Source organism: Sphingomonas sp. (genome assembly GCF_039594485.1).
Lineage (GTDB): Bacteria > Pseudomonadota > Alphaproteobacteria > Sphingomonadales > Sphingomonadaceae > Sphingomonas.
The window spans coordinates 57672-115342 of the sequence record NZ_JBCNNI010000014.1 but is presented as its reverse complement, the minus strand read 5'-3'; the positions used below and the strand labels follow the sequence as shown (position 1 = coordinate 115342).

Sequence of the window (57671 nt, the reverse complement as noted above, 5' to 3'; positions counted from 1 at the left end):
CAGGTGACGATCGACAGCGCCCACGCCACGCAGAAATATGGCGTCGCGATCAAGTGCGCGACGATCACCCCCGACGAACAGCGCGTCGAGGAATTCGGCCTGAAGAAGATGTGGAAGTCGCCCAACGGCACGATCCGCAACATCCTGGGTGGCGTGGTGTTCCGCGAACCGATCGTCATCAAGAACGTTCCCCGCCTGATCCCCGGCTGGACCCATCCGATCGTCGTCGGCCGTCACGCCTTTGGCGACCAGTATAAGGCGACCGACTTCAAGGTGCCCGGCAAGGGCAAGCTGACCATGAAGTGGGAAGGCGAAAATGGCGAAACGATCGAGGAGGAAGTGTTCAACTTCCCCAGCTCGGGCGTGGCCATGGGCATGTACAATCTCGATGAATCGATCCGCGACTTCGCGCGCGCCTCGATGAATTATGGCCTGGGTCGCGGCTGGCCGGTCTATCTGTCGACCAAGAACACCATCCTCAAGGCCTATGACGGGCGCTTCAAGGACATCTTCCAGGAAGTGTACGAAACCGAGTTCGCCGACCAGTTCAAGGCGGCGGGGATCGAATATCAGCACCGCCTGATCGACGACATGGTCGCCTCGGCGTTGAAGTGGCATGGCGAATTCGTCTGGGCCTGCAAGAACTATGACGGCGACGTGCAGTCGGACCAGGTCGCGCAGGGCTTCGGCTCGCTGGGCCTGATGACTTCGGTGCTGATGACCCCGGACGGCAAGACGATCGAGGCCGAGGCGGCGCACGGGACCGTGACCCGTCACTATCGCCAGCACCAGCAGGGCAAGGCGACCTCGACCAACCCGATCGCGTCGATCTTCGCCTGGACCGGCGGCCTGAAATATCGCGGCAAGTTCGACAACACCCCCGACGTGGTGCGCTTTGCCGAGACGCTTGAGAAGGTCTGCATCAAGACCGTCGAGAACGGCCAGATGACCAAGGACCTCGCCATCCTGATCGGCCCGGACCAGCCCTGGATGACCACCGAGCAGTTCTTCGAGGCGATCCGCGTCAACCTCGAAACCGAAATGGGCAACTGGCAGTAAATCCCACACTGCTTGAAAGAAAGGGGCTCGAAGACATTGTCTTCGGGCCCTTTTTATTTCCGGTGATGCCCGGACCTGTACGACGTCGAAGGCCGCACGCAAGATGGGTTAGACCAGCGTCTTATTCCCGCCCTTCGCGCTCCAGATAGGCGATGACATCCGCCCGAGCGAGCGGGTCGGGCAGTCCGGCGAAGGTCATCTTCGTTCCCGGCGCGAAACGCTGCGGCGAGGTCAGCCATCGGTCCATGGTCGCCCGGTCCCAATGCCCGCCGACCCGTTCCAGCGCGGCGGTATAGCCATAGCGCTCGCTCCCGCCCGCGACCGGCTTGCCCATGATGCCATGCAGGTTCGGCCCCGCCCGATCGAGTTCACCCTTGCCGATCGTATGGCAGGCCAGGCACTGGCCGAAGGTCCGTGCCCCCGCATCGGAGTCCGCCACCCGCATCAGCGCGTCGAGCGACGGACTGGGGCCCGCAGCCTTCAACCGCTCGGCGCGGTCGCCGTCGCCGTCGCCGCAGCCGGTGAGTGCCAGGCTGGACAGAAGCACAAGGGCTGCGGCAGGGGAACGGGAAATCATGCCGTCGCCCTAACCTCGCGCGGACCGCCATCCCCATTGGACGAATCGCCTCACCATGGCGCATTCGATTAACGACCTGACAAGCGCGGCCAAGGCGGGCTAGTCTGTCGCCATGGCACTTCGGCTCGACAATCAGGGTTTCTCCGACGCCCTCGTCATACTCGGTTCGGCGGGGATCGTCATCCCGGCCTTTGCGCGCTTTCGCGTCAGCCCGGTGATCGGGTTCATCCTGGTCGGCCTGCTGGTCGGTCCCGCAGGGCTGGGTTCGCTCGTCCCCCATGCGCCATGGCTCTATTACCTGACCATCTCCAACCCAGAATCGATCGAGCCATTTGCCGAGTTCGGTATCATATTATTGTTGTTTTCAATTGGTTTGGAGCTGTCTTTTCGAAGACTTTGGGCAATGCGCCGGCTGGTGTTCGGCACCGGCGCGGCGGAACTGCTGGGCTCCGCCGTCCTGATCGGCGCGGCGTTGCACCTGCTCGGCCAGAGTTGGGCGGGTGCGATCGGGCTAGGGCTTGCGTTGACCCTGTCCTCCACGGCACTCGTCCTGCCGCTCGTCGGCACGACCAGTCCGGTGGGGCGCGGTGCGTTCGCGATGCTTCTGTTCGAGGATCTGGCTCTGGTGCCCATCATCTTCGCTTTGGGGGCCATGGCGCCGACCGCGACCGATGAGGGCTGGGTCGGGATCGCCGGCGTCGCGCTTCGCGGTGGTCTGACCGTGGTCGCCATGTATCTGGGCGGCAAGTTCGTCCTGCCCCGCCTCTTCGCCCAGGCCGCCCGGACCAAGAGCCCGGAGCTGTTCCTGGCGGCCTCGCTCCTCGTCGTGATCGTCGCAAGCGTCGCAACGACGGCGGCGGGGTTGTCGCCGATCGTCGGCGCGCTGCTGGCAGGCCTTCTGATCGCGGAAACCGAATATCATTCGGAGGTCGAGGTGATGACCGCACCGTTCAAGGGGCTGGCGCTGGGCGTGTTCCTGATCACCGTGGGCATGAGTTTGGACCTGCGCCTGATCGCCAGGAACTGGGACTCGCTATTGCTCGCCGTCATCGGGGTGGTCGCGGTCAAGGCCATCGTCACCTATCTGCTGCTGCGTGTCGCCCATGCCCGGCGCGGCGTGGCGGCAGAGACCGGACTGCTGATGGGCAGCCCATCCGAGACCACGCTGATCGTGCTGGGAACGGCGGCACAGGCGCAACTGATCCTGCCCTCGACGGCCAGTTTCTGGCAGACGGTGACCGCGATCGGCCTGACCATCACGCCGCTGCTCGCCAAGGCGGGCCGGGTCATTTCCCGCCGGATCGAGGCGCGAAGCAGCGACTCGCCCGCCACGCCGGATGCGCAAGGTGATGGCGGGCGCACGGTCATCATCGGCTTCGGCCGGGTCGGCAAGATGATCGCCGACATGCTGACCGTCCATGGCCAGTCCTATGTCGCGGTGGAGGCCGATATCGATTCGGTCAGCGAGGCGCGGCGGGCGGGCTATCCCGTCCTGTTCGGCGACGTGGCACGGGCGGAACTGGTCGACCGGCTGAACCTGCCGGCCGCGCGCGCCCTGATCCTGACCATGGACGATCCGGTCCTGACCGTGCGCCTGGCGCGCCGCATCCGCGAGACGGCGCCCGACCTGCCCATCATCGCGCGTGCCCGCGATATGGCGCACGCGACCGAACTCTATCGCGCAGGCGTCAGCGAGGCGGTGCCCGAAACGCTGGAAAGCTCATTGCAATTGTCGGAGGCGGTGCTGGTCGATCTGGGCGTCGCCATGGGCCCGGTCATCGCCTCGATCCATGAGAAGCGCGACGAACTCCGCCAGGTCATCCGGCGCGAGGCCCAGTTGCAGCGCGAGCCGCGAATCCGGCGGTTGCGCCGGCTGGGGGAGCAGGGATAGCACCCCACCCCTCCGGTCGTGAGGTCCTCCCCATGCCACGCACGGGGAGGACCATCGCTTAGCCCAGGCGACCCAGTGCGGCATGGAGCCGCGCCGCTTCGGCCATCTTGTCGGCGTGATCGGCGCGGGCCTTTTCGACCGCTTCGGGCTTGGCGCGCTCGATGAAGCTGGCATTGTTCAGTCGACCACCCAGCGCATCGCGCTCCTTCTCGACCGCCGTGATCGCCTTGGTCAAGCGCTGGCGCTCGGCGTCGAGGTCGATCACCCCCTCCAGCGGCAGGATGAACGTGGCTTCGTCCACCACGACCTGCGCCGCACCGCCGCTCGCGTCACCCTCTCTCGTCTCGACGCGGGCGAGACGGGCCAGCGCCGCCCCCTGTCGCTCCAGCCGCGCCTGGGTATCGGCATGCGCATCGCGGACATGCATCGGCAGACGCGCACCCGGCGGCACATTCAGTTCCGTGCGCGCCGCCCGGATCTCGCTGACCAGCCGGATCAGCCAGTCGATCTCCCGCTCCGCCTTCGGATCGAGCGCACGCGCATCCGCCATCGGCCAGCGGGCGACGATCAAGTCGTGATCGCGGGCACCCATGGCATGCCACAGCTCCTCGGTGATGAAGGGCATGAAGGGGTGGAGCAACACCAGGATCTGGTCGAGCACCCAGCCCGCCACGGCCCGGGTTTCCTCGCCTCCCTCTTCGCCGCCCTGAAGCACCGGCTTGATGAGTTCGAGATACCAGTCGCAGAAGCGGCTCCAGACGAACTGGTAGATCGCGTTCGCCGCGCCATCGAAACGGTAATCCGCCAGCGCGAGGTCGACCGCCTGCACCGTCTTCACCGTCTCGGCGATGATCCACTTGTTGACCGCCAGGGTGGCGTTCGGCGCCTCCAGCGTGGCCGACGCGCCGATGCCGTTGGACTGGGCGAAGCGTGCCGCATTCCAAAGCTTGGTGGCGAAGTTCCGGTACCCCTCGACGCGGCGTTCATCCATCTTGATGTCGCGGCCCTGGCTCTCCATCGCCGCCATGAAGAAGCGTAGCGCATCGGCGCCATATTGATCGATCAGTCCCAGCGGATCGACCGTATTGCCCTTCGACTTCGACATTTTCGAGCCGTCGGCAGCACGAACAAGACCGTGGAGATACAAGGTCTTGAAGGGCACATCTTCCATGAAGTGCAGGCCCTGCATCATCATCCGCGCATCCCAGAAGAACAGGATGTCGAAGCCGGAGATGAGCACGTCGTTCGGATAACGCCCCGCCAGCGTCTTGTCGCCGTTATCGGGCCAGCCGAGCGTCGCGAAGGGCCAGAGTGCGGAGGAGAACCAAGTGTCGAGCACGTCCGGGTCGCGGGTCAGGGTGACACCCTCCCCCGCCTGCGCCTGCGCTTCCTCTTCGCTCTCGGCGACGAAGACGCGGCCATCGTCGGCGAACCATGCGGGAATCTGGTGCCCCCACCAGAGCTGGCGGCTGACGCACCAGGGCTGGATATTCTCCATCCAGTTGAAGAAGGTCTTTTCCCAAGCCTGGGGCACGATCTTGATCTTGCCCGAGCGCACCGCCTCGATCGCGGGCTGGGCCAGCGCCTTGGCGTCGACATACCATTGATCGGTCAGCCACGGCTCGATCACGACGCCAGAGCGGTCGCCGAACGGCGTCTGGATCGTGCGCGGCTCGGCGTCATGCTCGGTGCCGTCATTGTCGATGTGCGGGATGAGGACGCCCTCGTCCTTCAGCCGTGCGACTACGGCCTTGCGCGCCTCGGCCGTCGACAGGCCGAGGAACGCTTCGGGGATCAGGCCATCCGACGTCTGGACGATGCAAGCCTTGGCATCGAGCATGTTCAGCATGTCGCGCGCTTCGATGCCGGCGCGGCGGCCGACCTCGAAATCGTTAAAGTCGTGGCCAGGCGTGATCTTGACCGCTCCCGATCCCAGTTCGGGGTCGGCATGTTCGTCGGCGACGATCGGGATCAGGCGACCGGTGATCGGCAGGCGGACCTCCTTGCCGATCAGCGCGGTATAGCGCGCATCGTCTGGATGGACCGCGACCGCCATGTCGGCGAACATCGTCTCCGGTCGGGTCGTCGCAACCTCGACAAAGCCCGATCCGTCAGCCAGCGGGTAGCGCAGGCGCCAGAAGCTGCCCTTTACCTCGCGCGTTTCGACCTCCAGGTCGCTGATCGCGGTGCCGAGGCCAGCGTCCCAGTTGACCAGCCGCTTGTCGCGATAGAGCAGGCCTTGGGCATACAGGTCGACAAAGACCTTCAGCACCGCCTTGCTAAAGCCCTCGTCCATGGTGAAGCGCTCGTTCGCCCAGTCCATAGAACAGCCGAGGCGACGCAACTGGCCGGTGATCTGGCCACCGCTCTCCGCCTTCCACGCCCAGACCTTTTCGACGAACTCCTCGCGGGTAAAGTCGGTGCGCTTCTGCTGACGAAGCGCCATCTGGCGCTCGACCACCATCTGCGTCGCGATGCCCGCATGATCGGTACCGACGACCCACAGCGCATCCTTGCCCTTCAACCGGGCGTGGCGAACCAGGATGTCCTGAAGCGTGTTGTCCAGCGCATGGCCGATATGCAGGTTGCCGGTCACGTTGGGCGGCGGATTGACGATCGTCCAGGGCTCGGCATTCGGGCGGTCGGGGCGGAACAGGCCCTTTTCCTCCCAATGGCCATACCAGCGGGCTTCGATTGCGGCGGGGTCGAACGTCTTGGGCAGCTCAGTCATGCCGCTGCCTTAATCAGCCTGAGGCACGGACGCCAGATGCTCGTTCAGGTTCTGGCACCCGGCCGGTCGAGCACCGCACGAATTCGCTCGTTCAGTTCGCCACGGCGATAGGGTTTGCGGATCAGTTCATAGGATCGCGCACCTTCGTCGATCGCCTCATCGGCAAAACCCGTGGTCAGAAGGACGCTGACCCGGGGATAGTCGCGCCGTACCTGCTGGGCCAGGGCAACGCCGTTCATGCCGCCGGGCATCAGGATATCGGTGAAGAGCAAGGCGAAATCGTCGTCCTCGGCCAACACGTCGAGCGCGTCGCACGCGCCGCGGGCAAGCACGACGTCATAGCCCAGATCTTCCAGCATCGATTTGCCGAGGCCACCGACATCGGCCTGGTCCTCGACCATCAGCACCCGTTCGGCTCCGCCGCGTCGCGCAGGCTTCCCCGCCGCAACACGCCGTTCGGTGACGCCCGCGGCCCGGGGGAAGTAGAGCGACAAGGCCGCGCCCCCCGTATCACCCGATTCGACCACCGCGAGCCCGCCCGACTGGCGCATGAAGCCATAGACCATCGCCAGGCCCAGCCCGGCGCCCTTCCCCATCTCCTTGGTCGTGAAGAAGGGATCGAAAATCTTGTCGGCAATCCCCGGATCGATCCCCGGTCCGCTGTCGGTGATGCGGACCATCACATATTCACCCGGTTCGAGATTGGTCGGCCCCTCCGCCCGCCCGGCCGGCTGGATCATGTTGCGCGTGGAAATCACGATCTCGCCACGCCCAGGACCACGCTCGATCGCCTCGCGCGCATTGGTCATGATGTTGAGCAGCGCCATCTCCGCCTGGACCGGGTCGATGCGGCAATTCCAGAGATTCTCCTCCAACCGCTGGCGCAGCGTGATGTCCTCGCCCGCCGTGCGATGGAGGATCGGTCGAAAATCCTCGATCAACTGGTTGAAGTTGAGCAACCGGTCGCGCAGTTCCTGTTTGCGGGCAAAGGCCAGCAATTGCTGGGTCAGCGTCGCGCCGCGCGCGGCGGCCCCGGCGATCGCCTCGACCGCTCGGCGTCCGCTGCGGTCTGCCTCATCGACCCGCGCCTCCAGAATATCCGCATATCCCAGAATGACTTGAAGAAGATTGTTGAAGTCATGTGCGATGCCGCCGGTCAGTTTGCCGACCGCCTCCATCTTCTGCGCCTCGTGCAGTGCATCCTCGGCCTCGCGGCGACGCGAAATGTCGAGTTGGCTGCTGAAGAAATAGACGAGTTCGCCCGCGTCATCATAGACCGGCGAGACGAACAGGGCGTTCCAGAAGGTCGAACCGTTCTTGCGATAATTGAGCAGTTCAACGGCGATCTCGTCGCGCCGCCCGATCGCGTCGCGCACCTGCGCCACCACGTCGCGATCGGTTTCCGGCCCCTGCAGGAACCGGCAGTTCGTGCCCAATATCTCCTGCTCGGAATAGCCGGTCATGAAGCTGAAGGCTTCGTTGCAGAAGACGATCGGATTATCCGGCCGGCGCGGATCGGTGACAATCATCGGCATCCGCGTGGTCTTTACCGCGGCGAAAAAGATATCGGACTGGCCGGAATGAGGCTGCCGCGCATCAGAAATGGGGGGCGAGGACACGGGCGAACGTGTCGACCTCTCCAACTCGGGCGTCTCTTCCTTCGGGACCATGGTTATCGAACCCGGTCGGACGAGGCCGGTTCCGCCTGCGACGGAGAGCAGGCGGAAAACCCGAAACTAAAATGGATCAGCGCCCCTCGCGCGTGATCCTGGCAATCTCGCGGGCGACCATCGCCTCGACCATCTCGGGGAGATGGGTGTCGAGCCACTCGCGCAGCATCGGACGGAGCATTTCGCGGACCAGCCCCTCCAGGGTGCCGTCGCTGCTGGGTTCGGGCTTGACCATCATGCGGCTTAGCGCCTCCAGGGAACCACGGCTGGCCTCCGCCGCGCGGGGGCTTACGATCGCCTCTTCACCGTCATCGAACGCCTCCGCCGCGACCGCAGAGGCCGCCGCCGGCGCGGGTACGATCGGCTCGGGCATCGCCGCAACGGGCTCCGGCGCGGGACGCGCGGCAGGCTCGGCCGCCTGGCGCAGCGCCGATTCGGCCGCACGCGCAGCGGCGGCTTCCACCTTCATGCGCAGCGGTATGGGATCGCTGAGTTCCAGAATCTCGGGCGAATCATCTTCGACCGCCGGTGACGGCACAGGGCGCGGCTGGCGACGCTGGCGTGCGGGCACCTCCCCCTCTTCTGCGATGATACGTTTGATCGAGGAGAGGATCTCCTCCATCGACGGCTCGGCGCTGATCTCACCCATGACCCCAAACCCCATTGAAGCCCCCCAAGGCCCCTTTCCGGCGTTATTGCCGGCTCGGTGCAGATGCACCTGTGGTTAATGCCGGGCTTCTGTCAACAGGGGCGTTCACATCGGCGTCGAGTGGCCGGGTGATCGCGGCCGTCTGCGCCGGGGTTCCGGCGGTCGTGCTTGCGACCGGCACGGGCTCGCCGTCGCCGCCCCAATCGTTGATCCGGTTCCGCACGCGCTTGTAGTTGGCGACGGGATCGTAGAGCGCCCCCCCGTCCAACCCCAGATCGCGCGCCTCGGCATTGCCCATCGCCGCGATCAGCGCGAAGCCCGCGACATAGGCGTCACGGCGGGCGGTCACCAACGTCACCTGGCTGTTGAGCAGTTCCTGCTCGGCATTCAGGATGTCGAGCACGGTACGGGTGCCCACGCTGTTCTCGGCGCGCACGCCCTCGAGCGACAGCGAGTTCGCGCGCACCGCCGATTCGGCCGAGGCGATCACCTCCTGCGAGGATTGCCAGACCGCATAGGCCGAGCGGACCTGCGCCACCACCTGCCGCTCGGTACCGGTCGCATTCTCCAGCGCCTGCCCGCGCAATGCCTCGGCCTGCCGGACCTGCGCGGCCGGGCGGCCGCCCTGGAACAGCGGCATGGAAAGCTGGACCCCCGCCGTCGCGTTGATTCCCGACGCGGGCACCCCCGGCACGTTCAGCGATCCCAGATAATTGAAGTAGTTACCGCTCGACACCGCCGAAACGCGGGGCAGCCGGTTGGCGCGCGCCACATCGATGTCATAGCGTGTCGCATCCGCGGTACGGCGGGCCGCGATCAATTGCGGGTTCTGGTCAAGCGCCACCGCGACCGCCGCATTGGGCGATGGGGGAAGCGTCGGCAGGGCGGGCGGCTGCTCCAGTCCGACCGGCTCCACGCCGACGACACTGATGTAATTCTCCCGGCTGGAGATCAGATTGGCCTGTGCCGATTGGAGCTGCGCGCGTGCCTGCGCCAGCCTGGCCTCCGATTGTGCGACGTCGGTGCGGGTCAGGTCGCCCACCTGGAACCGATCACGCGAAGCGCGCAGGTTGGTCTCCAGCACGTTGACGTTCCGGGTGTTGAGGTTGACGATCGCCTCGTCCCGGATGACGTTCATATAGGCGGCGACGACATTGGTGAAGAGATTCGCCTCCACCCCGCGCAACTGGGCACGGCCGGCATCCACGCGCGTCTCCGCCGCACGGACCGCGTTCTTGACCGCTCCCCCCTGATAGAGCGGAACCGACAATTGCACCGCGCCGGTCGCAGTCCGTTCGGGGTTGAGAAAGTTGTTGTTGGCCACCACCAGATTGTCGGTGAACTGCCCCGTCGACTGCAGGCTCGGCAAGCCGCTGGACCGCGCGATCGGCACATTCTCGTCGGTCGCGCGCTGGGCGGCGCGCTGACCAGTGATCGTCGGATTGGACTGATACGCCCGGACCATCGCCTCGCGCAGGGTCTCCGCCGACGCGGAACCGGCCAGCAGCAAGGCCGTACCGATCAAAACGCCGCGGGTCATGCCAAGGGTCAGGTCAGGGCGCATAATCACTCAGAATTGGAAAGCACGGGGACGGGCGAAGCCTGGCAGGACGGTGCATTCGGCATCGGCAAAGGCGCGGACGCCGTGTCCGCCCTCGGTCCGGCGGCCGCTGGCCAGGCGGGTGACGCCGTTTTCGACCAGACCGGTGACGATGCGGCCACCAACCTTCACCTGCTCGACCAGGGCGGCGGGCAGTTCCTCGACCGCACCATCGATCATCAGCACGTCATAAGGGGCAGCGGCGGCGTGGCCCGCGTTGAGCGGCCCTTCCACCAGCGTCACCTTGCCCTCACCGGCCAATTGGGTCCGGGCGACGGCGAGCAGATCGCTCCGCTCTTCGACCGCAACGACCTCGGCGACGATCTCCGCCAGCAGCACGGCGGCATAGCCGGTCGCCGCACCGATCAGCAGGACGCGGTCGCCCGCCTCCAGAAAGGCTTCGGTCAGCAGGCGGCCGGTCGCCATCGGCAGGTTGATCGCACGCCCCTGCCCCAGGTCCAGCGTGCCGTCGCGATAGGCGACCGGGCGCAGCGCCTCGGGCGCGAAAACCTCGCGGGGAACCCGCGCCATGGCGGCGACGACGCGCTGGTCGCTGACCGCGGTCGTGCGCAGCTGGCTCACCACCATTGCGTGGCGCATCGCTTCGAAATTCGAGGAGTCATTGCTGATCGTCATCATCGCCCATCCCTGTCGCACAGCCGTTTTAGTTGTGCAATACACTAAATTGGTTCCCGCCGCTTCTATCGCGCAGGCGGGTTTCCGCCAAGCCGAGTGCGTCACGGAAGCATGGGGTTTTGGCCAGATTGCGATATTTCCCGCGCATCGGCGGTTGACGCGGCGAAAAAAGCTGCGCAAAGGGCCCCCCTCACCGCATTGAGGCGCGATGGCGGAGTGGTGACGCAGAGGACTGCAAATCCTTGCACCCGGGTTCGATTCCCGGTCGCGCCTCCAGATTTCATGACGCAGAATCGATACTCGCCCATCGGGCGGCCCCCATGGCCGCGACGGTAAATGCGATTCGAGTTCGTTTCTCGCGAAAAGCCGGTGGACCCCGCCGCACCGCACCGCCACAGTCGCGTACATCAGTTCGATGCGTAAAAGGGGCCGCGATGCGGGTTTTGACAAAGGCGACGATGTTGGTTTGGGCCCTGGCCCCGGCAACCCTTCCGGCCACCCCCCTCGCGCAGCCGCAGTCCCGGCCACTCCCCGCTTCGGTGGCGGCTCCGGTCGATTATGATATCGCTTTCCCCCGCGCCGAACATCATGAGGCGCAGGTCAGCGTCACCTATCGCGGGCTTCCGCCCACACCCGTCCGCTTCCAGATGGCGCGTTCCTCGCCCGGACGCTATGCGCTGCATGAATTCGCCAAGAACGTCTATTCGGTATCGGCGACCGATGGCGCAGGGCGCACCCTCGCCGTCACGCGGACCGATCCCTATGGCTGGAGCGTAGAGGGGCATGATGGCACCGTCACCATCCGCTACACGCTGTTCGGTGATCGGGGCGACGGCACCTATGCCCAGATCGACGCCACCCATGCCCGGCTGAACATCCCCGCGACCTTCCTGTGGGCCGCGGGACAGGATGCGCGGCCGGTCCGCGTCCGCTTCCACCCACTGCCCGGATGGAGGGTTGCGACCCAGTTGGCACCGACCGACGACCCGGCGGTGTTCACCGCACGCGACCTGCAATATTTCATGGACAGTCCGGTCGAATTGTCGGCGCACGAGGTGCGAAGCTGGACCGTGGCGGGCGGCGCCCGGCCCTATACGATCCGACTGGCCGTCCATCACGACGGGAGCGCCGCCGATCTCGACCATTTCGCCGCGATGGCGCAGAAGGTCGTGGCCCAGCATGTCGCCGTCTTCGGTGCCCCGCCGCCCTTCGACTACGGCACCTACACCTTCATCGCCGACTATATGCCGCAGGCGAGCGGCGATGGGATGGAACATCGCAACTCAACGATGATCAGCATGCCGCGTTCGCTCGCCGCCGCGCATTTCTCGCAGATCCAGACGCTCAGCCATGAATTCTTCCACGCCTGGAATGTCGAGCGCATCCGCCCCGCCGAATTGGAGCCGTTCGACTTCACCCGCGCCAATGCCACGCCGTCGCTGTGGCTGGCGGAGGGCTTCACGCAATATTACGGCCCGCTCGCGGTGCTGCGCGCCGGGGAGATGCCGTTCGAGGATTATGTCACCCAGCTTTCCGGCACGCTCAACAGCCTGTTGACGACGCCCGCGCGGGCGTATGGCGGGCCACAGGAGATGAGCCTGCGCGCGCCCTTTGTCGACGCGGCGCAGTCGATCGATCCGACCAACAGCAATATCTTCTATTCCTATTACCCTTATGGCGCCGTCCTCGCGCTGGCGCTCGACCTGGAATTGCGACAGGCGTTTCCCAACCTGACGCTCGACGACTATATGCGGCAGCTCTGGCGCAACCATGGGCAGGATGAACGCCCCTATCGCCCCGAAGACCTGCAAAAGGCGCTGGCCCAGTTGACCGGCGACCAGGGCTTTGCCGACCGTTTCTTCGCGCGCAGTGTGAAGGCCAGCGGCTTGCCCGACTTCGCGCCGTTGCTCGCGCAGGCGGGACTGACCCTGCGTCTTGCGCATCCCGGCACGGCCTGGACCGGCGGCAGTCCGACCGACGGCAAGGACGGGTTGACGATCGGCTTCCAGCCCGCCCCGGATACCCCGCTCTATGACGCCGGGATCGACAAGGGCGATCAGATCGTCAGCATCGATGGTCAGACGCCCGGCGGTGCACAGCAATGGATCGCGATGCTTGCCGCCCATGCGCCGGGCGACCGCCTGCCCATCGTCTATCGACAGCGCGGGATCGAACGGCACGCCACCCTGACCCTCGCCGCCGATCCCGCGCAGGAGATCGTGCCCGACGAACGGCTGGGCCGGACATTGACCACCGCGCAGATCGCATTCCGCCGGAAATGGCTGGGCGAGCAATCCATCCTCTCATCGCAAGCAACGCGACGCCCAAAAGGCTAAATTCCATTGATTCCGTATCCGTAACGACTTGATCTTCTTTTGATCGGGAAACGTTTTCCCGATCAAACCTGTATCAAGACACTTGCGAACCGACAGAGGCCATGCGAATGCGCGATATGGAGCCAATATTAGTGCGCGATCATGAGATTCCGGGGCATCTGGCCACCTATCTGAACCAATCTCCGATCGCATTGGCCCTTGCCGATGCCAGAGATGACAATCCTCTTCTCTTCATCAATCATGGCTTCCGCGAATTGACTGGCTATACCGGCGAAGAGGTGATCGGTCACAATTGTCGCATGCTGCAACGCGACGCCGATAATGACGAAGCACGCGAGCGTATCCGGGAGTTTCTGGCGAGCGAGCGACAGCTCAACGTCCGCACCATGCTGATCAATTTCCGCAAGGACGGATCGCCCTTCGTCAACCTGCTGTACATGTCCAAACTGCGCCAGCTCGACGGCCGCATGCCCTTCATATTCGCATCGCAATTCGACGTCAGCCGGTCCCAGCCCGATCGACTGGTGGCTTATGATGCGGAACTCGGGCGGACGATCGGCAAATTGACCCCGGTGCTGGCGGAAAGCGGCATGGTGCTGGAGGGATCGTTGACCGCGATCGCCAATACCGCCGCGACGATCGCACAAGCAAAGCTGACCCTGTCGGATCTCGACCGGGCATCCTTTCCATGAGCGACGGCGCCTCGGGCAACGGACCTCCCAGCAACGACATTCGCGGGACCGTGCCGGTGGTCGGCATCGGCGCATCGGCGGGCGGGCTGGAAGCGCTTCGGGAAATGCTGACGCCCGCCCATGCGCCGACGGGCATGGCGTTCGTGGTCGTCCAGCATCTCGACCCCAATCATGAGAGCATGCTCGCGCAATTGCTCGACCGGCACACCAATTTGGAGGTGCGCCAGTGCGAGGGATCGGAGCGGATCGAGGCGGACCGCGTCTATATCATTCCGCCCGGCCGGGGGCTTGCCATTCGGGGCGGGGTGCTCGAACTCACCGATTTCGTGCAGCCGCGCGGGTTGCGGCGGCCGATCGACGACTTCTTCCTTTCGCTGGCCAGCGACCAGCAGGCCAATGCCGCCTGCGTCATCCTGTCGGGCACCGGGGCGGACGGCACCACAGGCCTGCGTGCGATCAAGGAGAATGGCGGCGTCAGCGTCGTCCAGAAACCCGAAAGCGCCCGCTATGACGGGATGCCGCTATCGGCGGTGGGGACCGGACTGGTCGATTTCGTCAAGCCGGCGGGCGAGATCCTCGACTGCCTCCGCGCCTTTTTCGCCAGGCGGATCGGCGAGCCCAAGGATCAGGAGGCGGAAGTCGTCGCCGATCATGTCGACGACCTCTGCCGCGTGCTGCGCAACGCCATCGGGCACGATTTTTCGGGTTACAAGCGCACCACCCTGGTCCGCCGGGTGGAGCGCCGGATGCACGTGCTGGGCATCGCCACCGGCTCTGCCTATCTGGCACGGGTCAAGAGCGATGCCGACGAGTGTGAGGCGCTGTTCCGCGACCTGCTGATCAACGTCACCCGCTTCTTCCGCGACGCCGAACTGTTCGATATCCTGCGGACGAAGGCAATCGAGCCGCTGCTGCACGGGCGCGACCCGGACGAGGATATCCGCATCTGGGTACCCGGCTGTTCCAGCGGAGAAGAAGCCTATAGCATCGCGATGCTCTTTGCCGAGGCGGCGCGCGAGAGTGGCCAGCCGCTGGCGGTCCAGATCTTCGCGACCGACATCGACGAACAGATGCTGCAGATCGCCCGCGAAGGCAGCTATCCGGCCTCCGCGCTCGCCGACATCCCGTTGCCGCTGCGCGAACGCTATATCGTGCCCCATGCCGATCGGTTCACCATGTCGGCGCAGATCCGGGACATGATCCGCTTCTCCAACCACAGCCTGGTCAAGGACCCGCCCTTTTCGCGGATCGACCTGGTATCGTGCCGCAACCTGCTGATCTACTTCGATGATCGGTTGCAGCAATCGGTGCTGCCGCTGCTCCACTACGCGCTTCGCCCCGGCGGTTATCTGTTCCTGGGGCCGTCCGAAAGCGTCGGGCGGTTCGATCATCTCTTTCCCGCGATCAACGGCCATGCCCGACTGTTCGAGCGATCGCCGGGATCGCCATCCTATCCGATCGACCTGCCCGGCGGCGGCAATCGCGGCCCCCGTCGCCGCGACGACCGCGCCGAACGCGGTGGCGGCGGCGTGATCCCGGACGAAGGCGCCGCGCTGCGCCGGATCGTCGACCGCTATGCCCCGCCGAGCATGGTCCTGGACCAGGATGGCGGCATCCTCGCCGCCTTCGGCAAGCTCAGCCGCTATTTCACCTTCCCCGTGACGCGCGCCGGCGGGTCCAGCGCGGTGACGCTGGCGCGGTCCGGCCTGCGCGAGGTCATCGGGCCGATGCTTCGCCAGGCGCGCGACGCGCGCAAGCGGATCGCCGCGCGCGACGTCGAAGTGATCACCGAATACGGTATCCAGAAGATCGACGTGATCTGCGACCCGCTGACCGACGGATCGTTGCTGTTCCTGTTCCGCGATTCCGCGCCGTTCAGCCCGGTCGAGCAGAATGATCTGGCCGACCTGGAGCCAGGGGACGATCATATCGAGGCGCTGGAGGACGAACTTCGCCTCACCCGCCATCGCCTGCGCTCGACCGTCGAGGAACTGGAGACGGCGAACGAGGAGCTGAAAAGCTCCAACGAAGAAATGATGTCGATGAACGAGGAGCTTCAATCGACCAATGAGGAATTGTCGACCGTCAATGACGAGCTGAAGACCAAGGTCGATCAACTCACCGTGGCCAATTCCGATCTGCGCAATTTCTTCGAATCGACCGACCTCGCGGTCGTGGTCCTCGACCGTCATCTCCGCGTGCGCAGCTATACCGAGGCGGCACGTTCGATCTTCCCGCTGCAACCGGGCGATCGCGGCCGATTGCTCGCGGACGTGTCGACGCGGCTGGCCAATACCGACTATCTTGATGGCGCCCAGGCGGTCGCGAGCGGCGGCGCGCCGGTCCAGCAGCGGGTGACGACCCGCGACGGCGAACGCATGCTTTCGCTGCGCATCCTGCCCTATCGGACGCAGTCGGATGGGGTGGACGGCGCGACGCTGGTCCTGACCGACATCACCGAAGCGCTCAGCATGGAACGCGCCTTGGCCGCCGAGCGCGAGCGGCTGGACCTGGCGGTCAAGGCCGGCGGGATCGGCGTGTGGGAATATCGCGACGACATCGGCGAGACGTTCCTGGACAGCACCGGGCGCGCGCTGTTCGGTGTCGAGAGCGACGGCGCGGCCGTGCGTGTCAGCCTGCTGCTGGACCGGATCGTTCCCGAGGATCGGATCGGCGTCGAACGCGCGCTTACCGATGCGATGGCGGGCAACGGCGATTTCGAAATGACCTTCCGCCTGACCGTCGACGGCAAGGACCGCCGGATCAAGGGCTTCGGCCGCCGGGTAACCGATCTGCCCCCGCACCGCATGGTCGGCGTGTCGATCGACGTGACCGCCGAATATGCGATCGCCGAAACGCGCGAACTGATGCTGCGCGAGATGAACCACCGGGTGAAGAACCTGTTCGCGATCATCTCCGGCATCGTCTCGGCGGCGGCGCGGTCGCATGATGACGTGGTCGAGATGGCCGACGATGTGCGCGAACGCATCGCGACCCTCGGCCGCGCCCATTCGCTCGCCTCGCCCACCGGCGAGCAGCAGGCGATCGACCTGGCGGCCCTGGTGGAGGCGACGGTCGCCCCCTATCAGGGACAGTCGAAGATCGAGATCGACGGCCCCCACTTGCTGATCGACCATCGATGCCTGTCGCCCCTGGCCCTGATCCTGCACGAATGGGCGACCAATTCGGTCAAGTACGGGGCGCTGTCCCACCGGCTCGGCGTATTGTCGATCCGCTGGACGCGGCAGGATGGCCGATTGCGGCTGGCATGGAGCGAAACCGGCGGGCAATCGACCGGCGAGACGGTCTCGAACGGCTTCGGCACCCTGCTGGTCCAGACATCTTCGCGACAATTGGGCGCGGCGCTGGAGCGGAAATCGGTCGACGGGCGTTTCATGCTTGATCTCGATCTACCCGAAACGGTTCTTGCGCATGACTAAGACGATATTGCTGGCCGAAGACGAGTTCTTCGTCGCTCTCGACCTTCAGAATATCATTGAAGATGGCGGCTATGCCGTCGATGGACCCTATGTCAGCGTCGAGGACGTGCTGGCCCATCTCGACGATCATCAACCGGAGCTGGCCTGTGCCATCCTCGACGTCCGGCTGCGCGATGGCGAGGTGTTTCCGGCGGCAGAGCGACTGCATGAAGCGGGCGTTCCCCTGATCTTCCATTCGGGCCATGCCGACGAACAGGTCCTGCAATCGCGTTACCCAGGGTCCCGCGTCTGCGGAAAGCCCTGCTCGCCGTCACAGCTTCGCCGAACCCTGTCGATGGCGGTTTCCGCGCCTGGCGAGGAGGAACGCGAGGCAGGTTGAGCGGGCGCGCTCAGTCGAACGCGCCCCGCCCCATGCGCCCCGTGGCCCGCAACAGCGCGGCCTGCGCGGTCAGCACGTCGACCCGCGCCCGCGCGACGGTCAACTGCGCCGCGCGATAGCTTTGGTCCGCGACCAGAATATCGATCGTCGAGCGCAGCCCGAAGCCATATTCGGCGCGCACGCCCTTGAGCGCCAGATCGGCGGCGCGCAATCCCTCGACGCCGGCCTTCAGCCGCCCCTCGGCGGCGGTCAGCGCCGCCCAGGCCGTATCGGCCGATCGCACGGCGTTGCGCGCCGCGGTCTCCGCGTCGAAGCGCTCGGCGCGCTGCATCGCCTCGGCCTGCCGCACCCGTGACGCCACAAGCCCGCCCGTCAGAAGCGGTATGCGGAGCGACAGCCCCGCATTCGCCGCACTGTCGAAGCCGGTCCAGCGGCCGCCCGACGCCTGCACCCCACGCCCATAACCGCCCGTCAGATCGATCGCCGGGGCACGCTCGGCCCGCGCCTGATCGATCCGTGCCGTCGCAGCCTCGACCCGCCGCCGTTGGGCGAGCAGCAGCGGATTGGAGGCCTCGGCCGCCGTCCGTGCATCGGCCAGCGAACGCGGCAGGCTGACCGGAGGAGCGATATCCGGCTCCAGCGTGCCCGCGTCCCGCCCGACGACCGCGCGATAGGTCGCCGCCGCCGTCGCCGCCGCGCCCTCGGCGTCGATCAGGTTGGAGACGACGCTCGCCCGCTGTGCTTCAAGCTGGGCGACATCGGTGCGGGTCGCCTGCCCCAGCCCATAGCGCGAGCGGGCCTCGGTCACCTGCCGGTCGAGCCGTTCGATACCGACCCGCGCCACCTCGACCGACTGCTGGGTATAGAGCAGGTCGGCATAGGCCCCGACGACGCGCTCCAGCACATCGGCCTCGATATCGCGCAACGCCTCTCCGCCTGCTTCGACATCGCCGTTCGCCGCGCGCACCGCCGAGCGCACCCGCCCGCCGGTCCAGATCGGCAAATCCGCCGAGACGCTGCCGACACCGCTCGACGCGCCGCCTCTGTTCCCGGCGCTGTCATAGCCCAATCGATCATAACCCGCGCTGCCCGTGGCATTGGCGGTCAGCCGTCCCGCCGCGCGCGCCTGATCGGGCGTTTCGGCCAGGCCCTCCTGCCGGGCACGGGCGGCGGCGAGTTCGGGATTGCCGTCCCACGCCGCTGCGATCGCATCGCGCAGCGTCTCTGCCGATGCGGGGGCGGCCGAGACCAGCGCCGCCCCCATCAGAAGCCACCGCTTAGTCATGACGCAGCGCCCAGGCCGGTGCCGCACGGCTGGCGCGCAGCGACTGGCCCAGCACCGTCAGCACCGCGATGGTCAGCGCGACCAGCGTCGCCGCGACGAAGAACAGCGGCGAGAGCGCGATCCGATCCTCGAACCCCGCCAGCCATATCCGCATCGCCAGAAAGGCCAGCGGCCAGGCGATCAGGTTTGCGAACAGGACCGGCCGCAGGAACTGGCCGACCAGCAGCTTTACGATGTCCACCGCGGACGCACCCAGCGTCTTGCGGATACCGATCTCCTTCACCCGCCGCTGGGTGTTGAACGAGGCGAGCCCCCATAGCCCGACGCAGCCAATCAGCACGGCCAACACCGCGCCGATGGTGAACAGACGCGCGGCGCGGTCGTCGGTCTTGTAATATTGCTCGTCCATCGTGTTCTCGGCCGTTTCGGCACGCAGCGGCACTTGCGGCGCGATCCGACGCCATGTGGCCGCCAGTTGGTCCTTCATCGCGCGGGGATCGCCGGAGAAGCGGACCGACAGGAGCGGGGCATCGGGCACTTCGTCACGATAGAAGACATAATAGGTCGGATCGATCGGTAGGCGCGGCGTGAAGAAACGCAGTTCGTCGATCACACCGATGATGGTCCGGGGGTTTCGACCGCCGACGGTCTTGCCCACCGCTTCCTCGGGTGAATGGAAGCCGAGCTTGGTGACCCCAAGCCGATTGATGACGATCGGCATCCCATCCAGGTTCATATGGCCCGCCGCCGAAATGTCATCCGCCCGGTGATCGAGGTCGAAGATGCGTCCCGCCAGAATGCGCGGCGGAAAGACGGAGAAAAATCCCTTGTTCACCGCTATCCGGCGGAAGGACGGACCATCGCCCTTCTGGCCTGGGATCGGGACATTATCGGCATTGTTGTTGCCCTGCCCGCCCGGCCCGGTGTCCGCCTGCCCCAGCGCCTTCACGCTCGGAAGCGCCGCCAGCGCCTGGAGCAGCGCCGAACGCTGCGCCTTGTCGAGGCCACTATCCATGAAGGACGGGACGATCATCAATCCCTGACGCTGAAAGCCGAGATCGACGGTGCGCATATGGCGGGTCTGGGTGACCATGACGAGCGTGCCGATGACGAAGGCGATGGCAAGGCCGAACTGCACCATCACCAGCGTCTCGCGGGTGCGCGTACCCGCCCGCCCACCGCCCGGCGCTCTCGCCGAGGCGAGAACCGAGGCGGCCGGATAGCGCGACAGCAGAACCGCCGGATAGAAGCCGGCGGCCGCCCCGACGACCAGCACCAGCAGTATGAGCGCCGGAACCACGATCGCATAGGGAATGGTGAGTGACAGCCCCCCCGCAGCATTGACCAGCGGCAGCCCCAGTTCCGCCAGGATCAGGCCGCCAAGAGCGGCGATCGCGACGGTCAGGATCGCTTCGCTCAGGAACTGGCGGACCAGCGCATGGCGATCCGCACCCAGCACCTTGCGCATCGCCACCTCACGAGCCCGCAATCCTGCCCGCGCCGTCGCCAAGTTCACATAATTCAGGATGGCGATCAGGAGCGTCAGGATACCGACCAGCCCCAGCGTGACGACCATCAGCTTGCGGCTCGCGCTTTCCTTGCCCTCGGGGGCGAGATGCATGTCAGCGATCGGCAACAGGCCAATGCCCATATTAACCGACGCATTCTTGCCCATATCCTTGAGGGCCCGGCGATCGACGAAAGCCGGCATTTTCTCGACAAAGGTCCGCGCGATCGCGGCATCGGGAAAGCGCAGATAGGTGTACAGGCTGGTACTGCCCCAATGGAACCAATAGTCGGGCTTCTCGCCCGCCGGGATGCGCATCAGGATCGAGAATTTGAAATCGCTATTGGCGGGCAAGTCCTTGAACACACCCGCCACGCGGTAAGGTTGCGGCTTGCGCCACGAGGTGGTCAGCGTCCGCCCCACCGGGTTCGCATCGCCGAAATATTTGCGCGCCAGCGACTGGCTGATCACGATATTGCCCGGATTGTCGAGCGCGCCGGCACCCTGCCCCGCGACCATGGGCAGGTCGAACACCTGGAAATATTCGGGATCGACGCGGGCCACATCCTCCTGAACGGCGACGCCGTTGCGGAGGACGCTGCCGCTATCCTCGCCGCCTTCATAACGGGTGCCGATGATGCCCGGAAAATCCTCCTTCATCTGGACCAGCAGGCCGCCCATGGTGTTGTGATAGGTTCCGACAAAGGGGCTATCCATGCCCTTCCAGATGGTCTGGACCAGATAGATGCCCTGATGCCGGGGCAGCCACTTCTCATAGCTGGTCTCGAACCGGACATAGAGGCCCAGCACCAGGAAGACGGCGATGCCCACCGCCAGTCCGCCGATGTTGAGCGCGGCATAGAGCTTGTGGCGCACAAGCGAGCGATAGAGCGACAGAAGCGCGAAGCGATTCATGCCGATCCCTTTCACAGCGCACGCATGGCGCTGGCGACGATGCGGCCGTCGAGCATGTCGATGCGGCGCCTGGCGAGGTCGGCATGGCTGGGCGAATGGGTGACCATCACGATGGTCGCGCCCGCTTCGTTCAACCCGGTCAGGATGTTCATCACCTGCTCGCCATTGGCGGTGTCGAGATTGCCGGTCGGTTCGTCCGCCAGGATCAGCTTGGGATCGCCGACGATGGCCCGCGCAATGGCGGCACGCTGTTGCTGACCGCCCGAAAGCTGGTGCGGGAAGTGACGGGCGCGGTGCGCGATGCCGACCTTGTCCATCGCCGCAGCAACCCGTGCCCGCCGGTCGCCGATGTCCCGGCGATAGGCGAGGCCGAGCGCGACATTCTCCTCAATGGTCAGTTCGTCGATCAGGTTGAAGCTCTGAAAGACGAAGCCCAACGTCTCGGCGCGGAACTTCGCCAGTTCCTTTTCGTCCATCGCCGCCAGATCACGGTCACCGAACATGTACCGCCCGCCCGTCGGGCGGTCGACGGTGCCCAGCGTGTTGAGCAGCGTCGACTTGCCGCAACCCGACGGCCCCATGATGGCCAGGAACTCGCCCTTCGCCACATGCAGGTCGATATCGTGCAGCGCGGTCGTCTCGACTTCGTCGGAGACATAGCGGCGCTGAATATTCTCCAGTCGGATCATGATGTTCCTACCCCTTAGCGGATATTCAGAATGTCGCCCTTCACGGACGCGGTGTTGCTGATGACGATGCGTTCGCCCGGGTTGAGGCCGGACAGCACCTCCACCTGCTCAGGGTTGCGGCGACCGATGCGAATGGTACGGCGACGGGCATGCCCGCCATCGGGATCGAGGACGAAGGCCGCGCTGCCGCCGCCTTCCAGCCAGCTTCCGACCGGCGCCACCACCGCCCGGCTCGCAGCGCCCAGCGTGATGCGGATATCGATCGTCTGCCCGCGATTGAGCCCGGCGGGCGCGCGGTCGAACGTCAGCTCGACCTGGAAACGCCCGTCCTTCACGGCGGGCAATACCTTCGATACGGTCAGCGCCGCGCCATCGGTGGTCGTCGCCTTCTGCCCCACCGCGACGCGGCCTAGATAATATTCGTCGACTTGGGCGACCAGCTTCCAGGACCCTTCGCTGTCGACCTGTCCCGCCGGATCGCCGGGTTTCAGCGTCTGTCCCGGCTGGATGACGAAATAGGTCAGCCGCCCGTTCGCGGGCGCGCGGATGGTCAGCGCCTCCAGGCCGGCACGGACCGCCGCCAGATTACCCGACAGCCGCGTCTGGGTGTCGTTCAGCCGTGCGGACTGGGTGGCGGTGATCCGCGCCTCGGTCGCGCGGCCTGACTTCAACTGGGCGAGCCGCTTTTCCTGATAGGCGGCCTCTTCCTCGAAGCTCTTCACCCCTGCATCCGACAGGAATCCCTGATCGTGCAACTGGCGACGAATGCCGAGGTCCCGGCGCGCCTTGATCAGATCATATTCGGCCTGTGCCACCTGCCCCGCCCGATCGAGCTTGTTGCGCTCGATCCCCAGCCCTTCGCTGGCGACGCCGCCAAGCTGGCTGGCGATCGACGCCTCACGGGTCAGCACGTCGAGCTTGAGCTGCGGATTGGCGAGCGTGGCAAGGGGCTGGCCCTCGGTCACCATCTGCCCGTCCTGCGCCAGCAGCTTCTCGACCTGGCCGCCCGCCAGCACGCCGACCAGCGTGGTGACACGCGGGGTCACTGTCGCGCGGACCGGCAGATAGTCGTCGAAGGCGGCACGGGTCACGATCCCGGTCTCGACATTGTCGGCGGCGATGTCGGTCGATCCGGCCGCGGGCAGATAACGCCAGAGCAGCACCACCCCGAGCAGGACCAGCACGGCGATCACCACGCTGCGGCGACGCCACCACGGCACCGCCTTTCGCGCAATCCGGCGATCCATCCCCGCCCCCGGTGGGGTGCTTGCGTGTTCGGGTTGTTCGGTCATCATGGAGAGAATGTCACCCAGGATGCTCGAAAAACCTAAACTCCTATGAAAAAGCCATTTTCTTCACCGCCGATCGAATCCGACCGTTCGGGTTCGGACGGACCGTCCAGAAATGGACGGTACGGAGGCGGGTCAAGACCCCTTTCCATTCTTCTGATCGACGACAATCCGCGTATCGCCGAATCCCTGACCATCGCGATCGAACTGGCGGGTCACAGGCTGGACGTCGCGAACGGGCCGGAGGATGGCTTCTCGCGCCTGGCCGCACGGCGTTACGACACGATCCTGCTCGACTTGAACTATGCCCCCGGGCGGACCGATGGCGGCGAAGGGCTGGCCATGCTCGCGCGCCTGCTGGCCGACGATCCGGGCGCAAGCATCATCGTGATCACCGCGCATAGCGGCATAAGGCTGGCGGTCGCCGCGATGCAGGCAGGGGCCCGCGATTTCGTGATGAAGCCCTGGCGCAATGCCGAACTGGTCGCCAAGATCGAGGCCGCAGCGATGCGATCTGTCCGGGGCGCTCCATCCTCTGCTCCTGTCCCCGCCGGTGTCGCCGAGCCCGCCCGCCTGCTCGGCGACAGTCCCGCGATCGAACGCGTCCGGGCGCTGATCCAGCGGGTGGCGCCCAGCATGGCCGGGGTCGTCGTGACCGGCCCATCGGGAGCGGGGCGCTCGCTGATCGCCGCCGCCATTCACGCCGCCTCGACGCGGGCCGACCTCCCGATGCGCCGGATCGATCTGCGCGATCCGCATGGATGGGACCGGCTGGATCAGGAAACCGGCACCTGGATGTTGCGCCATCCCGATCGGCTGAACGAGGTCGCGCAGTCGCGCCTGCTCGAACGGTTGCCAACGGGGGTCCGGCTGATCGCGATCGCGGACGAGGCGCGGGCCATCACCCCTGCGCTCGCCCGCCGGATCGCCACGGTCGAGATCGCCGCGCCCCCGCTGGCCGAACGGCGCGCCGACATCCCCCTTCTCGCGCGGCATTTCGCGCGCCAGGCGGCGGAAGCGCATGGACGACCCGTGCCGCGCTTCACCCCCGCCGCAGAGGCGCTTTTCATGACCGCCCATTGGCCCGACGAGGCGCGGGGCCTGGCCGCCGCGATCGAACGCGCGTTGCTGCTCGGGGAAGACGGGGTGATCGACGCCGCCCTGCTCGCCCCGCCCGCGCCGATTGCCGCAGCCGCAGCCGCAGCCGTCAACTCGTCGCGGGCGACTTTCGACCTAGACCAAACCGAACGCGCGATGATCGAGGCGGCGCTTGGCGAGCATCATCACAACGTCACCCATGCCGCCCAGGCGCTGGGGCTCAGCCGGGGCGCACTCTATCGCCGAATGGCCCGCCATGGGCTTTAGGCGGAGCATAGGGCGCATCGCCCTGATGGCGCTGTCGGGATGTGCGCTGACCCTGTGCGGGGCGCTGATCCTGCTGGCATGGCGCCATGGCATGTTCGCCTCGGTTCTGGGCCTGGCGTTGCTGATCCTATGGTTGATCGTGGTCGCCTGCTGGACCGCCGCCCGGTCCGGCCTGACCATCGCCGCGCCGGTCGTGCCGATCCAGAGCCCGGCCGACCCGCCGCTTCATGCCCTGCTCGACCAGATTCCCTTGCCGCTGATCCGGCTGGACAATGGCGCGGCGCGCGCCGTCAACCGTGCCGCCCGGACGGTGTTCGCGACCGACGACCGGCTTCGCCCCATCCCTGCGGCGTTGCTCGATCCGGCCGAAAACCGGTTGCGGCACGAAGCGCGAAGCTGGCGGATCGAGCGGATCGAGGCGGGCAGCGGCCGGTCGATCGCGATGCTGATCGATATCGAGGCCGAACGCCGCGCGGCGGAGGCGCATGCCGACAACGAGATGATCGACATATTGGGGCATGAGCTGCTCAACGGCCTGTCCCCCATCGTCTCGCTGGCCGACAGCGCGCTGGTGGCGGCCGAGCGGGGCGATGCGCGGCTGCCCGCGATCCTCACCACGCTGACCCGGCGGATCGAAGGACTGGAGCGCTTCACCCGTGCCTATCGCATGCTCGCCCGCCTGCCCGACCCGGCCCGCACGCCGATGGCGGCCAGACCCCTGGCCGATGATCTGGCCCGCCTGTTCGCGCAATGCTTCGGCGATGCGGTCGCCCTGCGCATCGAGGTCGAGGACGAACTGACCGGCCGGTGCGATCGCGACCAGATGACCCAGGCGCTTTGGGCGCTGCTACAGAATGCCGCCGAGGCCGCACGGAGCGGAGCCGTAGCGCCTAGCGTGACCCTGGCGATGGCGGCGGATCGTGAAATCCTGTGCATCCGGGTGACCGATAGCGGCGATGGCGTACCCGCCCCCGAGCGGGCGCGCATCTTCCGGCCCTTCCACACCACCAAGGAGGATGGGTCCGGGATCGGCCTGACGCTCGCGCGCCGGATCGCGCGGGCCCATGGCGGCGATCTCACGCTGTTGCCCAGCGCCGCGACCACCTTCGAGATGACGCTCCCGATCGGCTGAGCCCCGCCCCGGCTCAGTCCCCGGCCAGCTCCTTCAAGGGCACATTCACGTCCGCCAGCCGCGCCGGGTTCGGACACACCCCGACCTCGACCAGTTTTCGGCCCTGCACATAGTCCTTCATCATGTTCACGCAGTCGAGCGCGATCACCCGGCCATCCTTCAGATAGGCAACCGAAAAGGCGCGCGTCGCCGGATCACCGCGCAGGATCGTCCGGTCGTAACCGACATTGATCCCCGCCGTCTGGAGCTTCAGGTCGAACTGGTTCGACCAGAACCAGGGGAATGCCTTGTAAGGCTTGGCGTCGCCGCAGATCGCCTTGGCCACGCAGGCCGCCATGTCATGGGCATTCTGCACCGATTCGACGCGCATCACCTGCCCACCGGCATAATCACAGGCAAAGGCCGCGCAGTCGCCGATGGCATAGATATGGGGCAGCGAGGTGCGACAATAGGCGTCGACCTCCACCCCATTGGTCCCGCGCGCACCCGCCCGGATCAACGGTGCGACGGCGGGTATGATACCGATGCCGACGATCACCGCATCGGCCGGGATCACCGTTCCGTCTTCGGTCCGCACGCCGGTCACGCGCGTGCCGTCCCCCTCCAGGCAGTCGACCGTCACGCCCAGCCGCAGGTCGACGCCATGGTCGCGATGCTCGCGCTGATAGAAGTCCGAAAGCTCTTCCCCGGCCACCCGTGCCAGGACGCGCGTCTGCGCCTCCAGTAGCGTGACCGCGAGATCGCGTTTGGACAATATGGCCGCCGCCTCCAGCCCGATATAGCCGCCGCCGATCACCACGATCCGCGCGGCGCCGGCGTCCAGTTCGGCCATCAGCAGGTCGCAATCCGCGCGCGTCCGCACGCTGTGCACTCCCGCCAGCTCCGACCCCGCGCAGGTCAGTCGCCGCGGATCGCCGCCGGTCGCCCAGACCAGCGTGCCATAACCCAGCGTCTCTCCATCGGACAGGATCAGGGACCGTGCCTCGGCATCGACCTCCACCACCTCGGTTCCCAAGCGGAAGCTGATGTCCTTTTCCGCCCAGAAGCCGGGCGGGCGGATGTAAAGCCGTTCGAAACTCTTGGCCCGCGCGAAATAGTCCTTCGACAAGGGCGGCCGTTCATAGGGATATTCGGGCTCTCGGCCGATGACCGTGATGCGTCCCGCAAAGCCGTTCTGGCGCAGGGCGATCGCACATTGTGCGCCGCCATGGCCCGCCCCGACGATAACGATATCCGAATTGTCCATGCCGCCGCCCTCCCATCCTTTGCGACGGCGTTACCGCCGCGACGGCCCAGGATGCAAGACGCCCATCCGAAATCTCGGAGCGTCACCGCGCCAGCCAGCCGCCATCGACGGCAAGGACATGGCCCTGGACATAGGCGGCCGCGTCGGAGGCGAGGAAGACCGCCGCGCCACCCAGATCGGCCGGATCGCCCCAGCGCCCCGCCGGGATACGCTCCAGGATCGACCGATTGCGCGCCTCGTCGGCCTGGAGCGCGGCGGTGTTGTTGGTCGCGATATAGCCCGGTGCGATGGCGTTCACCGTCACGCCGTGCCGGGCCCATTCGTTGGCGAGCAGCTTGGTCAGCCCGCCCACTCCCGACTTCGACGCCGTATAGCTCGGCACCCGGATGCCACCCTGAAAGGTGAGCATCGAGGCGATGTTGATGATCCGCCCCCGGCCCCGCGCGATCATGTGCCGCCCGGCCATCTGAGACAGGAAGAACACCGACTTGAGATTGGTGTCGATGACCGCATCCCAGTCCTCTTCGGTGAAGTCGACCGCATCGGCCCGGCGGATGATCCCGGCATTGTTGACCATGATATCGAGCCCGCCGGCTCGATGGTCGACAGGTCGGCGATCTCGTCGACGGGCTTCAGCACCGCCGCGCCTCTGATCCGGGTCATCCCCTTAGACTGGTCATGAGCCGCGTGGTCACCCGCGCCCAGAAACTCCGCCCAGGCGCGTCTGGCGAGCACCGGATCCTGACGCTGGGCGGCGGCATAGGCCGCGTAGCGAGAATGCGCCTGGCTCAGCCCCCGTCCCTTGCCCGGATCGCCGGTCTTCGCACGGAACTGGTCGACGGGCGCGTTATAATAGGCGCAGTAATCCAGCCATGCCTCGCGATAGGCGGGCACATCGATCAGTTGGAGCAGTTCGGCCATCGTCTCGAACACGCCGAACACGCCGAACACGCCGTTAAGGTGGCTGATGCTCACCCGGTTGCCTTCGCCCATGAAGAGCCCCGTCGCCAGATCGAAGGGCGCGCCTCCGGCGAACCATTGCTTGGGCAGCGCGGCGAGCGACTCCATGCCCGCCACGATCCTGTCGCACCAGCGGGTATCGCGCGTCCGTTCCCACTCGGTCATCCACGCCGCGACCAGCGGCCCCCAGACGGTACCGAACTGCACGAAGACCTGACCGGGCGGCAACCGGCTCTCCGCCACCACCGCACCGGTGCCGCCGGGCGGCTCCAAACCGGGCTGGCGAGCGCCGACCTTTCGGCCGATCTCGACATGGCGAAGCGTCTGGTCGCTATCGATCAAATCATGCATCAGGTCGCCGCAACGATCATCGCTGGTCAGGTAGTAATAGATGCGGCGATAGGCGGCGTTGGAGATGCGCGGCTGTTTGGAACTGTCGCCCCAATGCTGGACGCCGTGGCGCGTACCCAGCCCCTTGAACCGGCCGAGATGATAGACATCGACCTCGCCGGTATGCCGGGTCATCGCCTCCGCCATTCGGAAGACATCGGCCCGCCCGGTCCGGAGGTAGCCGTACCAGAGCCACAGGTCGGTCGACAGCTCGCTATTGTCCCAGGCGAACCCACCTATGTCATAGCGCCAGACATGACGATCTCCGTCATAGCTGTGCATGACGTCGCCATAATCCCACAAGCCATACCATAGCCCAGGCCAGCACCTGCGCCGATAATGTAGCATCACTCCCAAGGTCGGCGTGACGGCCAGCAATTCCCTCCTTCACGTCCAGGCGGGTCGACCGTCAGAGACTACGATACGTCCCCTGGCCATGCTCTCGATGTCGGAGGTGAAAATGCTCGCCGCCGTGCTGCACACCGCCCCGGCTCCTGTCCTTCCGCGAGCGGGGGATATATTTCACAACTCGTCGCGTGGCGCTTCCGCTCGGCCATGATCGGCAAAGCGGGCGCATAAGCTCAGGGAAGCGGGGCGCTGAGGTGCGCGGGGGTGGATGTACCCTATCCGACATACCATCAACGGCAAGAACTCGATGTCGACACCCTGCACGGGGATCCCTTTGTGACACCGATTTCACCTTATCCTCGCATGTTCCATCAAAATTAAATCGGTTGTCGATTTTTCATTGCGCAGTCTCCCGGCTTGTGTTTGATTTGTGTCCTGCCCGGGGTTCATGCGGCAGGAAAAGATGCGTTGATGTGGAGGATGCCCTTTTTTCAAAAAGGGGATTTCCTGTTGTCCTTGCCCGATTTGCTGTTGCCATTCGTTGCGTTGTTGGGCGCGGGACTGGTGGCCGGTTTCGCCGCCGGAATCTTCGGGATCGGCGGTGGTTTCGTCGTCGTACCGGCCCTGTATCTGGTTCTGCCGCTGCTGGGCGGTGACAAGGCCGAATATGCCCATGTCGCGATCGGAACCTCGGCCGCGACGATCATTGCCACATCGATCCGGTCGCTGCGCTCGCATGCCAGGCGGGGTGCGGTCGATTTCGATGTCCTGAAAAGCTGGGCGCCCTGGCTGATCGTCGGTGACGCGGTGGGCGTCATGCTCGCCGGGCGGTTCGATGGTCACGTCCTGCTGATGGTGTTCGCGATCGGCGTCGCGCTGATGTCGCTCAACTTCCTGCTGCCAAAGGTCGGCGACCGCGTCGTGTCGCAGACCATGCCCGGCGGGCCGCTGCGCCTGGGCATCGCCGGTGGCCTAGGCACCTTTTCCTCGCTGCTGGGGATCGGCGGCGGCACGATCGCGATCATGGTGATGACCCTGTGCGGCCGCTCGATCCACCGTGCGATCGCCACGGCATCGGGCATCGGGACGCTGATCGCCATTCCCAGTGCGATCGGTTTCGCCATCATCGGCTTCGGCAAGGCGGGGCTGCCATGGGGGTCGCTGGGCTATATCAATATCCCCGCGACCATCGCGATCGCCTCGATGTCGATCCTGACCGCGCCCTATGGCGTTGCCGCGGCGCACAGCCTGCCGGCGGCGATGCTGAAGCGAATTTTCGGCGCCTATCTGATCGTCATCGCCTTCGTGATGTTCCGCAATGCCATGACCCATTGAGGCTGGCTCGACCGACTCCCGCCATCCGCCGGGCCGAACCGCCCGCCACGCAATCCCTGTTGGAGATGTTCATGACCGAGTTTTCGACCGAGACACCCCCCTGTGCCACGCTGACCGATGACGCCCGTGATGACCTGTTGACGCGCGGTTATGGCCGTCGCGACCTGGCGCGGATCGGCGCGATCTTCGGCGTGGGGGCGATCGCCTCGGCGACGCTTGGGCGTCCGGCCTGGGCATCGGGCGGCGTCCCCGACCCCGCACCGACCGCCAAGACCCGGATCGGCGCGAACGAATGCTGGACCGGCCCGCTCCCTCCCGGCCAGAAGGCTGCCGCAGCGACGATCGCGCTGGGCAACCGCTACGAACCCAATGTGATCCGCCCCAGCTTTGTCCGCACCATCGCCGCGGTGGAAGGCGTGCCGGAAGACCATATCGCGCCCTGGCCGGGCTCCAGCGATCCGCTGTCGCGCGCCGTCGTCACCTTCTGCTCGCCGACACGCGGACTGGTGACCGCCGATCCGACGTTCGAACTGGCCGGGCGCACCGCCGCCTGGCTGGGTGCGCCGGTCAAGGCGGTACCGCTGAAGCCCGACCTGACCCATGACGTGAAGGCGATGCTGGCCGCCGATCCCAATCCCGGCTTGATCTATATCTGCTCGCCCAACAATCCCACCGGCACCGTGACGCCGCTGGCGGATATCGAATGGCTGATCGCCAACAAACCCGCCGACACGGTGGTCCTGGTCGACGAAGCCTATACCCATTTCGCTGGCGTGCCGGTCGCCTCCTATATGGCGACCAAATATCCTGACGTGATCGTCCTGCGCACCTTTTCCAAGCTGTTCGGCATGGCGGGACTGCGGCTGGGCTTCATCATGACCAATCCGGCCAATATCGCCAAGATGATGCGCTATGACGGCGGCATGCAGTCGGGGGCGATCACCATCACCACCGTCGCCTGCGGGACGGCCAGCCTGAAGGCGACCGACCTGATCACGGCCCGCCGCAAGCAGATGGAGCAGGCCCGCGCCATGACACTTGCCCATCTCACCAAGCGTGGCGTCACCTTCAAGCGAACGGACAGCAACATGTTCATGATCGACTGGAAGACCAAGCCCGCGAAGGACATGCAGACCGCGTTCCGCGCCCATTCGGTCGAGATCGGACGATCCTGGCCGATCTGGCCGACGGTCAGCCGCATCACCGTCGGGTCGATGACGGACATGCAAAATTTCTGCCTGGCGCTCGATAAAGTCCTCATGGCCTGACCGGCAACGGTTACAGGGGGGCCGTCGATGAACCCATCCGCCATCACCCTGCACCGCAAGGTAATGGCGGATGGGCCTGGGTTCCGGCGCATGGCCGCCACCTTGCCATGCGGCCCAGCGCTCGGCAGGCAGGGACAAGCGCCGCCGCCCCTTCTTCCCGGCTCCGGTGGCGATCGGGTGGACGACGCCTCCCCTGTCATGACGACACAAGTCGGGAAGGCCATTGCGCAGCGCGTCGGACGGAGCGCGCCCAAGCCCCTTTCTGACGTCAATCATCGAGTCATTCGAGATAACAGCATCATTGCCGATGGCGACTTCACGCCACGGGCCGCCTCATGCTTGCTCCGGTGCGCTCACCCGAGAAGACCCGTGCGCGCGATATTCCATACCGCTACCAATCAAGCAAACATGTTATCGCGTTACATAAATGCAACATCACATAAAGATATAATTACATCAAATAAAATATATTGAAAAACATCTATCCTGATGAAATCATCATAATACCCAATAAAAAGGAAACTCTTTACTTAATTTACGAGATAACTTGGGGATTTCTCATATTATCTATCATAATAACAGGGGAGGATGCTTGTGGCTTCTTTGTAAGATAGGGGGCTGTACATGAAAATCCTGACCAAAGTATCCCGTCACGCCTTGGCGGCTGCCATCGTCGCCGGTAGCGTTTCGGGCGCCGCCAGCGCGCAGACCACCACCGCCGCCACCGCCGCAGCACCACAAACCGCCTCGGACGACATCATCGTCACCGGCACGCGCGCGACCGGCATGACCGCGGCCGAAAGTGCCGCGCCGATCAAGGTGCTGGGCGAGGAACTGCTGCAAAGCGTGGGTCAGCCCAATCTCAACCAGGTGCTGACGCAACTCGTCCCGTCATTCAACGCGCAGGCGTTCGGCGGCGATACCGCCAACCTGACACTGTCGGCACGCCTGCGCGGGCTCAGCCCGAACCATGCCCTGGTGCTGATAAACGGCAAACGACGCCATGGCACGTCCAACCTTGCCGTCCTCGGCGGACCTTATCAGGGTGCCGCCACCGCCGACCTCGATCTTATCTCGCCATCGTCGATCAAACGGATCGAGGTGCTGGAGGACGGTGCCGCCGCGCAATATGGCTCGGATGCGATCGGGGGTGTGATCAACATCATCCTGAAGGACGATGCGGAGGGTGGCGATGGCTACATCACCGCGGGCAAGAACTATAATGTGGGCGGTGACACGCTGGCGGGTACGCTGCACCTGGCGACCAAGCTCGGCGAGACGGGCTTCCTCAACATCACCGCGTTCGAACGCTTCCATGACTTCACGCAGGTCGGCGGAATGGATCGCCGTGTCACGATGCCCAATGGCGTCTTGCGCACCGACCTTTCGGCTGCCCAGAAAGCGCTCTATCCGGGCATGGTCGGTTTCCCCTATGTCAACAAGATCAACGGGGATGCGCAATCCTATCTGACCAACCTGCAATATAATAGCGGCTATGATTTCGGCACGGTCGAAGTCTACAGCTTCGGCAGCTATTCGCGGCGCGTCGCAAGCGCCTATGAGAATGTCCGCGTGCCGACCCGCGTCAGCCGGACCGTCGGCGGCGTGACCACCTATTTCGATCCCGATGGCGACAATCCGGTCAATGGCTTCTCCCCGCGAGAGAAGATCGTCGAGGATGACATGGCGTTCACCGGCGGCGTCCGCGGCGGCAGCGGCCCGTTCCACTATGACCTGTCGACCACGCTGGGGCAGGACAAGACCGCCATCTACACCGTCGATTCGGCCAACGCCTCGCTCTATGCGGACACCGGCTTCACGCCGACGACCTTCTATGACGGCTTCTTCAAGGCGACCGAGTTCACCGCCAATGCCGATTTCACCTATGGCCTGAATGCCGGCCTGTCACAGCCGATCAACATCGCCTTCGGTGGCGAATTCCGCCGCAATGCCTATCAGATCGGATCGGGCGATGCGGCCTCGATCTACAAGGAAGGCGGCCAGTCCTATCCCGGGTTCCGGCCGTCCGATGCAGGCACGCACAGCCGCACCGGCACCTCGCTCTATGTCGACGTGGCGGCCCTGCCGACCCCGGAATGGAAAGTGGACGGCGCGGTCCGTTACGAACATTATTCCGATTTCGGCAGCAAGGTGATCTTCAAGGGCACCACGCGCTACGACTTCTCGGAGTCCTTCGCGTTGCGCGGAACGGTGTCGACGGGTTTCCGTGCGCCGACCCTGGCGGAAAGCTATTACTCCGCAACCAACGTGTCGCCGAGCGCCGCCTTCGTGCAGCTACCGGCCAATTCTGCTGCGGCGAAGCTGCTCGGCTTCCCCAACCTGAAGCCGGAAAAGTCGACCAACTTCTCCATCGGCACCGTGATCCGTCCTGCCCCGAAACTGACGATTACGATCGATGCCTATCAGGTGTCGATCAAGGATCGCATCCTGGGCACCGGATCGCTCTATGGCTCGGGCGGCGCGACCAACTTCCCGATCGTGACCCAGGCGATCATCCTGAACGGCAACCAGCTTGACCCGACGGTCAGCCAGACCGGCATCAACATCTTCACCAACGGCGCCGACACCCGCACCCGCGGCGTCGATTTGGTCGTCAGCTATCCAACCGATCTCGGCGATTACGGCACCATCAACTGGACGATCGCGGGCAACTATAACGAGACGAAGTTGACCCGCGTGGGTGTCGCGCCGGCGACGCTGAACAATGTCCCGATCTTCGACGTCGGTGCGCAGTCGAACATCACCACCGCCTCGCCAAAGGTGAAGGTCGTGACATCGGCCGCCTATAGCCATGGGCCATTCTCGGCGACGCTGCGCGGCACCGTCTATGGCCCCTCGTCGACGATGACCAGCCCGGACGGAGGCACCTTCTACAATCAGAAGATCGGCACCGCGTTCATCGGCGATATCGACCTGAACTACGCCATTACCGAAGGGCTGACGATCACCCTGGGCGCGAACAATGTGTTCAACAAGCGGCCGCCCACGATCCAGATCCTGCCCCTGACCGGCAGCGCCACGGTGCCGACCATGGCGAATGGCGGCAACACCTATGACGCGCCGCTGACCTTCAGCCCCTATGGCATCAATGGCGGCTATTATTACGCAAAGCTCGGCGTGAAATTCTGACCCCGGCGGGGCGGCTCCTGCGCCGCCCCAATGGCAGAGGCCAACCGAGAGGGAGAGAGCAGGGCTCGCATGACTGAAAACCGACGCCAGGCGCTCCCCCAAAAAAAGCGCGGCCCCATAGGCCATCCCCCCTCAGCACGTCGCTTCTTCCTCGATCACCGCGCGAAAGGCGCGGGCGGTGGGGGACAGGTCAGCGCGGTGGATCATCAGCAGTCGACTGGTGACCGGCGCGTCCAACCGCCGATAGACCAGCGTATCGATGTGCAGCCGCTCCAGCGAGCGGGCCAGGATCGTCGCGCCGAACCCCGCCGATACCAGCCCCAGCAATGTCGCAAAGCTGCTCGCTTCATGGGCGATACGGGGCTGGAACCCCGCCTGGTCACACAGGGCGAAGAAATGCTCGTTGAACCCGGCACCGATGGCCGGCGCGTAGAGAACCAACGGAACATCGGCCAGGTCGATGATCTGCGGATCGGCGGGACGGTGGGCGAGCGGATGATCCGCGCGCACGGCCAGCAGCATATCCTCCTTGATGAGGCATTGCGAGACCATCCCCTTGGGCAGGCAGGGCATCGTCGATCCCCGGATCAGTCCGATATCGAGATCCCCTTCCTCCACCCGCGCGATCTGTTCGTCACGGCCACGCTCCTGCAGGGACAATTCGACCTCGGGATGCGCCTCGCGGAAACGGGACAGGGCGTTGCCGACAAGTTGGACGAACGGCCCCGACGGCGTGAAGCCCAGTGCCAGATGCCCGATCTGGCCCCGTTGCGCGCGCCGCGCGGTCAGCGCCGCATGCTCGGCATGCGCCAGGGTCTGGCGCGCCTCCGGGGCGAACAGCATCCCCGCCTCGGTCAGCCTGACCCGGCGACTGGTGCGGTCGAAGAGCCGCACGCCCAGTTCGTCCTCCAGCGCCCGGATCTGCTGGCTGAGCGGTGGCTGAGAAATGCCCAGCCGTCGGGCCGCGCGACCGAAATGCATTTCATCCGCGACGCACAGGAAATAGCGCAAGTGCCTGAGGTCCATGGATCCATATTCCTGACATATCGATCAAACCATATTATATATTGGACGCGAAACGACCAAGGGGGCATCGCTCCGTCACCGCGACAGCGGACGGGGCCGTGAGCGAGCCGCAAAGGCACGCTCGAAATCGGGCCACGCCGATCGCCGCGCCACGGGAGAGATTGGAAATCTGACGCGCGCGTCGCCTGACGCGCCAATGTGAGGGCGTGGATGATCGGTATCGTCAGGGTGGCACTGCACAGGCCGCTGACATTCATCGTGATGGCGATCCTGATCGCGATCGTGGGGGTGATGGCGGCGGTGCGGACGCCGGTGGACATCTTTCCCAATATACGCATCCCCGTGATCGCGGTGGCCTGGAACTATGCGGGCCTGCCGCCCAAGGACATGTCGGACCGCATCATCACCCCCTATGAGCGGGTGCTGACCACCACGGTCAACGATATCGAACATGTCGAGAGCCAGTCGCTCCAGGGCGTCGGCGTGGTGAAGATCTATTTCCAGCCCGGCGCCGACATCCGCACCGCGACCGCACAGGTCACCTCGATATCGCAGACCATCCTGCGCCAGTTGCCGCCGGGCACCACGCCGCCGCTGATCCTCAACTATTCCGCCTCGACCGTGCCGATCCTGCAGCTCGCACTGTCGGGCAAGGGCCTGTCCGAACAGCAACTGTTCGACATGGGCCAGAACCAGATCCGTCCCCCGCTGGTGACGGTGCCCGGCCTCGCCATGCCCTATCCCTCGGGCGGCAAGCAGCGGCAGGTGCAGATCGACCTCGATCCGTCGGCCCTTCAGTCCAAGGGGCTGTCGGCCCAGGATATCGGCAACGCCATCGCCGCGCAGAACCAGATCAACCCGGCGGGCTTCGTCAAGATCGGGCCGACCCAGTATAGCGTCCGCCTGAACAACGCGCCCGACACGATCGATGCGCTCAACGACCTGCCGGTCAAGGTGGTGAACGGCGCGACCATCTATATGCGCGACGTCGCGCATGTCCGTGACGGCAACGGGCCGCAGCAGAATGTCGTCCATGTCGAAGGCAGCCGCTCGGTGCTGCTGACCGTGCTGAAGAACGGCGCGACCTCGACGCTGGCCATCGTGCAGGGGGTGAAGGACAAGCTGCCCACGATCGCGGCCACCCTGCCCGATACACTCAAGATCCTGCCGGTCGGCGACCAGTCGGTGTTCGTGAAGGGCGCGGTGGTGGGCGTGGTTCAGGAGGGCGCGATCGCCGCCGCGCTGACCAGCCTGATGATCCTGCTGTTCCTGGGTTCGTGGCGGTCGACCGTCATCATCGCGCTGTCGATCCCGCTCGCCGTGCTGGCCGCGGTCGCCGCGCTCGCCGCGTTCGGCCAGACGCTCAACGTGATGACGCTGGGCGGGCTGGCGCTGGCGGTCGGCATCCTGGTCGACGATGCGACGGTCACGATCGAGAACATCAACTGGCATCTGGAACAGGGCAAGGGCGTGATGGCCGCGATCCTCGACGGCGCGGCGCAGATCGTGACGCCCGCCTTCGTCTCGCTGCTGTGCATCTGCATCGTGTTCGTGCCGATGTTCTTCCTGCCGGGGGTCGCGGGATTCCTGTTTGTTCCGATGGCGCTCTCGGTCGTGTTCGCGATGATCGCGTCCTTCATCCTGTCGCGGACCTTGGTGCCGACGCTGGCCATGTATCTGCTGAAGCCGCACGCGCCGGGCGAGGACGAGCACATGGCGGGCACGCCGGGCTCACGCAATCCGCTGGTCCGTTTCCAGCGCGGGTTCGAGGCGCGGTTCGAACGCATTCGCATGGGCTATGCAGGCCTGCTCCAGCGGGCATTGGGCGCGCGCAAGCCCTTCCTGCTAGGCTTCCTCGTGGTCGTGCTGCTGTCCTTCGCGCTGGTACCGATGCTGGGCCGCAATTTCTTCCCCAGCGTCGATTCGGGGCAGATCGCGATGCATGTCCGCGTGCCGGTCGGCTCGCGGATCGAGGATAGCGCCGCGCGTTTCCAGGAGATCACACAGGCCGTCCGGCAGCTTGCACCCGCAGGACAGATTGCCTCGGTCGCGGACAATATCGGCCTGCCGGTCAGTTCGATCAACACCGTCTATAACAACAGCGGCACGATCGGGCCGCAGGACGGCGACATCCTGATCACCCTCGCCGAGAAGCACCGCCCGACCGACGAGATCGTGGCCGTGCTGCGCCGCGAATTGCCGCGCCGCTTTCCCGGCACCAGCTTCGCCTTCCTGCCCGCCGACATCACCAGCCAGATCCTGAATTTCGGCGCGCCCGCCCCGATCGACATCCAGGTCACCGGCAAGGACATGACGGCGACCCGCGCCTATGCGGAGAAGCTGCTCGCCAAGGTGGCGGCCATCCCCGGCCTGGCCGATGCGCGCATCCAGCAGCCCGGACGCTCGCCGCAGCTTGACGTCGACGTCAACCGCTCGCGCATCGGCCAATATGGCCTGACCGAGCGCGACGTGACGACCAGCCTGTCCAACTCGCTGGCGGGCACGGCGCAATCGGCGCCCGTGTTCTTCGTCGATCCCAAGTCGGGCGTATCCTATCCCGTCGTCGCGCAGGCCCCCGAATATCTGGTCGGGTCGATGAGCGCCCTGTCGAACGTCCCCGTCTCGGGCACCAGCGCGGCCGCGCCCCAGCCGCTGGGCGGGGTGGCCGATATCCGCCGGTCGAACGCGCTGCCCGTCGTCTCCCACTATAACATCCAGCCGGTGCTCGACATCTATGGGTCGACGCAGGGACGCGATCTGGGCGCGGTGGCGGGCGATGTGCAGCGCGCGATCGCTTCGCTGTCCGCCGAACTGCCCAAGGGGGCAAGCGTCACCATCCGCGGCCAATATGCGACGATGAACACCGCCTTTGCGGGGCTGGGTTTCGGACTGCTCGGCGCGATCGTGCTGATCTATCTGCTGATCGTCGTCAATTTCCAGAGCTGGCTCGACCCGTTCGTCATCATCACCGCGCTCCCCGCCGCGCTGGCCGGGATCGTGTGGATGCTGTTCACCACGGGCACTACCCTGTCGGTGCCCGCGCTGACCGGGGCGATCATGTGCATGGGTGTCGCGACCGCCAATTCCATCCTGGTGGTCAGCTTCGCTCGCGAACAGCTCGCCGAACTGGGCGACGCGACGCAGGCGGCGCTCAGCGCGGGGATGGTGCGCTTTCGCCCGGTCCTGATGACCGCGCTCGCCATGATCATCGGCATGGCGCCGATGGCGCTGGGCCTGGGCGATGGCGGCGAGCAGAACGCTCCGCTGGGCCGGGCCGTGATCGGCGGGCTGGTCTGCGCGACGATCGCCACCCTGTTCTTCGTCCCCACCATCTTCGCATTCGTCCACCGCAAGCGCGCCGTGGCCCCTACTCCTTCCGTGGAAATGCAGCCCAGCCATGTCTGACCCGTCCGATATGAAGTCTCTCTCCGCCCAGGCGGAGGCGGCCGCCCCCAGCCCCGGCACGATGAAGAAGGTCGGCATCGGCGCCGCCATCGTCGCGATCGCCATCGTCGCGCTCGGTGCCACGACGCGAAGGGATGCCAGCCACGCGCTGGATCGGACCGCTGCGGAGGCCGTATTGCCCACCGTCGCGGTCGTCCGGCCACAGGCGGGCGGCGACGGCGATGCGCTGGTGCTGCCCGGCAATGTGCAGGCGTTCAACAGCGCGGCGATCTATGCCCGCACCAACGGCTATGTCCGCCGCTGGCTGGCCGATATCGGCGACCATGTCCGAACTGGCCAGACGCTCGCCATCCTCGACGCGCCGGAGGTGGAGCAACAGCTTGCGCAGGCACGCGCCGATTACCAGACGGCGCTCGCCAACCGGAATCTCGCCGCCTCGACCGCGAAGCGTTGGAACACCATGCTCGCCAAGGACGCGGTGTCGCGGCAGGAGGCGGACGAGAAGGCAGGCGATCTGGCCGCCAAGTCGGCCCTGGCCAATGCGTCGCTCGCCAATGTCCGCCGCTTGCAGGCCTTGCAGGGCTTTACCCAGCTTCACGCGCCGTTCGCAGGCGTCGTCACCAGCCGCGCGGCGCAGATCGGCCAGCTCGTCGTGGCGGGCAACGCCGCCGCGCAGCCGCTGTTCACCATTTCCGACGTGCGACGGATGCGCGTCTATGTCCGCGTGCCGCAGGGCTATTCGGCGGAGGTCCGCCCCGGCATGGCGGCCACGCTGTCGCTGCCCGAATATCCGCAGCGCCACTTCCCCGCGACCCTGGTGCGCAGCGCGCAGGCGGTCGATGCGCAGTCCGGTGCGGTGCTGGTGGAGCTTCGGGCCGACAATCCCGAAGGCGCGCTCAAGCCCGGTGCCTTCGCGCAGGTCGCCTTTCATGTCGGCGCGGGCAACGGCAATGGCATGACGCTGCCCGGCAGTGCGATCCTCTATGGCAATGACGGGCCAAGCGTCGCGGTGGTCGATCGCGGCGGTCGCGTCACGGTGAAGGCCGTGACGATCGCCAGCGACGCGGGCAAGACCGTGACCATCTCCAAGGGGCTGACGGCGGGTGACTCGGTGGTGGACTCGCCGCCCGATGCGATCCGCAGCGGCGACCATGTCCGTGTCCAGTCCGCCACCGCCGCACCGGGCGGGAAAAGCGCCCATGCGGGCTGAACCCTTCGCCGCGATGGCGGCGCTCCTGCTGGCGGGGTGTTCGATGGCGCCCGCCTATCGGCCGCCGGTCGACGCGGTGCCCCCGGCCTTCAAGGAAGCGGCGACACCTGCCGGCTGGACCAACGCCACGCCGCTTGACGGCCAGCCGCGCGGGCCGTGGTGGAGTGCGTTCGGCGATCCGGTGCTGAACGATCTGGAGGAACGCGCGGTGCGCGCCAGCCCCACCCTGGCCGATGCGCTTGCCCGTTACGACGCGGCACAGGCGGAGGCGCGGATCGACCAATCCGCGCTCTTCCCACAAGTCTCCGCCAGCGGGCAGGCAGGCCGGCAGCGCATATCCGCCGGGCGTCCGCTCAGCCTGGGGACGCCCGTCACCTATGACAATGTCGTGCTGGGCGGCACACTGAATTACGAGGTCGATCTGTGGGGCCGTATCCGCGACAGCGTAAAGGCCTCGCGCGCGGAAGCGGCGGCAAGCGGCGCCGATCTCGCCTCCGCACGGCTCAGCCTTCAGGCGGCGGTGGCGGATGCCTATGCCCGGCTGCGCGGTCTTGATGCGCAGGCCGATCTGCTGCACCGCTCCGCCGAGGCATTCGGTCGCGCCTATGACCTGACGGTCACGCGGCATGACGGCGGCATCGTGTCGGGCATCGACGTCAACCGCGCGCGGACCGTGTTGGCCAATGCGCGGGCGCAGATCTCCGCCATCGCCAATATGCGCGCGGCCACCGAGCATGAGATCGCGGCACTGACCGGCGCGGTCGCGTCCGACTTCGCGATCCCCGCCCGCGTGCAGCCGCAGGTCGTGCCGCCGGTCCCCGCCGCCACGCCGTCCGAACTGCTCCAGCGTCGCCCCGATATCGCGGCGGCGGAGCGGCGGCTCTATGCCGCCAATGCACGGATCGGCGTGGCGCGCGCCGCCTTCTTCCCCTCCCTCAGCCTCGGCCTGTCGGGCGGATGGCAGAGTACCCGCGGATCGCTGCTGACCATGCCCAACAGCTTCTGGGGGCTGGGGCCGGTCGCCAGTCTGCTGACGCTGTTCGACGGGGGCCGCCGTCATGCGCAGGTCCGGCTGTCGCGTGCTCAGTATGACGAAATGGCTGCCGGATATCGCACGACCGTCCTGACCGCCTTCCGCCAGGCCGAGGATGCGCTGGCCGCCAGCCATTATCTGGCGGCCCAGGCCGTCGACCAGCGCGACGCGGCGGAAGCAGCCACGCGGACCAGCGACCTGGCGCTGACCCGCTATCGCGACGGCGCATCGGACTATCTCCAGGTCGTCACCGCGCAGACCAGCGCGCTCGACGCGCAACGGACGCTGATCGGCCTGGAAACCGACCGGATACGCGCCAGCATCGCGCTGGTGAAGGCATTGGGCGGACCGCCAGCCTCCTGACGCCAGGTCGAACGCGATGGGCGAGCACATCGTCTCGCCGATCGCGATGCCATCGACCGGGTGCGGATCACCATGGGACGGTCCCGCCGTGCCGATCGATGAAGCGCAGGCCGGGAACCCCCTGCTGCGCGATCAGCGTATCGACCAGCTCGGGGATCGTTTCCTCGACGCTGTAGCGCGCCTCCGGGCCCCCAAGGTCAGTACGAATCCAGCCCGGTGCCATCAGGACCAAGGGGCGGCCGTCCCCGGCACGGCGGGCGGCATAGCTCCTCATATACTGGTTGAGCGCGGCCTTGCTGCCCCGATAGACCTCATGCCCTCCCTTCTCGTTATCGGCGATGCTGCCCTGACCGGACGACATGACCCCGATCAGGCCAGCCGGGCGCACCAGGTCCTGCAATCCCTCGACCGTCCGCATGACGCCCAGCGCATTGGTCAGCATGACCCGCACGAACGCCTCGGTCGGGGTCTGCGCGATCGTCTCGGCCTGATCGGGGTTGGCGGTGCCCGCATTGACGAACAGCATGTCGAAGGCACGACCGGAGAGCGTATCGCGCAACGCGGTGATCTGCGCAGGTTCGGTGATATCGAGGGTTTCGATCGTGACGCTGCCGGGGCAGGCATCCGCGAGATCGTGCAGGCCGGTCCGAGCGCCGGGACGCACCGTTCCGACGACGTGCCAGCCCCGCTGAACGAACGCGTCCGCCATCGCCAGTCCAAGGCCGCGCGAGGCCCCGACGAGCAGGATGGTGGGGTTTTGCCGATCCGGGCTGTCTTCCATGGCATTTCTCCTCTTCGGTGTTCTCCCAATGTGAGCGAGGGCGTGAATTGCGCCAGACGCGGCGCGTGCACATGATGATTGCACACAACGCTATGGTTGCCGCGTGATGGCCGTTAGTCTGCCCGTCCATGGCGCCCATCGATCTGAACCTTCTCACCGCACTCGACGCGCTGCTCGCGGAGCGCAGCGTCACCGGAGCCGCCAGGCGGATGGGGCTCAGCGTATCCGCGATGAGCCGGACGCTGACACGGCTCCGCACCGCAACCGGCGATCCCCTGCTGGTGCAGGCCGGGCGCTCGCTCGTGCCGACGCCTTATGCCGAGACGCTGGCCGAGCGCGTACATGCGGTCGCGCAGGAGGCGCGTGCCGTGCTCGGCCCCGCTTCACAGGCGATCGACCCCTTGTCGCTGGAGCGGACATTCACGATCCGCGCGAATGAGGGGTTCGTGGCGCTCTTCGCCCCCGCCATCATCACGGCGATCCAGCAGGCCGCGCCCCATGTCCGGCTCCGCTTCGCCCCCAAGCCCGACAAGGCCGCGACCCCGTTGCGGGATGGAATGATCGATCTGGAGATTGGGACCGCCGGGGCGTCCGCACCGGAAATGCGGACGCAGCTCCTGTTCCGCGACCGCTTCGTCGGGGTCGCACGTCGGGATCATCCGCTGTTCGCCGGGCCGGTGACGGCGGAGCGCTATGCCGCCTGCGCACATGTGGCGGCGTCACGACGCGGCGCATGGACTGGCCCCGTCGATGAGGGGTTGCACGCGCTGGGCCTGCGGCGCAGGGTCATCGCCATCGTGCCGGGCTTCCTGGACGCGCTCGCCATTGCCCGCCAGTCCGACCTGATCGCCCTCGTGCCACGCTCATGCTGTCATCGCGGCGGGGTCGCGACCGAGGGACTCCAGAGCTTCGACCTGCCCGTCCCCACACCCGAACTGGCGATCTGCGTCATGTGGCACCCGCGGCTCGACGCCGATCCGGCTCACCGCTGGTTACGGCAGAAGCTCATGGCCCTGTGCAGGATGCCGGCCTAGGCCCCGATCGAGGGCGCTCCATCCTCAGGCGTGCGGGCTCCTCAGTGGGACAGGCGATCGATCTCACGCAGCACATGCCGGGGATCGAACGGTTTCCCCAGGGAAACCGCCCGCTCGGGCAGGTCGAGCGTCGACGGATTGCTCACCCCCGACACGATGATGATGATCGTCGGTGGATAGCGTTCGCGGACGAGGTGCGCGAGTTTCACACCGTCCATCGACCCGGGCATTTTCACGTCGGTCAGCAGGATGCGGATCGAGAGGTTCGCGGCAAGGACTTCGGTCGCCTCATCGGCGTCTTGCGCCTCGAAGACCCGAAACCCGCGATCTTCGAAGAAATCCACCAGGTCATGGCGGACGAACGGCTCATCTTCGACGACGAGGATGGTGCGCGGAGGAATCGCCTGTCCCATGTCAGTCGTCGATCAGTTCACCGGTGTCGCCGAGCGGCGCATCGATACGGAACACGACCCCTTCGGGCGGAAAATCGAGCGAGGCCTTTCCGCGAAAATAGGATCCCAGCGAGCGTTCGATCATGCGTGACCCGAAACCGCGCTGTGTCGGCCGGACGACGGATGGCCCGTCCCGTTCCTGCCACAGCAGGCGAAAGCAGGCGCACCCTTGCGTATCCGTCAGCCACCATCGCAGCGTGACCGATCCCATATCGTTGCTCAGCGCACCATATTTGGTCGCGTTCGTCGCCAGTTCGTGCAGGGCCAGGGTCAATGCCAGAGCGACCTGTGAGTTCAATCGGATACGCGGTCCGTCGATCGAGATCCTTTCTTTCAGGCCGGATACGGCGGACAGACCCGCATCGACGACGTCATGGAGTTCGGCCAATTGCCAGGCGGTGGTGGTCAGCACATCGGTCGCCCGCCCGAGCGAGGCCAGTCGCGACGAGAAGGCGGCCGAGGCCTGTTCGATGCTGCACGCTCCGCGCAGGGTCTGATTGGCGATGGACTGCACCAGCGTCAGGACGTTCTTCAATCGATGGCTCAGTTCGCCATTCAACAGCCGCTGCTGCTCGCGGGCGTGATACAGCGCGGTATGATCGCGGGATACCGACAGGATCCGCGCTGGCCGACCGTCCGGTCCGGGAATGGGCGAGACGGAGATCGACCACCATTTGGGGGTACCGACATAGGTGTCGGCCGCCGCCTCGAAATGAAACGAACGCCCCTCGACCGCGGCCTGCAACGCCTCGCGAGCCTGGGCCGGGCCGCCTTCCTTCAGAAAACTCGGCCATGGACAGCCACGGACATCGTTGAAGTCGCTGATGTCCATCACCCTCATGCCGCCCTCGCTCATGAAGGTCAGATGGCCGTCCAGGTCCAGGACCTTGATACAATCGGTCGACGCGGCCAGCACGCTGGCCAGGAACGCCTCGCCTTCCGCCGCCGACCGCTCCCGCTCGACCAGTTCGGCGTTCAACGCCCGCGACCGGCGCATCGATTCCCGCAACGCGGCCACGAGCATGACCATGGCGATCAGGATGGCGACGAAGAGCAGCGCCGCCACCCATTGGCTTTCGGACAGCCAATATTCGTTGGATGGGCTTCCGATCGAAAGCGCGCCTGCGACCGTGGAAAGAGCACTCGCCAGCAGGCCCGGCCCCTGCCCCAAGACCAGGCCGATGGCAATCGTCGCCGGGATGAACAGCAACCAGGGAAGTTCGTCCGGCACGAACAGGATACGCGCCAAGGCGACCGCCACAATGACAAGCGCGGCCAGGAAATATCGTATAAAGTTCGATAACGGACGGTCGAACGACCATGCGATGATATGGTCGAAGAGGTTTCTCGGCTCTGTCCTGATCATCCCTTCACCTGAAACGGACCTTCCCCTACCCTGTCCCCATGTCGAGATTAACCAGGAAATTCGCGAAGAGCCAAGCCGTAATGGACCGGATCGAACATTTCATGGCCCACGAAAACTTTGACGAGGCCGAGAAGTGCAAAGCCTCGACTGCCAGCACCTGGCGCCCGCACCAGTTCAACCGCCCGGTTCGGATCGACAATGATCGAATGTCTTTGTCCCAGGCCGTCGAAATGGCATCCTCGATGGCATGTGTCGGGGAGATCTTGTCGGCATGAGGGTGACACGACCGATCCCGTGACCTTCCCGGGGGGACGTGATTGCAGACCAACGGTCCAAAATGGGAAGGGCTGGACCCTTTCACCTGTCGGAATTGGCGCTTGTCAGGAACAGGGCGTCGGACGATCAACAGGTCCGATATCGGGCGGCGGCCGGTGCCGCCCGAGATGTTCGTCGCTGCTCGAAAGGATCCGCGTGCGTCACCTACTGGCCCTATGGGCTTGCGTTATCGTCGCGACACCGGCCCTGGGGCAGCAAATCCATGCGATCACGCCGCAGGACATGCTCGGCATCCGGCAGGTCGCGGATGCGCAGATGTCGCCGGACGGCAAGCGGATCGCCTATACCGTCACCGAACGTCAGGGCGATGAGCGCGTGTCGCACATCTGGATCGTGCCGGCCGATGGTTCGGCACCGGCGCGGCCCCTGATCGTCAGCGGCGGCTCCGATACCTCGCCGCGCTGGTCGCCGGACTCGCGATCGCTGGCATTTCTTTCGACGCGAAAGACCAGTTGGCCACAATTCCACTTCATGCTGACCGGTGTTGACGGCGCCCCGCAGGTCGCGGCCAAGGCTCCGGGAGCGGACGCGAACAAGCCGCAACTCTATCTTTTCGACTTCACCGGCGAGGCCCGGCCCCTGACCGACATTCCGGGCGGGATCAAAAGCTTCCGCTGGCTGCCCGATGGCAGCGGCATGAGCTTCGTCCATCGCGACACCGGCGATGCGCACCAACGCGCACGGGAGGCGGCGAAGAATGACGAGATCGTCGCGTTCGACCACCGCCTTTTCGACCGGCTGTTCGTCTATACGCTGGCGGACGGACAGGCCCGGCTGGTCACCCGTGGCGAGGACAATGTCGGCGATGCGGCCGCCGTCCCTGGCAGCGGATTGTTTGTCGCGCGGCTTGCACCATCGTCGAACCTCAATGATGTCTATTATGTCACGCGCACGGCGCTGCTCGACGGTGCGACGGGGCGCGTCGTCAGGACGTTGACCGAGCACGGCCATTTCCTGAGCGAGCCGTCACAGGACGGCCGCCGCATCGTGCTGGCCGAACGGACGGACAAGGGCATATTGGGCGGCCATCCCCGGATACTCGATCTGCGGACCGGCCAAAGGGTCGACATCGTCGGTCCGACCCCCGCCTCTTTCAGCGCCTTCAGGTGGAGCGTCGACGGCAGGACGCTGCTTGGTGGGGCTGAAGAAGGCACGCGCCATGTCGTCTACCGTATCAATCCGGCGACCGGCCGCGCGACCCCGATGGGGCGCGTACCGGCGGGCGGTGATCGCTTCACCGCCTCGACCGATCTGCGTGTCCTGGCCATCGCGGGCAGCACGCCGGATCGTCCCGCCGCCGTCTGGACCTTGCGGGGTGGCAAGCTGGAGCGCGTCGCCGATCATAATCCGCAAGTCGCCGACTGGAATCTGGGACGCACCGAGGACATCCATTGGAAGAGCAGCAAGGACGGCCGCGTGCTTCACGGCATATTGGTCTATCCCGCCGGATACAGCCCCGGCAGGCGCGTACCGATGATCACCTATCTCCACGGCGGCCCGCTCGAGGCCTGGTCGAACGGCTGGAACGCGACCTGGTACGCGCCGGCGCAGTTGCTCGCCTCGCACGGCTATGCGGTTCTGCTGCCCAACCCGCGCGGATCGAGCGGCGGTGGCGTCGATCTGGCGGAGGCCAATCATGGCGACTGGGGCGGCACGGACTATCACGACGTTCAGGACGGCATCGATGCGGTGATCGCCCGCGACGTGGCCGATCCGAACCGGCTGGGCATCGGCGGGTGGAGCTATGGCGGCTTCATGACGATGTGGACGGTCGGACATACCGACCGGTTCAAGGCGGCCTATTCCGGCGCGGGGATCAGCGACCTGAAGACGATGGCGCTGACCACCGACATCGCGCCCACCTATCTGGGCGCCTATTTCCCGCCAGTGCTGCGCGCGCCGGACGTCTTCACGGCCCATTCTCCGCTGACCAGCGTCGAGCGCGTGACGACGCCGATCCTGCTGGTCCATGGCGCCAGCGACGATCGCGTGCCCCCGACCCAGTCGCTCGCCTTCTTCAACGCGCTTCGTTTCCAGAACAAGCCCACCCAGCTCATCCTGTATCCGCGCGAACCGCATATCTTCACCCAATATGCGCACCAGGTCGACAGCCTGACCCGCATGCTGGCCTGGTTCGACACCTATCTACGCTGAACACGGGCTCAGAAGCGCGATCGGTTGAAATGCATCATCCAGCGCTTGAGCGCCGGATCGGCCATGGTGGCGAGGATCGCACGCAGCGTATCGGCCCGCTCGTCCTGGCCCAGCTTGAACTTCGCGGCGACGGCGATGGGGCGGGCGCGAAAGCCGATGATCGCGCCGAGCATCCTTGCATAGCGCTCCCCCAATTCCCCGCTCGACCACGGGTCCGGGCGCACGCGTTCCATCGCGCTGGTCAACACCGCCAGCGACTCTTCGGTCAACGCGGCGTCGAAGGTGATTTCGGCGTTGATCCGCGCCTGGGCATAGTTCCAGGTCGGCGCCCAATCGCGCCGCCCAGCCTGTTCGGGCGATACATAGCCTTCGGGGCCGCGGAACAGGATCGTCGCCGCAGGATCGCGCGCCAGCGCGGCGTGCAGCGGATTGCTGCGCGCCAGATGGCCGATCAGTTCGACCAGCCGCCCCGTGCCGTCATAGACGCCGATCAGCGGCAACAGGCTGGCCTCCAGCCCCTCCCCGCCCCGTGCCGTCACCCAGGCAAGCGGATGTTCGTCGACCAGCATGCGCAGATCGGCATCGTCATAGTGCTCAAAAGGCGACAGAGGCTGTGCCCACTTTGCCAAAACCATGCCCTGCTGCGTCATGCTCTCGAAATCGCGTGGCGACCGTCGAGCGACAAGCACCAAGACATAAATTGACGCCGGGCCAAGCTTCACAAAATCGAATCTGGATCCTACGCTCCCTGGAAACAACGATGGTTGAGGGACCAATGCTGCGCCCCTGGCAAGTCGGCTTGAGCGAGCGGATCGATCCTGCGCGTGAAACGCCGATCTATATGCAGATTATCCAGGCGCTGATCCGCGATATCGACAGCGGACGACTGACCTCGGGCACCTATCTGCCGAGCAGCCGCGAACTCGCGACGACCCTGGGTGTCAATCGCAAGACGGTCGTCCTCGCTTATGAAGACCTGATCGCCCAGGGCTGGCTTTCCTCCGCCGGGACGCGGGGCACGATGGTTTCGGAATCGCTGCCCGAACCATCGGGTCGCAAGCCGGAGACCACCGCGCCGCACCTGGTTCCGGCCGGCGCGGATTATCGGTTCGCCCCGCCACCGCCGCGACCGCTGGCACTTCCGGCCGGGCCGGGCCTCAAGCTCGACGAAGGGGCCCCGGACGGGCGGCTGTTCCCCGCCGAGTTGCTGGCCCGCGCCTATCGCTCGGCGGTCGCGAAGGCGACGCGGACCAACGGCTTCCAGTATCGCGACCCGCGCGGATCCCCAGCGCTGCGCGAGAATGTCTCCGCGATGCTAAAAAGCCAGCGCGGGCTGAGCGTGACCGCCGACAATATCTGCATCACGCGCGGCAGCCAGAACGGCATCTTCGTCTCGGCGCAAGTGCTGGTGCGGCCCGGCGATGCCGTGATCGTCGAGGCGTTGACCTACGAGCCAGCCGTCGCCGCATTTCGCGCGCTGGGGGCAAAGGTGGTGCCGGTCGGGCTCGACGACGAAGGTATCGTGATCGACGATGTCGAGGCGGCGTGTCGAACGCACCGCGTTCGCGCCGTGTTCGTCACCCCGCATCACCAGTTTCCGACGACCGTATCGCTGCGTCCCGAACGCCGCCTGCGTCTGCTCGAACTCGCCCGGCAGTTCGGCTTCGCGATCGTCGAGGACGATTACGATCATGAATTCCACTTCGAATCGCAACCGCTGCTGCCGATGGCCGGCTATGCGCCGAGCCATGTCATCTATGTAGGATCGCTGTCGAAGCTGATGCTGCCCGCCTTGCGCATCGGCTATGTCGCCGCGCCGGTGTCGGTGATCGAGGCGATCGCGCATTCCGTTTCGCTGACCGACGGCATGGGCAATACGCTGACCGAGGATGCGGCGGCCGAGCTGATCGAAAGCGGCGAGTTGCGCCGCCATGCCCGCAAGGTGCGCCAGGTCTATGCCCAGCGCAGACACAGCTTTGCCGCAGAGGTCGAACGCTCGCTGGGCGGGTTGGTCGAGTATCGCGTGCCGGACGGCGGCCTCGCCTTCTGGCTGCGTTTTCGCGGCGATCTCGATGCGATCGAAGCCCGTGCGCAGGCAATGGGGCTGCGCTTCGCCTCCTCGCGTTCGTTCATGACGCGCGACGACGCCGTGCAAGGCCTGCGGATCGGCTTTGCCAGCCTGACCGAGCAGGAGGCGCGCGCCGGTCTCTCGGCGCTGGCGCGCGCGGCGGGTTAGGCTTGGCCCGGTCGGGTATCGGCGAACTGGATGTTTCGTCCCCGCAACCGACACCCTGATGTCCATAGGGTGAGGAAGGACTGGTAATGGACAGGCGACGTTTTCTGACAGCGGCCGGCGGAAGCGCGGCGGCGATACTGGCCCCGGGGCTGGCCCCGACATTCGGCCGCGGGCGGGACATGCCCGGCGCGCTTGACGTCGCCTATGTCAACGGCCGGATCTGGACGGGGGCCGGGCCGCACCTGTTCTCCGACGCCATCGGGATCAAGGGCGACAGGATCGGCGCGATCGGCCAGGCCGCGGTGAGGAGCGGTACGGTCCGATCGACGCAAATCGTCGATCTGAAGGGGGCGTTCGTAACGCCCGGCCTGATCGACGCGCATGTCCATTTCGTCAAAGCCTCGATCATGCTGTCCCAGCCATCGCTGCGCACGGCGGACACCCCCGAGGCGTTCATCCGGCGGATCGGCGAAGCGGCCCGCAACCTGCCGCCCGGACAATGGTTGCAGGGTGGCAATTGGGATCAGGACCGCTGGGGCGGCAGGATGCCTGATCGGAGCTGGATCGATCCGGTCACGCCCGATACGCCGGTCGCAGTCATACGATATGACCTCCACATGATGCTGCTCAATTCGGTCGCGCTGAGGCTGGCCGGCATCGATCGCAACACCCCCGACATCCCCGGCGGCGTGATCGAGCGTGACGCGAAGGGCGAGCCGACCGGCATCGTCAAGGACGCCGCCAAGCAACTGGTGCTGCGCGCGATCGGCGCCCCCAGCGACGCGCAGATCGACGCGGCGGCGCGACAGGGTATCGCACTGGCCCTGAGCAAGGGCGTGACCAGTGTCCACAGCACCGAGATCGACTGGGTTGCCCAGGCCGCCTTTCAACGCCTGAACGCTGCCGGGCCGCCCGGCATCCGCTTTGCCAGCTATGTCCCGCTCGCGGACTGGGAACGGCAGGCGGCACGGATCGCCGACCAGGGCAGCGGTGACGACTGGATGCGTCTGGCGGGCTGCAAGGTCGTCTTCGACGGCTCGCTGGGGTCGCGGACCGCCCTGTTCTACGAACCCTATCTGGATGATCCGTCCACGCACGGCATGACCGTCACCGATCCCGCCGACCTCCGGCGCTGGATGATGGCGGCGGACAGGGCCGGGCTCCAGATCGCGGTGCACGCGATTGGCGACCGGGCCAATGACACGGTGCTGGATATCATGGCGGCCGTCGCCGCCGCCAATGGCAAGCGCGATCGCCGCTTCCGCATCGAACATGCCCAGCATCTCGCCCCGGCGGCGATCCCGCGCTTCGCCCGCCAGGGCGTGATCGCCTCGGTCCAGCCCTATCACGCCGTCGACGATGGTCGTTGGGCCGTGCGACGCATCGGCCCGGATCGGTTGAAGACAAGCTTCGCCTTTCATTCGCTGATCGCGTCGGGCGCGCATGTCTGCATGGGATCGGACTGGCCGGTCGCGCCGATCGATCCGCTGAGCGGCCTGAAGGCGGCGGTGCTCCGCGAGACGCTCGACGGCAGGAATCCCGGCGGCTGGTATCCCGAACAACGGGTCAGCCTGGCCCAGGCCCTGTCCGGCTATACGCGTGGTGGCGCTTATGCCGCCTTTTCGGAACAGCGCGTCGGCGTGCTGGCGCCGGGCTATCTCGCGGATTTCACGGTCTTTGATACCGATCTCTTCGCGATCGACCCGGAACGGATCACCGATGCCAAGGTCCTGCGGACGATTGTGGGCGGGATTCCGCGCTTCGTGGCCTGAAACGAGGCTTGGTCCCCTCACCTCCGCAGAAACTGGATGTTTTGCCGACCAGGCAATGGGCCAATGCTGACCGGATAATGAAAAGCAAAATCGGGAGTGGACTGGCCTTGTTTCCGGTTTCTGGGGGATTTCGCATGACCGCTCGCCGATCCCGGCTTCGTGCCGTTGGACTTACCGCACTCGCCACCATGCTGGCCACGCCCGCCGTCGCGCAGCAGGAAGAGACGAGCGCGCAAGACAATGAGATCATCGTCACGGGGCAACAGGCGCAGAAGCAGGTGGTGAGCGACGGCAATCTGGGCGCGCTCGGCAATCAGGATGCGATGTCGACCCCGTTCAACGTCACGACCTACACGGCCAAACTCATCCTCGATCAGCAATCGGAGACGATCGGCGACGTGATGAAGAACGATCCGGCGGTGCGCGTTACCTCCGGCAACGGCAACCAGGCCGAATTGTTCATGGTCCGTGGCTTTCCGCTCTATGGCGACGACATCGCGATCGACGGCATGTATGGCATCACGCCGCGCCAGTTGATCTCGCCCGAGCTTTATGAGGGCGTCCAGGTGCTCAACGGGGCCAGCGCCTTCCTGTTCGGTGCGCCTCCGGGCGGATCGGGCGTCGGCGGCGGCATCAACCTGACGCCGAAGCGCGCCGGCAAGGAACTGTATCGCATCACCGGCAGCTTCAGCGGCAAGAGCATCTTCGGCGGCAATTTCGATGCGGGCCGGCGCTTCGGCGTCCATGACGAGTTCGGCATCCGCGCCAATGGCGTCTATCGCCAGGGCGAGAATGCGATCGACAATGAGGACAAGCGCGTAATCGTCGGCGGCCTCGGCATCGACTATCGCAGCGGCCCCGCGCGGGTATTCCTCGACCTGGGCTATGAAAACCAGCGCGTGTTCCAGCCGCGTCCGGTGGTGCGTCTGGGCTCGACGCTGACGGCCGTGCCGAATCCGCCCAGGGCCAGTTCCAACTATGGTCAGGCCTGGACCTATACCAAGCTGCGCGACGTCTATGGCACGCTGCGCTTCGAACTCGATATCGCCAAGGACGTGATGCTCTATGCCGCGTTCGGGATGCGCGACGGCAGCGAATATGGCGACTATTCGACGCTCACCATCGCTGCCGCCAATGGCAACGGCACCCAGGCCAGGCTCTATGTGCCCCGCGCCGACAATAACGAGGCCGGGCAGCTCGGCCTGCGCGCCAAGTTCTGGACCGGCGGCATCTCGCACCAGGTCAATGCCGGTGCGTCGGTGACCTTCCAGGAAAATCGCAACATCTCGACCGGCGGCATCTATCCGGCCTCGACCCGGACCGGCGCGAATTGCACGGGCATTCCGGCGGCATCGCTGACGTCCTCGGTGTTCTGCAGCAACCTGTACAATGCGCCCCAGGTCGCCAAGCCGGCGGACGCGACCCTATTGACCAACCTTGGCAATCTGCGCCGTCTTCAAGCCTTCGACTATGGCAGCGTATTCGCGTCGGACACGCTCGGCTTCGTCGACGATCGGCTGCTGCTGACCGTCGGCGGGCGCTACCAGAGGATGGATTCGCGAACCTTCGCCTATAGCCCGACCTACCGTGTCACCCAGGTCATCCGGGATGCGGTGACGCCGGTCATCGGTATCGTCGCGAAGCCGACTGATACGCTGTCGCTCTACGCAAACCGCATCGAAGCGCTGGCCCAGGGCGCGGTCGCACCCGCGACCTTTGGTGGCCTGACGGTCGCCAATTCGGGCCAGATCTTCGAACCCTATCGCTCGGTGCAGTATGAAGGCGGCATCAAGTTCGCGCTGCACGGACTGACGGGTACGGCAGCCATCTATCAGACGAAGCAGCCCATCTCCTCCTATGTCGATGGTCCGGCGGTCGGTCAGGTCTCACTGCTGGTCGATGGCGAACAGCGCAATCGCGGCGTCGAACTGAGCCTGAACGGCGAACCGACCGACTGGCTGCGCTTCATCGGCGGCGCCACCTATACCCAGGCGGAAGTGATCCGACAGGTCACCTATATCAACCGCCTCCCCTATGACCTGCGTGGCAAGCGCGGGATCGGCGTGCCCGAATGGCAGGTCAATTTCGGCGCCGAAGTGGTGCCGCCCTTCCTTTCAAGCGCGACCCTGACCGGCCGGGTGGTCTATACGGGCCGCCAATATGTCAACAACATCAATACATTGTCCATTCCGGCCTGGACGCGCCTCGATCTCGGCCTGCGCTATGTCTTCGTCGCGGACCGCCATCCGGTGACGTTCCGGCTCAGCGCGGAGAATGTCACCAACAAGGATTACTGGTCCTCGGCGGTGCTCGGCTATCTGACCACGGGCGCGCCGCGAACCTTCAAGTCGTCGATCACCTTCGAATATTGAACATGGTGGTCCGGCGGCGCGACGGAGACCGATGGTCCGGGGGTTACAAGGAGGGTCCTGCCCATGCGTGACAAGCCTGAACACACGCGGGGCCGGTTGACCCGGCGCACCGTGCTCGCCGGTCCCGCGGCGATCGCGGCGGCGAAAGCCATGGCTCGTCCGGCTGCGGCCGGCGACGTGCTCGATCTCGGCGCGACCGATCTGGCCGTCGCCATCCGGCGCAAGCAGGTTTCGAGCCGCGAGGTCATGACCGCGCATCTGGCACGGTTCGATCGGCTGAACCCGCGTTTCACCGCGATCGTCTCGCAGGTTCGGCCGGAGCAGCTGATGGAAACGGCTGCGGCATGCGACGCCGACGCCGCGGCGGGACGGTTCCGTGGGCCGCTGCATGGCTTTCCCCATGCCGTGAAGGACACCGCACCGACCCGTGGCATTCGTACCACCCAGGGTTCGCCGATCCTGCGGGATGCCATTCCCACGGCGGACTCGCTGGTGGTGGCGCGGATGCGCGACGCCGGGGCGATCTTCGTCGGCAAATCCAACGTGCCCGAATTCGCGCTGGGGTCGCACAGCTTCAACCCGGTGTTCGGCACGACCCGCAACGCCTGGAACCCCGGATACGCCGCGGGGGGCAGCACCGGCGGCGGGGCGGTGGCGTTGGCCCTCCATATGGTGCCGCTCGCCGATGGCAGCGACTTTGGCGGATCGCTACGTAACCCCGCCGGCTGGAACAATGTCTTCGGCTTTCGTCCCTCGTTCGGACGCGTACCCTCCGCGCCGTCGAGCGACGTCTTCGGCCAGACCTTCGCGACCTCCGGCCCGATGGCGCGGCATGTCCGCGATCTGGCGCTGCTCCTCTCGGTGCAGGCGGGCCCCGACCCGCGTGCGCCCTTCTCCCTCCCGGACGACCCGGCCTCCTTCGTCGGATCGCTAGAGCGCGACTGGCGGGGTGGAAGGATCGGCTGGCTCGGCGACCTGCAAGGCGCACTCGCAACCGAGCCGGGGATCATCGAGACGTGCACAAAGGCCCTTTCCGCCTTTCGCGCGATCGGCATGACGGTGGAAGAGGCCCGATTGCCGCTGTCAGCGGCGGAGATGTGGCAGACCGCCCTCACGCTGCGCTTCTGGTCGGTGGGATCGGATTTGATCGACTTCTACCAGGATCCGGCAAAACGCGCGCTGATGAAGCCCGAGGCGATCTACGAAGTCGAAGGCTATCTGGCGCTGACCGGTCGCCAGGTGGCGGAAGCCTCGCAGGGGCGCAGCCGCATCTATCAGGCTTTCCGCACCCTGTTCGACCGCTATGATTTCGTCGTGCTGCCGACGGCGCAGGTCTTTCCCTTCCCGGTCGAACAGCGCTGGCCGAAGGAGATAGCGGGCCGCAGCATGGACAGCTATCACCGCTGGATGGAGGTGACGCTTCCGCCGACCATGGCGGGGTTGCCGACGCTGGCGGTGCCGGCGGGTTTCGGCGGCCCCCGCAACCTGCCGATCGGCCTGCAGATCATCGGCCCCAACCATGCTGATCTTGCGGTATTGCAGGTCGGCCACGCCTATGAACAGGCGTCGCCCTGGATCGGGCAGGCTATCCCCGACGCCCTGCGCCTGCCGGAATAGGCGAATGACGCAGCCCTGCGTGACATGTCCGCGGGTCCGCAGCGTTCCCGCGTCGGCCGGCTATGAAAGCCGGTCGACGCGGGGATAACTCTGTTCCGCCAGTCCATGGGCTCACGGTTTCCCAGGGTCGAGCGGGGGGATCAGTTCGCCAGCCCGCCGCCAAGCGAACGATACAGTTCCACCATGTTGCTCTCCCGGTTCAATCGGGTCGTGACGAGCAATTGCTGCGCCGAATAGGCGGTGCGTTGAGAATCGAGGGTCGTCAGGAAGGATTCGACGCCCGTCCGGTAACGCGCATCCGAAATCTTAAACGCGACGTTCGCCGCTTCCACGCGCGCCGTCTGCGCCGCGATCTGCTCGTCGATGGTGCCACGCTGCGCCAGGGCATCCGCCACCTCGCGGAACGCGGTCTGAACGGCTTTCTCATAGGTCGAGACGGCGGCCTGTTGCTGCGCACGAGCAGCATCCAGATTGCCGCGAAGCCGCCCGCCGTCGAACAGCGGCAAAGATACGGACGGCGCGCCCGTATAGGTGAAGCTGCCCCCGGCGAAGAGACCGCTCAACGCCGTGCTGATCGTGCCCAGCGTCGCGGTCAACGAGATGCGCGGGAACATCGCCGCCCGCGCCGCACCGATATTCGCGTTCTGCGCGATCAACTGATGCTCGGCCTGCAAGACATCCGGCCGGCGCAGCAGGATATCGGATGACAGACCCGTCGGCAGCGCCTGCAGCGCCGCACGTCCGTCGCCCAACCCCTGCGGCAGCAGATCGGTCGCCACCGGCGCGCCGACCAGCAGGTCGAGGGCGTTCTTGTCCTGCGCCACCCGTGTCTTCAGCACGGCGATGTCGTTGCGCGCGCCCTGATAGGTCGTCTCGGCCTGGCGCGCCTCAAGTTCGGAGGCGACGCCGATACGGAACTGCGCCCGCGTGAGTTCCAGCGACTGCTCGAATGACTTCAGCGACTCCTGCGAGATGCGCAACTGGTCCTGGTCCGACGCATAGGTCAGCCAGGCGGTGGCGATCTCGGCGATCAGGCTGATCCGCGTCGAACGCTGGGCTTCCTCTGTCGCGAAATACTGCTCCAGCGCGGCCCGATTGAGATTGCGGACGCGACCGAACAGATCGAGTTCGAAGGCCGAGAACCCTGCATTGACCGAATAGAATTCGAGATTGGACGAGGAGGTCCCCACCCCGGCGCCCAGTCCGGTACCACCGGCGCCAGCTCCCGAACCCGTGCCCGTTCCGGTGCCGGCACCGGTTCCGCCACCAGCCGCTCCGCCCAGTGCGCCCGCGGCACCCTGGATGTTGTTCGTATAGGTGCCCGAACCGGACAAGGTCGTCGAGGGAACCAGATCCGCACGCTGGACGCGGTACTGTGCCCGCGCCTGCAGCACATTGGCCGCCGCGATGCGCAGATCGCGGTTGTTCTCCAGCCCCAGTGCGATGGTGCGGCGCAGGCGATCGTCGGTGAAGAAGTCCCGCCAGCCGATCCTGGTGACATCGGGCGCATCGGTCGCCGCCGCCGGATAGATGCCCTCCTGCGGCAGCGTGGCCGGGACGGCGCCCACCGGGCGGACATATTTCGGGGCGAGATTGCACCCGGCCAGCGTCGTGGCCGCCAGGAGGGCGAACGCGAATTTCGGATTGCTCACAATTCAAACTCCCTGCGGCATGGACGGCGAACCCTGTTCGCCATCATCGGGCCGTCCGCCGTCATGCGGAGGTACATCCCCCTGCGGCGTTTCGCCCTTTTTGCGATCGAACAGCCGCATGACCACGACGAAGAACATCGGCACGAAGAAGATGGCCAGGATCGTCGCCGACAGCATGCCGCCCACCACCGCGCGACCGATGGCGTTCTGACCACCGGCGCCCGCACCATCGGCGATGGCCAGCGGGAACACGCCGAAGATGAAGGCCAGGCTGGTCATGAGGATCGGACGCAGGCGCAGCTTGGCGGCTTCGATCGCCGCGT

40 protein-coding genes, 1 tRNA gene and 2 pseudogenes (2 of these 43 cut by a window edge) are annotated in these 57671 nt (G+C 65.9%); 23 read left to right on the top strand and 20 right to left on the bottom strand.

All coding sequences use genetic code 11. The features are described from left to right. A protein-coding gene (locus tag ABDV78_RS09250; protein ID WP_343527107.1) for an NADP-dependent isocitrate dehydrogenase crosses the window boundary here: on the top strand, positions 1-1059 show its 3' portion. 162 nt of this gene lie to the left of the window's left edge; the window shows 1059 of its 1221 coding nt (coding positions 163-1221); its start codon lies off the left edge, out of view; the stop codon is at positions 1057-1059. A 121-nt stretch (positions 1060-1180) separates the two neighbouring features. Here ABDV78_RS09250 and ABDV78_RS09245 read toward each other — a convergent pair whose 3' ends face one another. Continuing rightward, positions 1181-1636 (bottom strand): cytochrome C, encoded by a 456-nt coding sequence (locus tag ABDV78_RS09245; RefSeq protein WP_343527106.1) that lies wholly within the window; start codon positions 1634-1636, stop codon positions 1181-1183. A 112-nt stretch (positions 1637-1748) separates the two neighbouring features. Between ABDV78_RS09245 and ABDV78_RS09240 the strand changes: the two genes are divergently transcribed. Next, entirely contained in the window at positions 1749-3527 is a 1779-nt protein-coding gene (locus tag ABDV78_RS09240; RefSeq protein WP_343527105.1) for a cation:proton antiporter, read from the top strand. A gap of 58 nt (positions 3528-3585) precedes the next feature. Here ABDV78_RS09240 and ABDV78_RS09235 read toward each other — a convergent pair whose 3' ends face one another. The 5 genes from ABDV78_RS09235 to ABDV78_RS09215 all read right to left on the bottom strand — a co-directional run bounded on the left by ABDV78_RS09235 (position 3586) and on the right by ABDV78_RS09215 (position 10816). Continuing rightward, positions 3586-6258, bottom strand: a complete 2673-nt coding sequence (locus ABDV78_RS09235; protein ID WP_343527104.1) for a valine--tRNA ligase — start codon at positions 6256-6258, stop codon at positions 3586-3588. Between the two features lie 44 nt (positions 6259-6302). Continuing rightward, positions 6303-7928 (bottom strand): histidine kinase famiy protein, encoded by a 1626-nt coding sequence (locus ABDV78_RS09230; protein WP_343527103.1) that lies wholly within the window; start codon positions 7926-7928, stop codon positions 6303-6305. A 76-nt stretch (positions 7929-8004) separates the two neighbouring features. Next, positions 8005-8577 (bottom strand): DUF2497 domain-containing protein, encoded by a 573-nt coding sequence (locus ABDV78_RS09225; protein ID WP_343527102.1) that lies wholly within the window; start codon positions 8575-8577, stop codon positions 8005-8007. Positions 8578-8620: 43 nt separating this feature from the next. Then, positions 8621-10117 (bottom strand): TolC family outer membrane protein, encoded by a 1497-nt coding sequence (locus tag ABDV78_RS09220; RefSeq protein WP_343527101.1) that lies wholly within the window; start codon positions 10115-10117, stop codon positions 8621-8623. A 30-nt stretch (positions 10118-10147) separates the two neighbouring features. Continuing rightward, positions 10148-10816, bottom strand: a complete 669-nt coding sequence (locus tag ABDV78_RS09215; RefSeq protein WP_343527100.1) for a protein-L-isoaspartate O-methyltransferase — start codon at positions 10814-10816, stop codon at positions 10148-10150. Here ABDV78_RS09215 and ABDV78_RS09210 point away from each other — a divergent pair. The 6 genes from ABDV78_RS09210 (at position 10743) to ABDV78_RS09185 (ending at position 17660) form a co-directional block, all read left to right on the top strand. Then, the gene (locus tag ABDV78_RS09210) at positions 10743-11015 is read left to right on the top strand and encodes a hypothetical protein (RefSeq protein ID WP_343527117.1); all 273 of its coding nucleotides are present in this window, start codon (positions 10743-10745) and stop codon (positions 11013-11015) included. The two genes, ABDV78_RS09215 and ABDV78_RS09210, sit on opposite strands and share 74 nt — an antisense overlap. Continuing rightward, positions 11016-11089 (top strand) — tRNA-Cys (locus ABDV78_RS09205). A 263-nt stretch (positions 11090-11352) separates the two neighbouring features. Next, positions 11353-13149 (top strand): PDZ domain-containing protein, encoded by a 1797-nt coding sequence (locus ABDV78_RS09200; protein ID WP_343527099.1) that lies wholly within the window; start codon positions 11353-11355, stop codon positions 13147-13149. A gap of 131 nt (positions 13150-13280) precedes the next feature. Next, positions 13281-13841 (top strand): PAS domain-containing protein, encoded by a 561-nt coding sequence (locus ABDV78_RS09195; RefSeq protein ID WP_343527097.1) that lies wholly within the window; start codon positions 13281-13283, stop codon positions 13839-13841. Continuing rightward, positions 13838-17281 (top strand): chemotaxis protein CheB, encoded by a 3444-nt coding sequence (locus ABDV78_RS09190; protein ID WP_343527096.1) that lies wholly within the window; start codon positions 13838-13840, stop codon positions 17279-17281. Before ABDV78_RS09195 ends, ABDV78_RS09190 begins: the two co-directional genes overlap by 4 nt. Further along, positions 17274-17660, top strand: a complete 387-nt coding sequence (locus tag ABDV78_RS09185; protein ID WP_343527095.1) for a response regulator — start codon at positions 17274-17276, stop codon at positions 17658-17660. Before ABDV78_RS09190 ends, ABDV78_RS09185 begins: the two co-directional genes overlap by 8 nt. A 10-nt stretch (positions 17661-17670) precedes the next feature. Here ABDV78_RS09185 and ABDV78_RS09180 read toward each other — a convergent pair whose 3' ends face one another. The 4 genes from ABDV78_RS09180 to ABDV78_RS09165 are packed head-to-tail and all read right to left on the bottom strand — an operon-like array spanning position 17671 to position 23303. Further along, positions 17671-18945 (bottom strand): TolC family outer membrane protein, encoded by a 1275-nt coding sequence (locus ABDV78_RS09180; RefSeq protein ID WP_343527094.1) that lies wholly within the window; start codon positions 18943-18945, stop codon positions 17671-17673. Next, positions 18938-21367 carry an ABC transporter permease gene (locus ABDV78_RS09175; RefSeq protein ID WP_343527093.1) on the bottom strand — a complete coding sequence of 810 codons (2430 nt, stop codon included), beginning with the start codon at positions 21365-21367 and terminating at the stop codon, positions 18938-18940. The genes ABDV78_RS09180 and ABDV78_RS09175 overlap by 8 nt, the downstream gene beginning before the upstream one ends. Before the next feature lie 11 nt (positions 21368-21378). Next, on the bottom strand, positions 21379-22056 hold the full coding sequence (locus tag ABDV78_RS09170; RefSeq protein ID WP_343527092.1) for an ABC transporter ATP-binding protein: 678 nt from the start codon (positions 22054-22056) through the stop codon (positions 21379-21381). A 14-nt stretch (positions 22057-22070) separates the two neighbouring features. Further along, a complete protein-coding gene (locus ABDV78_RS09165) occupies positions 22071-23303 on the bottom strand; it encodes an efflux RND transporter periplasmic adaptor subunit (protein ID WP_343527091.1) in 1233 nt (410 codons plus the stop codon). 90 nt (positions 23304-23393) lie between these two features. Here ABDV78_RS09165 and ABDV78_RS09160 point away from each other — a divergent pair, with 90 nt between their 5' ends. Then, on the top strand, positions 23394-24710 hold the full coding sequence (locus tag ABDV78_RS09160) for a response regulator (RefSeq protein WP_343527089.1): 1317 nt from the start codon (positions 23394-23396) through the stop codon (positions 24708-24710). A 25-nt stretch (positions 24711-24735) separates the two neighbouring features. After that, positions 24736-25842: a HAMP domain-containing sensor histidine kinase gene (locus ABDV78_RS09155; RefSeq protein ID WP_343527088.1), complete on the top strand. Its 1107-nt coding sequence runs from the start codon at positions 24736-24738 to the stop codon at positions 25840-25842. Positions 25843-25855: 13 nt separating this feature from the next. On the opposite strand, the gene ABDV78_RS09150 is transcribed toward ABDV78_RS09155, so the two are convergent. The 3 genes and pseudogenes from ABDV78_RS09150 to ABDV78_RS09140 form a co-directional block, all read right to left on the bottom strand. Continuing rightward, positions 25856-27088: an FAD-dependent oxidoreductase gene (locus tag ABDV78_RS09150; RefSeq protein ID WP_343527087.1), complete on the bottom strand. Its 1233-nt coding sequence runs from the start codon at positions 27086-27088 to the stop codon at positions 25856-25858. An 82-nt stretch (positions 27089-27170) separates the two neighbouring features. After that, positions 27171-27677: pseudogene (locus ABDV78_RS09145) on the bottom strand (SDR family oxidoreductase); the annotation flags it as partial. Then, positions 27677-28750 (bottom strand): annotated as a pseudogene (locus ABDV78_RS09140) (Tat pathway signal sequence domain protein); the annotation flags it as partial. The pseudogenes ABDV78_RS09145 and ABDV78_RS09140, both read right to left, overlap by 1 nt. 552 nt (positions 28751-29302) lie before the next feature. Here ABDV78_RS09140 and ABDV78_RS09135 point away from each other — a divergent pair. The 3 genes from ABDV78_RS09135 to ABDV78_RS09125 all read left to right on the top strand — a co-directional run bounded on the left by ABDV78_RS09135 (position 29303) and on the right by ABDV78_RS09125 (position 34539). Then, complete coding sequence (locus tag ABDV78_RS09135; RefSeq protein ID WP_343527086.1) at positions 29303-30121, top strand: sulfite exporter TauE/SafE family protein; 819 nt, start codon at positions 29303-29305, stop codon at positions 30119-30121. A gap of 71 nt (positions 30122-30192) precedes the next feature. Next, positions 30193-31389, top strand: coding sequence for a pyridoxal phosphate-dependent aminotransferase (locus ABDV78_RS09130; RefSeq protein WP_343527085.1), 1197 nt, complete (start codon positions 30193-30195; stop codon positions 31387-31389). A gap of 624 nt (positions 31390-32013) precedes the next feature. Beyond that, positions 32014-34539: a TonB-dependent receptor gene (locus ABDV78_RS09125; RefSeq protein ID WP_343527084.1), complete on the top strand. Its 2526-nt coding sequence runs from the start codon at positions 32014-32016 to the stop codon at positions 34537-34539. Between the two features lie 132 nt (positions 34540-34671). On the opposite strand, the gene ABDV78_RS09120 is transcribed toward ABDV78_RS09125, so the two are convergent. Then, positions 34672-35565: a LysR substrate-binding domain-containing protein gene (locus ABDV78_RS09120; protein ID WP_343527083.1), complete on the bottom strand. Its 894-nt coding sequence runs from the start codon at positions 35563-35565 to the stop codon at positions 34672-34674. A gap of 210 nt (positions 35566-35775) precedes the next feature. On the opposite strand from ABDV78_RS09120, the gene ABDV78_RS09115 reads away from it, so the two are divergent. From ABDV78_RS09115 to ABDV78_RS09105, 3 genes are read left to right on the top strand one after another with little or no spacing between them, the layout of a single operon-like run. Beyond that, a complete protein-coding gene (locus ABDV78_RS09115) occupies positions 35776-38970 on the top strand; it encodes an efflux RND transporter permease subunit (RefSeq protein ID WP_343527082.1) in 3195 nt (1064 codons plus the stop codon). A gap of 10 nt (positions 38971-38980) precedes the next feature. Beyond that, positions 38981-40180 carry an efflux RND transporter periplasmic adaptor subunit gene (locus tag ABDV78_RS09110; protein ID WP_343527081.1) on the top strand — a complete coding sequence of 400 codons (1200 nt, stop codon included), beginning with the start codon at positions 38981-38983 and terminating at the stop codon, positions 40178-40180. Continuing rightward, entirely contained in the window at positions 40170-41576 is a 1407-nt protein-coding gene (locus ABDV78_RS09105) for an efflux transporter outer membrane subunit (RefSeq protein WP_343527080.1), read from the top strand. Before ABDV78_RS09110 ends, ABDV78_RS09105 begins: the two co-directional genes overlap by 11 nt. A 67-nt stretch (positions 41577-41643) precedes the next feature. On the opposite strand, the gene ABDV78_RS09100 is transcribed toward ABDV78_RS09105, so the two are convergent. Continuing rightward, complete coding sequence (locus ABDV78_RS09100; protein ID WP_343527079.1) at positions 41644-42357, bottom strand: SDR family oxidoreductase; 714 nt, start codon at positions 42355-42357, stop codon at positions 41644-41646. Positions 42358-42485: 128 nt separating this feature from the next. On the opposite strand from ABDV78_RS09100, the gene ABDV78_RS09095 reads away from it, so the two are divergent. Beyond that, positions 42486-43391: a LysR family transcriptional regulator gene (locus tag ABDV78_RS09095; protein WP_343527078.1), complete on the top strand. Its 906-nt coding sequence runs from the start codon at positions 42486-42488 to the stop codon at positions 43389-43391. 41 nt (positions 43392-43432) lie between these two features. Here the strand turns inward: ABDV78_RS09095 and ABDV78_RS09090 are convergent, their stop codons facing one another. Further along, a complete protein-coding gene (locus ABDV78_RS09090) occupies positions 43433-43804 on the bottom strand; it encodes a response regulator (RefSeq protein ID WP_343527077.1) in 372 nt (123 codons plus the stop codon). 1 nt (position 43805) lies between these two features. Continuing rightward, positions 43806-45104: an HWE histidine kinase domain-containing protein gene (locus ABDV78_RS09085; protein WP_343527076.1), complete on the bottom strand. Its 1299-nt coding sequence runs from the start codon at positions 45102-45104 to the stop codon at positions 43806-43808. A gap of 185 nt (positions 45105-45289) precedes the next feature. Here ABDV78_RS09085 and ABDV78_RS09080 point away from each other — a divergent pair, with 185 nt between their 5' ends. Continuing rightward, positions 45290-45484 carry a hypothetical protein gene (locus ABDV78_RS09080; protein ID WP_343527075.1) on the top strand — a complete coding sequence of 65 codons (195 nt, stop codon included), beginning with the start codon at positions 45290-45292 and terminating at the stop codon, positions 45482-45484. Between the two features lie 196 nt (positions 45485-45680). Then, a complete protein-coding gene (locus ABDV78_RS09075; RefSeq protein WP_343527074.1) occupies positions 45681-47699 on the top strand; it encodes a S9 family peptidase in 2019 nt (672 codons plus the stop codon). 8 nt (positions 47700-47707) lie between these two features. Here ABDV78_RS09075 and ABDV78_RS09070 read toward each other — a convergent pair whose 3' ends face one another. After that, positions 47708-48334: an FMN-binding negative transcriptional regulator gene (locus tag ABDV78_RS09070; protein WP_343527073.1), complete on the bottom strand. Its 627-nt coding sequence runs from the start codon at positions 48332-48334 to the stop codon at positions 47708-47710. A 125-nt stretch (positions 48335-48459) separates the two neighbouring features. On the opposite strand from ABDV78_RS09070, the gene ABDV78_RS09065 reads away from it, so the two are divergent. The 4 genes from ABDV78_RS09065 (at position 48460) to ABDV78_RS09050 (ending at position 55696) form a co-directional block, all read left to right on the top strand. Continuing rightward, positions 48460-49935 carry a PLP-dependent aminotransferase family protein gene (locus tag ABDV78_RS09065; protein WP_343527071.1) on the top strand — a complete coding sequence of 492 codons (1476 nt, stop codon included), beginning with the start codon at positions 48460-48462 and terminating at the stop codon, positions 49933-49935. Positions 49936-50114: 179 nt separating this feature from the next. Beyond that, positions 50115-51707: an amidohydrolase gene (locus tag ABDV78_RS09060; protein ID WP_343527070.1), complete on the top strand. Its 1593-nt coding sequence runs from the start codon at positions 50115-50117 to the stop codon at positions 51705-51707. Positions 51708-51841: 134 nt separating this feature from the next. Then, complete coding sequence (locus ABDV78_RS09055) at positions 51842-54079, top strand: TonB-dependent receptor (RefSeq protein WP_343527069.1); 2238 nt, start codon at positions 51842-51844, stop codon at positions 54077-54079. Between the two features lie 63 nt (positions 54080-54142). Then, entirely contained in the window at positions 54143-55696 is a 1554-nt protein-coding gene (locus ABDV78_RS09050; protein ID WP_343527068.1) for an amidase, read from the top strand. A 140-nt stretch (positions 55697-55836) separates the two neighbouring features. Here the strand turns inward: ABDV78_RS09050 and ABDV78_RS09045 are convergent, their stop codons facing one another. Together ABDV78_RS09045 and ABDV78_RS09040 are read right to left on the bottom strand one after the other, a co-directional pair. Next, positions 55837-57348, bottom strand: a complete 1512-nt coding sequence (locus ABDV78_RS09045) for an efflux transporter outer membrane subunit (RefSeq protein WP_343527067.1) — start codon at positions 57346-57348, stop codon at positions 55837-55839. Between the two features lie 3 nt (positions 57349-57351). Continuing rightward, positions 57352-57671: the 3' portion of an efflux RND transporter permease subunit gene (locus tag ABDV78_RS09040; protein ID WP_343527066.1), read on the bottom strand. It continues 2884 nt past the right edge of the window; 320 of the gene's 3204 nt are visible here — the last part of the coding sequence; its start codon lies off the right edge, out of view — the gene reads right to left on this strand; it ends in the stop codon at positions 57352-57354.

Coding starts and splice junctions, on each gene's coding strand:
- ABDV78_RS09225 (WP_343527102.1), bottom strand. CDS start 8,577: ATGGGTGAGATCAGCGCCGAGCCGTCGATGGAGGAGATCCTCTCCTCG.
- ABDV78_RS09050 (WP_343527068.1), top strand. CDS start 54,143: ATGCGTGACAAGCCTGAACACACGCGGGGCCGGTTGACCCGGCGCACC.
- ABDV78_RS09110 (WP_343527081.1), top strand. CDS start 38,981: ATGAAGTCTCTCTCCGCCCAGGCGGAGGCGGCCGCCCCCAGCCCCGGC.
- ABDV78_RS09115 (WP_343527082.1), top strand. CDS start 35,776: ATGATCGGTATCGTCAGGGTGGCACTGCACAGGCCGCTGACATTCATC.
- ABDV78_RS09065 (WP_343527071.1), top strand. CDS start 48,460: ATGGTTGAGGGACCAATGCTGCGCCCCTGGCAAGTCGGCTTGAGCGAG.
- ABDV78_RS09120 (WP_343527083.1), bottom strand. CDS start 35,565: ATGGACCTCAGGCACTTGCGCTATTTCCTGTGCGTCGCGGATGAAATG.
- ABDV78_RS09165 (WP_343527091.1), bottom strand. CDS start 23,303: ATGGATCGCCGGATTGCGCGAAAGGCGGTGCCGTGGTGGCGTCGCCGC.
- ABDV78_RS09150 (WP_343527087.1), bottom strand. CDS start 27,088: ATGGACAATTCGGATATCGTTATCGTCGGGGCGGGCCATGGCGGCGCA.
- ABDV78_RS09055 (WP_343527069.1), top strand. CDS start 51,842: ATGACCGCTCGCCGATCCCGGCTTCGTGCCGTTGGACTTACCGCACTC.
- ABDV78_RS09240 (WP_343527105.1), top strand. CDS start 1,749: ATGGCACTTCGGCTCGACAATCAGGGTTTCTCCGACGCCCTCGTCATA.
- ABDV78_RS09170 (WP_343527092.1), bottom strand. CDS start 22,056: ATGATCCGACTGGAGAATATTCAGCGCCGCTATGTCTCCGACGAAGTC.
- ABDV78_RS09160 (WP_343527089.1), top strand. CDS start 23,394: ATGAAAAAGCCATTTTCTTCACCGCCGATCGAATCCGACCGTTCGGGT.
- ABDV78_RS09080 (WP_343527075.1), top strand. CDS start 45,290: ATGGACCGGATCGAACATTTCATGGCCCACGAAAACTTTGACGAGGCC.
- ABDV78_RS09155 (WP_343527088.1), top strand. CDS start 24,736: ATGGCGCTGTCGGGATGTGCGCTGACCCTGTGCGGGGCGCTGATCCTG.
- ABDV78_RS09130 (WP_343527085.1), top strand. CDS start 30,193: ATGACCGAGTTTTCGACCGAGACACCCCCCTGTGCCACGCTGACCGAT.
- ABDV78_RS09230 (WP_343527103.1), bottom strand. CDS start 7,928: ATGGTCCCGAAGGAAGAGACGCCCGAGTTGGAGAGGTCGACACGTTCG.
- ABDV78_RS09190 (WP_343527096.1), top strand. CDS start 13,838: ATGAGCGACGGCGCCTCGGGCAACGGACCTCCCAGCAACGACATTCGC.
- ABDV78_RS09125 (WP_343527084.1), top strand. CDS start 32,014: ATGAAAATCCTGACCAAAGTATCCCGTCACGCCTTGGCGGCTGCCATC.
- ABDV78_RS09220 (WP_343527101.1), bottom strand. CDS start 10,117: ATGACCCGCGGCGTTTTGATCGGTACGGCCTTGCTGCTGGCCGGTTCC.
- ABDV78_RS09070 (WP_343527073.1), bottom strand. CDS start 48,334: ATGGTTTTGGCAAAGTGGGCACAGCCTCTGTCGCCTTTTGAGCACTAT.
- ABDV78_RS09175 (WP_343527093.1), bottom strand. CDS start 21,367: ATGAATCGCTTCGCGCTTCTGTCGCTCTATCGCTCGCTTGTGCGCCAC.
- ABDV78_RS09090 (WP_343527077.1), bottom strand. CDS start 43,804: ATGGGACAGGCGATTCCTCCGCGCACCATCCTCGTCGTCGAAGATGAG.
- ABDV78_RS09180 (WP_343527094.1), bottom strand. CDS start 18,945: ATGACTAAGCGGTGGCTTCTGATGGGGGCGGCGCTGGTCTCGGCCGCC.
- ABDV78_RS09060 (WP_343527070.1), top strand. CDS start 50,115: ATGCCCGGCGCGCTTGACGTCGCCTATGTCAACGGCCGGATCTGGACG.
- ABDV78_RS09185 (WP_343527095.1), top strand. CDS start 17,274: ATGACTAAGACGATATTGCTGGCCGAAGACGAGTTCTTCGTCGCTCTC.
- ABDV78_RS09095 (WP_343527078.1), top strand. CDS start 42,486: ATGGCGCCCATCGATCTGAACCTTCTCACCGCACTCGACGCGCTGCTC.
- ABDV78_RS09235 (WP_343527104.1), bottom strand. CDS start 6,258: ATGACTGAGCTGCCCAAGACGTTCGACCCCGCCGCAATCGAAGCCCGC.
- ABDV78_RS09215 (WP_343527100.1), bottom strand. CDS start 10,816: ATGATGACGATCAGCAATGACTCCTCGAATTTCGAAGCGATGCGCCAC.
- ABDV78_RS09100 (WP_343527079.1), bottom strand. CDS start 42,357: ATGGAAGACAGCCCGGATCGGCAAAACCCCACCATCCTGCTCGTCGGG.
- ABDV78_RS09245 (WP_343527106.1), bottom strand. CDS start 1,636: ATGATTTCCCGTTCCCCTGCCGCAGCCCTTGTGCTTCTGTCCAGCCTG.
- ABDV78_RS09105 (WP_343527080.1), top strand. CDS start 40,170: ATGCGGGCTGAACCCTTCGCCGCGATGGCGGCGCTCCTGCTGGCGGGG.